37 protein-coding genes, 2 tRNA genes, 3 pseudogenes, 1 riboswitch and 1 other annotated feature (1 of these 44 running past the window's edge) are annotated in these 57,671 nt (G+C 34.1%); of the genes and pseudogenes, 36 read left to right on the plus strand and 6 right to left on the minus strand.

Annotated elements, in window-relative coordinates; all coding sequences use genetic code 11:
• Positions 1-533 precede the first annotated feature (533 nt).
• From dnaA to gyrA, 6 genes are all read left to right on the plus strand, one after another.
• Positions 534-1,901, plus strand: coding sequence for a chromosomal replication initiator protein DnaA (dnaA, locus tag M1D64_RS00005; RefSeq protein WP_069838054.1), 1,368 nt, complete (start codon positions 534-536; stop codon positions 1,899-1,901).
• A 247-nt stretch (positions 1,902-2,148) separates the two neighbouring features.
• Positions 2,149-3,279: a DNA polymerase III subunit beta gene (dnaN, locus tag M1D64_RS00010; RefSeq protein ID WP_041080283.1), complete on the plus strand. Its 1,131-nt coding sequence runs from the start codon at positions 2,149-2,151 to the stop codon at positions 3,277-3,279.
• 549 nt (positions 3,280-3,828) lie between these two features.
• Positions 3,829-4,062 carry a S4 domain-containing protein YaaA gene (yaaA, locus tag M1D64_RS00015; RefSeq protein WP_171914394.1) on the plus strand — a complete coding sequence of 78 codons (234 nt, stop codon included), beginning with the start codon at positions 3,829-3,831 and terminating at the stop codon, positions 4,060-4,062.
• Positions 4,059-5,174 (plus strand): DNA replication/repair protein RecF, encoded by a 1,116-nt coding sequence (gene recF / locus M1D64_RS00020; RefSeq protein WP_069838055.1) that lies wholly within the window; start codon positions 4,059-4,061, stop codon positions 5,172-5,174. The genes yaaA and recF overlap by 4 nt, the downstream gene beginning before the upstream one ends.
• 12 nt (positions 5,175-5,186) lie before the next feature.
• Entirely contained in the window at positions 5,187-7,121 is a 1,935-nt protein-coding gene (gene gyrB, locus M1D64_RS00025; protein ID WP_206260727.1) for a DNA topoisomerase (ATP-hydrolyzing) subunit B, read from the plus strand.
• Between the two features lie 35 nt (positions 7,122-7,156).
• Positions 7,157-9,850, plus strand: a complete 2,694-nt coding sequence (gene gyrA / locus M1D64_RS00030; RefSeq protein WP_480977520.1) for a DNA gyrase subunit A — start codon at positions 7,157-7,159, stop codon at positions 9,848-9,850.
• Between the two features lie 61 nt (positions 9,851-9,911).
• Here the strand turns inward: gyrA and M1D64_RS00035 are convergent, their stop codons facing one another.
• Entirely contained in the window at positions 9,912-10,724 is an 813-nt protein-coding gene (locus M1D64_RS00035) for an NAD(P)H-hydrate dehydratase (protein WP_326005958.1), read from the minus strand.
• Between the two features lie 396 nt (positions 10,725-11,120).
• On the opposite strand from M1D64_RS00035, the gene hutH reads away from it, so the two are divergent.
• From hutH to M1D64_RS00085, 10 genes are all read left to right on the plus strand, one after another.
• Positions 11,121-12,620, plus strand: a complete 1,500-nt coding sequence (hutH, locus tag M1D64_RS00040; RefSeq protein ID WP_041080281.1) for a histidine ammonia-lyase — start codon at positions 11,121-11,123, stop codon at positions 12,618-12,620.
• Between the two features lie 79 nt (positions 12,621-12,699).
• Positions 12,700-12,888, plus strand: a binding site (T-box leader).
• A 63-nt stretch (positions 12,889-12,951) separates the two neighbouring features.
• Positions 12,952-14,235: a serine--tRNA ligase gene (gene serS / locus M1D64_RS00045; RefSeq protein WP_480977521.1), complete on the plus strand. Its 1,284-nt coding sequence runs from the start codon at positions 12,952-12,954 to the stop codon at positions 14,233-14,235.
• A gap of 315 nt (positions 14,236-14,550) precedes the next feature.
• Complete coding sequence (locus tag M1D64_RS00050; protein ID WP_480977522.1) at positions 14,551-15,252, plus strand: AzlC family ABC transporter permease; 702 nt, start codon at positions 14,551-14,553, stop codon at positions 15,250-15,252.
• Positions 15,249-15,578 (plus strand): AzlD domain-containing protein, encoded by a 330-nt coding sequence (locus M1D64_RS00055; protein WP_115347121.1) that lies wholly within the window; start codon positions 15,249-15,251, stop codon positions 15,576-15,578. Before M1D64_RS00050 ends, M1D64_RS00055 begins: the two co-directional genes overlap by 4 nt.
• Before the next feature lie 111 nt (positions 15,579-15,689).
• A riboswitch (SAM riboswitch) is annotated at positions 15,690-15,788 on the plus strand.
• Between the two features lie 61 nt (positions 15,789-15,849).
• On the plus strand, positions 15,850-16,818 hold the full coding sequence (metX, locus tag M1D64_RS00060; RefSeq protein ID WP_002481973.1) for a homoserine O-acetyltransferase MetX: 969 nt from the start codon (positions 15,850-15,852) through the stop codon (positions 16,816-16,818).
• Between the two features lie 265 nt (positions 16,819-17,083).
• Positions 17,084-18,010 (plus strand): DUF2232 domain-containing protein, encoded by a 927-nt coding sequence (locus tag M1D64_RS00065; protein WP_172606392.1) that lies wholly within the window; start codon positions 17,084-17,086, stop codon positions 18,008-18,010.
• Between the two features lie 14 nt (positions 18,011-18,024).
• A complete protein-coding gene (locus tag M1D64_RS00070) occupies positions 18,025-19,992 on the plus strand; it encodes a DHH family phosphoesterase (RefSeq protein ID WP_002481976.1) in 1,968 nt (655 codons plus the stop codon).
• Complete coding sequence (rplI, locus tag M1D64_RS00075) at positions 19,989-20,435, plus strand: 50S ribosomal protein L9 (RefSeq protein WP_002481977.1); 447 nt, start codon at positions 19,989-19,991, stop codon at positions 20,433-20,435. The genes M1D64_RS00070 and rplI overlap by 4 nt, the downstream gene beginning before the upstream one ends.
• A gap of 39 nt (positions 20,436-20,474) precedes the next feature.
• Positions 20,475-21,875 carry a replicative DNA helicase gene (gene dnaB, locus M1D64_RS00080; RefSeq protein ID WP_037537355.1) on the plus strand — a complete coding sequence of 467 codons (1,401 nt, stop codon included), beginning with the start codon at positions 20,475-20,477 and terminating at the stop codon, positions 21,873-21,875.
• 295 nt (positions 21,876-22,170) lie between these two features.
• On the plus strand, positions 22,171-23,454 hold the full coding sequence (locus M1D64_RS00085) for an adenylosuccinate synthase (protein ID WP_002481979.1): 1,284 nt from the start codon (positions 22,171-22,173) through the stop codon (positions 23,452-23,454).
• Between the two features lie 88 nt (positions 23,455-23,542).
• Here the strand turns inward: M1D64_RS00085 and M1D64_RS00090 are convergent, their stop codons facing one another.
• Positions 23,543-24,754 (minus strand): macrolide family glycosyltransferase, encoded by a 1,212-nt coding sequence (locus M1D64_RS00090; protein WP_002481980.1) that lies wholly within the window; start codon positions 24,752-24,754, stop codon positions 23,543-23,545.
• A gap of 285 nt (positions 24,755-25,039) precedes the next feature.
• Here M1D64_RS00090 and M1D64_RS00095 point away from each other — a divergent pair.
• The 16 genes and pseudogenes from M1D64_RS00095 to M1D64_RS00170 all read left to right on the plus strand — a co-directional run bounded on the left by M1D64_RS00095 (position 25,040) and on the right by M1D64_RS00170 (position 46,468).
• Positions 25,040-25,114, plus strand: a tRNA-Glu gene (locus M1D64_RS00095).
• A gap of 6 nt (positions 25,115-25,120) precedes the next feature.
• Positions 25,121-25,193, plus strand: a tRNA-Asp gene (locus tag M1D64_RS00100).
• A 194-nt stretch (positions 25,194-25,387) separates the two neighbouring features.
• Entirely contained in the window at positions 25,388-25,846 is a 459-nt protein-coding gene (locus tag M1D64_RS00105; protein ID WP_002481981.1) for a MarR family winged helix-turn-helix transcriptional regulator, read from the plus strand.
• 454 nt (positions 25,847-26,300) lie between these two features.
• Positions 26,301-27,708, plus strand: a pseudogene (locus M1D64_RS00110) (DHA2 family efflux MFS transporter permease subunit).
• A gap of 416 nt (positions 27,709-28,124) precedes the next feature.
• Positions 28,125-28,826, plus strand: a complete 702-nt coding sequence (gene yycF, locus M1D64_RS00115; protein WP_002481985.1) for a response regulator YycF — start codon at positions 28,125-28,127, stop codon at positions 28,824-28,826.
• Between the two features lie 12 nt (positions 28,827-28,838).
• Positions 28,839-30,671: a cell wall metabolism sensor histidine kinase WalK gene (gene walK, locus M1D64_RS00120; RefSeq protein WP_480977523.1), complete on the plus strand. Its 1,833-nt coding sequence runs from the start codon at positions 28,839-28,841 to the stop codon at positions 30,669-30,671.
• Positions 30,661-32,001: a YycH family regulatory protein gene (locus M1D64_RS00125; protein WP_037537344.1), complete on the plus strand. Its 1,341-nt coding sequence runs from the start codon at positions 30,661-30,663 to the stop codon at positions 31,999-32,001. The genes walK and M1D64_RS00125 overlap by 11 nt, the downstream gene beginning before the upstream one ends.
• Positions 32,002-32,784 carry a two-component system regulatory protein YycI gene (locus M1D64_RS00130; protein ID WP_069822125.1) on the plus strand — a complete coding sequence of 261 codons (783 nt, stop codon included), beginning with the start codon at positions 32,002-32,004 and terminating at the stop codon, positions 32,782-32,784. It begins immediately after the preceding gene.
• Positions 32,785-33,207: 423 nt separating this feature from the next.
• A complete protein-coding gene (locus M1D64_RS00135) occupies positions 33,208-34,008 on the plus strand; it encodes an MBL fold metallo-hydrolase (RefSeq protein ID WP_002481989.1) in 801 nt (266 codons plus the stop codon).
• An 819-nt stretch (positions 34,009-34,827) separates the two neighbouring features.
• Positions 34,828-35,307, plus strand: coding sequence for a 23S rRNA (pseudouridine(1915)-N(3))-methyltransferase RlmH (gene rlmH, locus M1D64_RS00140; protein WP_069826013.1), 480 nt, complete (start codon positions 34,828-34,830; stop codon positions 35,305-35,307).
• A 73-nt stretch (positions 35,308-35,380) separates the two neighbouring features.
• On the plus strand, positions 35,381-35,815 hold the full coding sequence (locus M1D64_RS00145; protein ID WP_285239216.1) for a hypothetical protein: 435 nt from the start codon (positions 35,381-35,383) through the stop codon (positions 35,813-35,815).
• A gap of 29 nt (positions 35,816-35,844) precedes the next feature.
• Entirely contained in the window at positions 35,845-36,582 is a 738-nt protein-coding gene (locus M1D64_RS00150; RefSeq protein ID WP_107391432.1) for a Cthe_2314 family HEPN domain-containing protein, read from the plus strand.
• Between the two features lie 186 nt (positions 36,583-36,768).
• On the plus strand, positions 36,769-38,094 hold the full coding sequence (locus tag M1D64_RS00155; protein WP_480977524.1) for a DUF6038 family protein: 1,326 nt from the start codon (positions 36,769-36,771) through the stop codon (positions 38,092-38,094).
• A 210-nt stretch (positions 38,095-38,304) separates the two neighbouring features.
• Positions 38,305-39,283: pseudogene (locus M1D64_RS00160) on the plus strand (DNA polymerase); the annotation flags it as partial.
• A 6-nt stretch (positions 39,284-39,289) separates the two neighbouring features.
• A complete protein-coding gene (locus tag M1D64_RS00165; protein WP_225791764.1) occupies positions 39,290-39,841 on the plus strand; it encodes a hypothetical protein in 552 nt (183 codons plus the stop codon).
• 417 nt (positions 39,842-40,258) lie between these two features.
• On the plus strand, positions 40,259-46,468 hold the full coding sequence (locus M1D64_RS00170) for a putative Ig domain-containing protein (protein WP_480977525.1): 6,210 nt from the start codon (positions 40,259-40,261) through the stop codon (positions 46,466-46,468).
• 183 nt (positions 46,469-46,651) lie between these two features.
• Here M1D64_RS00170 and M1D64_RS00175 read toward each other — a convergent pair.
• The 3 genes and pseudogenes from M1D64_RS00175 to M1D64_RS00185 form a co-directional block, all read right to left on the minus strand.
• A pseudogene (locus tag M1D64_RS00175) lies at positions 46,652-47,921 on the minus strand (ISL3 family transposase).
• A 224-nt stretch (positions 47,922-48,145) separates the two neighbouring features.
• Positions 48,146-48,730 (minus strand): hypothetical protein, encoded by a 585-nt coding sequence (locus M1D64_RS00180; RefSeq protein ID WP_047504332.1) that lies wholly within the window; start codon positions 48,728-48,730, stop codon positions 48,146-48,148.
• Between the two features lie 75 nt (positions 48,731-48,805).
• Positions 48,806-49,201, minus strand: coding sequence for a DMT family transporter (locus tag M1D64_RS00185; RefSeq protein ID WP_480977526.1), 396 nt, complete (start codon positions 49,199-49,201; stop codon positions 48,806-48,808).
• Between the two features lie 645 nt (positions 49,202-49,846).
• On the opposite strand from M1D64_RS00185, the gene M1D64_RS00190 reads away from it, so the two are divergent.
• The 3 genes from M1D64_RS00190 (at position 49,847) to M1D64_RS00200 (ending at position 54,796) form a co-directional block, all read left to right on the plus strand.
• Complete coding sequence (locus M1D64_RS00190; protein WP_061050406.1) at positions 49,847-51,910, plus strand: heavy metal translocating P-type ATPase; 2,064 nt, start codon at positions 49,847-49,849, stop codon at positions 51,908-51,910.
• A gap of 17 nt (positions 51,911-51,927) precedes the next feature.
• Positions 51,928-52,473, plus strand: coding sequence for a YdhK family protein (locus M1D64_RS00195; RefSeq protein WP_000592150.1), 546 nt, complete (start codon positions 51,928-51,930; stop codon positions 52,471-52,473).
• 442 nt (positions 52,474-52,915) lie between these two features.
• Complete coding sequence (locus M1D64_RS00200; protein ID WP_480977527.1) at positions 52,916-54,796, plus strand: GA module-containing protein; 1,881 nt, start codon at positions 52,916-52,918, stop codon at positions 54,794-54,796.
• 183 nt (positions 54,797-54,979) lie between these two features.
• Here M1D64_RS00200 and M1D64_RS00205 read toward each other — a convergent pair whose 3' ends face one another.
• On the minus strand, positions 54,980-57,097 hold the full coding sequence (locus M1D64_RS00205; protein ID WP_480977528.1) for an amidase domain-containing protein: 2,118 nt from the start codon (positions 57,095-57,097) through the stop codon (positions 54,980-54,982).
• A gap of 218 nt (positions 57,098-57,315) precedes the next feature.
• On the opposite strand from M1D64_RS00205, the gene M1D64_RS00210 reads away from it, so the two are divergent.
• Positions 57,316-57,671: the beginning of a YhgE/Pip domain-containing protein gene (locus M1D64_RS00210; RefSeq protein ID WP_129531079.1), read on the plus strand. The gene runs 2,500 nt beyond the window's last position; the window shows 356 of its 2,856 coding nt (coding positions 1-356); the start codon lies at positions 57,316-57,318; its stop codon lies off the right edge, out of view.

A 57,671-nucleotide genomic window follows, 5' to 3' on the forward strand; every position in this document is an offset into this window, starting at 1 on the left:
CACTTCCTTTATTATATTACAATCAAGCATTTACTATGTTTCACTCCAAAAGTGCTTCTGTCTATGCAAATACTCCCCTTTTGCAGCACCCCTGCATTTATCCATTTTGTGTTATACATTTTTCATACAATCTTTATAAATTATTTCCCAAACCCACAAACACCTTAAAATTTGGTATACTGTCTATTGCTCAAAGTTATCCACTTATACACAACGCTATACCTCAAATTTGTGGATAAGTATAATGTTATTCACAGAGTCCTCAGCATTTAAGAACATATTCACACCCATTTGACAGAGGTTGTTGTTAAAAAGTATAATTATGTGGATAAGTTATGTAGATATTGATTGCTACAGAGTTTAAATTAATAAATTATACAACAAAAGCCTGTGTATAAATCACAGTTAGGTAATAGTTATCCACTGATTGTGCGTAACTTGTGGATAATTATCAACAGCCTGTGATTCTTTTTATTTGTACCTGTTGTTTTTGTGTATAACTTTAAAATTTACGAAAGTTGGAGTTTGTTATTATGTCAGAACAAGAAATATGGGAAAAAGTTCTAACCTTGGCTCAAGAAAAAGTAAGTAGTGCAAGCTACCAAACATTTCTTAAAGATACAAAATTGTTTAAACTGCAGAATGAGCAAGCGATTGTAGTTACTGATGACGATTTTGTTGCTAATTGGTTAAAGATGAATTACGCAGAAATTATTAAAGCTGCTTTATATGAAGCAATTGGTCATGAGATAGCACCAGTCTTTTATACTGAAGAAGAGCTAAAAAGCTTACATACAAGTGAGCAAAAAGAAGAAAATCAACCAGAACAACCAGCCAAAAAGTATACGCCAGGCGTTGATGAAGCTGTCATTGGCGGTGAACAGTTCAATACACATAATACGTTTGAAACATTTGTCATTGGACCAGGTAATAGATTCCCTCATGCTGCAAGTCTTGCAGTGGCAGAAGCACCAGCTAAAGCGTATAATCCATTATTTATTTATGGGGGTGTTGGTTTAGGTAAGACCCATCTAATGCATGCGATTGGTCATTATGTATTGGATAACAATCCAGACGCTAAAGTTATTTATACGTCTAGTGAAAAATTTACAAATGAATTTATTAAGTCTATTCGTGATAATAAAACTGAACGTTTTAGGGAAAAATACCGTAATATCGACGTTTTATTAATTGATGATATTCAATTTATTCAAAATAAAGAACAGACTCAAGAAGAATTTTTCCATACATTTAATGAATTACATCAAGCAAATAAGCAAATTGTAATTTCTAGTGATCGACCTCCAAAAGAAATTGCTAAACTAGAAGATCGTTTACGTTCACGTTTCGAATGGGGATTAATCGTAGATATTACGCCGCCTGATTATGAAACAAGAATGGCGATTTTACAGAAAAAAATTGGCGAAGAAAATCTTAACATTCCGACTGAGGCGCTTACTTACATCGCTAATCAAATTCAGTCTAATATTCGTGAACTTGAAGGTGCATTAACACGTGTCTTAGCATTTTCAAAATTACAGGGACAACCCATTACGACTGAGTTAACAGCTGAAGCACTTAAAGATATTATTCAAGCACCTAAATCTAAAAAAATCACGATACAAGATATTCAGAAAATTGTTGGTCAGTATTATAGTGTAAGAATTGAAGATTTTAGCGCTAAAAAACGAACAAAATCCATCGCTTATCCGCGTCAAATTGCAATGTACTTATCGCGTGAGTTAACCGATTTTTCATTACCAAAAATTGGTGAAGAGTTTGGCGGTCGTGATCATACAACGGTTATTCATGCACATGAAAAAATAGTTAAAGATATACAAAATGATCAAACTTTTAAACAAGAAGTTGAAAATTTAGAAAAAGAAATAAGAAACCAATAAAATAAACTGTACTATAACAGATTAAGCGTAGGTATTTTGAGGAATAGTTAATAGAGGGATTATAAACGTTATTGTGGATAATGTTAAAAAGTCATACACACAGTGCACAAGTTATCCACAGTCTTTAATCGACGTCACTGTTCACTAAAATTAACTTATCCCCTAATCCACAAGCCCTACTACTATTACTACTGTTTTAAAACCTATATAATTTAATATATAAACGACTGGAAGGAGTTTAATAAAGATGGAATTCACAATAAGAAGAGATTATTTTATTAATCAATTAAATGACACACTTAAGGCCATCTCACCAAGAACAACATTACCTATCTTAACTGGTATCAAAATTGAAGTTAAAAACAACGAAGTTATACTAACTGGTTCTGATTCAGAAATCTCAATCGAAATCACTATTCCTAAACAAGTCGATGGTGAAGATATTATTGATATTGCTGAAACCGGATCAGTCGTGCTTCCTGGTCGTTTCTTCGTAGACATTATAAAAAAATTACCAGGTAAAGAAGTTAAACTTTCTACAAATGAACAGTTCCAAACACTTATTACATCTGGACATTCTGAATTTAACTTAAGTGGTTTAGACCCAGATCAATACCCGTTATTGCCACAAGTTTCTCGTGATGATGCGATCCAATTATCTGTTAAAGTGCTTAAAAACGTTATCGCACAGACTAATTTCGCAGTGTCCACCTCAGAAACACGCCCAGTGCTTACTGGTGTCAACTGGCTTATACAAGAAAATGAATTAATATGCACAGCTACTGACTCACACCGCTTGGCTGTAAGAAAGGTAGCATTAGAAGATGACTCAGAAAATAAAAATGTCATCATTCCTGGTAAAGCATTGTCTGAGTTAAATAAGATTATGTCAGACAGTGAAGAAGACATCGATATTTTCTTTGCTTCAAATCAAGTGTTATTCAAAGTGGGTAACGTAAACTTTATTTCACGTTTATTAGAAGGTCATTATCCTGATACATCTCGTTTATTCCCAGAGAATTACGAAATTAAATTAGGAATTGATAATGGTGAATTCTATCATGCCATCGATCGTGCATCATTATTAGCACGTGAAGGCGGCAATAATGTCATTAAATTAAGTACAGGTAATGAACTTGTAGAATTATCTTCAACATCACCAGAAATTGGTACGGTAAAAGAAGATGTTAAAGCAAGTAATGTAGATGGTGGCAACTTAAAAATCTCATTCAACTCAAAATATATGATGGATGCTTTAAAAGCCATTGATAACGATGAAGTGGAAGTAGAATTTTTCGGTACAATGAAACCATTTATTTTAAAACCAAAAGACGATGATTCAGTTACACAACTCATCTTGCCGATTAGAACGTATTAATCGTATTGTTAAATAGATTAATGCAATTACTTTTCTCATAAAAGTGCAACTTAACAGGAACAAGCCTTTGAAATCTTAGTGAATTCTGGTTTGTCCCTGTTTTTATTTGAAAAAAAAAGTCCGATTTTAAAAGCAGATAGTAAGAGATAAATAGAAATTTGCTAATGTTATTACTTAATTTCATGATTAAAGACATTTAAAGGGCAAATATAAGCATTTTGAACATTTTCTTAGGGAAAAATACTTAAAAGTAATAAAAGTGTCTTAAAACAGCTCTAAATGCAAAATAAATATAGTCCGTTTATCATACATAAATTTTTAAGCAGATTAAGGTATTTAGTGAAAATTAATATTATTTGTAAAGAATGCCCATATAATGTATTTATTTTTGATATAATATGACATATGAAACAACGTTAAAAATAACTTTGAAACTAATTATCTAAAAATAGTTAAAATAAGTTAAAAGAAATCGCTTACTCACTGTATTTTGCATGAAATTTTCCGCAAAAAAAGGTATAATATATAAGTGAGCTTAAAAGAAATGGAGTGATTGATTTGGTTGAAGAGGTAATTGTTGATGGAGACATTACTTTAGGGCAATTTCTAAAGACAGAAGGTATTATCGAATCTGGCGGACAAGCAAAATGGTTCTTACAAGATTTTGATGTCATGATCAATGATGAGCGTGAAACGCGTCGCGGTAAGAAATTAAATCATCGAGATAGCATTGTCATACCAGAAGTCGGTTCATTTTTGATATTACATCAAGGTGAAGAATGAAATTAAAGACACTCCAGTTACAAAATTATCGTAATTATGACTCGATTTCCTTAAATTGTCATCCCGATGTCAATATATTGATTGGTGAAAATGCCCAAGGGAAGACTAATTTATTAGAATCTATTTATACATTAGCACTAGCTAAAAGTCACAGAACGTCTAATGACAAAGAACTCATACGTTTCGATAGCGACTATGCTAAAATAGAGGGTGATCTTAGTTATAGATATGGTGAGATGCCTTTAACGATGTACATCACTAAAAAAGGTAAGCAAGTCAAAATCAATCACTTAGAACAAAGTAGACTGACTCAGTATATTGGGCACTTGAACGTCGTTTTGTTTGCGCCTGAGGATTTAAATATTGTCAAAGGATCACCGCAGATTAGACGTAGATTTATAGATATGGAACTTGGACAAATCTCAGCAGTATATTTAAATGATTTGTCACAGTATCAACGTATTTTAAAACAAAAGAATAATTATTTGAAGCAACTGCAATATGGACAAAAGACAGACAGCACCATGCTTGAAGTCTTAAACCAACAATTTGCAGAATACGCACTCAAAATTACGCTAAGACGTGAACATTTTATTAATGAACTTGAATCACTAGCGAAACCTATCCATTCTGGGATTACAAATGAACGTGAAACATTGTCTTTAAGCTATTTACCTAGTATTAAACTAGAAAATAAAGATAAAAGTGAGACGGAACGCTTAGAGGAAGTCTTAACGATACTTAATGACAATATGGAACGAGAAAAAGACCGAGGTGTGTGTTTATACGGACCTCACAGAGATGATTTAGGTTTTAATGTGAATGGAATGGACGCTCAGACTTATGGCTCGCAAGGTCAACAAAGAACTACTGCATTATCAATCAAACTCGCTGAAATTGAGTTAATGAATATTGAAGTAGGTGAGTATCCAATTCTATTGCTAGATGATGTATTAAGTGAGTTAGATGATTCACGTCAATCTCATTTATTGAGCACTATTCAACATAAAGTGCAGACTTTTGTTACTACGACATCCGTAGACGGTATAGAACATGAAATTATGAAAAACGCTAAACTTTATCGCATTAATCAGGGCGAAATTATAAAGTAATGGAAAGTGAAGGTGGAAGCAGTGTCAGATGTGAACAACACGGAAGATTATGGTGCTGGACAGATTCAGGTATTGGAAGGTCTAGAAGCGGTACGTAAAAGACCAGGTATGTATATTGGTTCAACTTCAGAAAAAGGTTTACACCATCTTGTATGGGAAATTGTCGATAACAGTATCGATGAAGCACTTGCAGGTTATGCCGACACAATTGAAGTTGTGATCGAAAAAGATAATTGGATTAAGGTAACGGATAATGGCCGTGGTATACCTGTTGGCATTCAAGAAAAAATGGGACGTCCTGCAGTTGAGGTTATTCTAACTGTATTACATGCCGGTGGTAAATTCGGTGGCGGCGGTTATAAAGTTTCTGGTGGTTTACATGGTGTAGGTTCATCAGTAGTCAACGCGTTATCAGAAGATCTTGAAGTATACGTGTATAAAGACCGCAAAGTTTATCATCAAGGTTATAAAAAAGGTGTACCTCAATTTGACTTGAAAGTCATTGAAGAAACAGATGATGATAATACAGGTACAGTCATTCGTTTTAAAGCGGATCCTGAAATTTTCACAGAAACGACAACATATCATTATGAAACATTACAACAACGTACAAGAGAGCTTGCGTTCCTAAATAAAGGTATTTCAATTACTTTAAGAGATGAACGCGGTGAAGAAGTTCGTGAAGACACATATCACTATGAAGGTGGTATTAAATCTTATGTTGAAATGCTAAATGATAACAAAGAGCCTTTACATGAAGAACCTATTTACGTGCATCAAACGAAAGATGATATTGAAGTTGAAATTGCCTTACAATACAACAAAGGTTTTGCAACAAACCTGTTGACGTATGCGAATAATATTCACACATATGAAGGCGGTACACACGAGGAAGGTTTCAAACGTGCGCTATCTCGTGTACTTAATAGTTACGGATTAAGTAGTAAAATTATCAAAGAAGATAAAGAAAGACTTTCAGGTGAAGACACACGTGAAGGTTTGACAGCAATTGTTTCAATTAAGCACGGTGATCCACAATTTGAAGGACAAACAAAAACAAAATTAGGTAACTCTGAAGTACGTCAAATCGTTGATAAACTATTCTCCGAGTTATTTGAGCGCTTCTTATATGAACATCCTCAAGTAGGCCGTATTGTAGTTGAAAAAGGTATCATGGCTTCGCACGCACGTCTTGCTGCGAAAAAAGCACGTGAAGTCACACGCCGTAAATCAGCATTAGAAATATCAAGCTTACCTGGTAAATTGGCCGATTGCTCTAGTAAAGACCCATCACGTAGTGAAATCTTTATCGTCGAGGGTGACTCTGCCGGTGGGTCTACAAAATCCGGTCGTGATTCAGAAACACAAGCTATATTACCATTGCGTGGTAAAATCTTGAACGTTGAAAAAGCACGTTTAGATAGAATTTTAAATAATAACGAGATTCGTTCGATGATTACGGCATTTGGTACGGGTATTGGTGGCGAATTTGATTTAAGTAAAGCACGCTATCATAAGATTGTCCTTATGACAGATGCTGATGTCGATGGTGCACATATTAGAACATTGTTATTAACATTCTTCTATCGCTTTATGAGACCATTGTTAGAAGCAGGATATGTGTATATTGCACAACCACCTTTATTCAAACTGACACAAGGTAAACAAAAATACTATGTCTTTAATGAACGTGAATTAGAAAAACTTAAAGCTGAGTTAGAACCAACGCCAAAATGGTCGATTTCACGTTACAAAGGTCTTGGTGAAATGAATGCGGATCAATTATGGGAAACTACCATGAATCCAGAAAATAGAGCCATGTTACAAGTATCATTGGATGATGCGATTGAAGCGGACCAAGTCTTCGAAATGTTAATGGGCGACGTTGTAGAGAACCGTAGACAGTTTATTGAAGATAATGCAGTCTATGCCAACTTAGATTTCTAATACGATGAACTGAATTTTTGAAGGAGGATATCTTGATGGCTGAATTACCTGAATCAAGAATTAATGAACGAAATATAACGAGTGAGATGCGCGAGTCATTCTTAGACTATGCGATGAGTGTTATTGTCTCACGTGCTTTACCTGATGTTAGAGATGGTTTGAAACCAGTACATCGACGCATATTGTATGGATTACATGAACAAGGTATGACACCAGACAAGTCATACAAGAAATCTGCGCGTATTGTTGGGGACGTAATGGGTAAATATCACCCACATGGTGACTCATCAATTTATGAAGCAATGGTTAGAATGGCACAAGACTTCAGCTATCGATATCCTTTAGTTGATGGACAAGGTAACTTTGGTTCTATGGATGGCGATGGTGCGGCTGCGATGCGTTATACAGAAGCACGTATGTCTAAGATTACACTTGAATTACTTAGAGATTTAAATAAAGATACCATTGATTTTATCGATAACTATGATGGTAATGAAAGAGAGCCGTCAGTCTTACCTGCTAGATTCCCTAACTTATTAGTTAATGGTGCATCAGGTATCGCTGTTGGTATGGCTACAAATATTCCACCACATAATTTAACAGAGGTCATCAACGGTATTTTAAGTTTAAGTTATAATCCCGATATTACCATTGCTGAATTGATGGAAGATATACAAGGGCCAGACTTCCCGACTGCAGGTATTATCCTTGGAAAGAGTGGGATTCGTCGTGCATTTGAAACAGGTCGTGGATCAATACAATTGCGCTCTCGTGCAGAAATAGAAGAACGTGGTGGCGGCCGTCAACGTATTGTTGTTACAGAAGTACCGTACCAAGTTAACAAAGCACGTATGATAGAAAAGATTGCTGAATTAGCGCGTGATAAGAAAATAGACGGTATCACAGACTTACGAGATGAAACAAGTTTACGTACAGGTGTCCGTGTAGTAATCGATATCCGTAAAGATGCCAACGCGAGTGTTGTCTTAAATAACTTATACAAACAAACACCATTACAAACATCATTTGGTGTAAACATGATTGCCTTAGTTAATGGCAGACCAAAACTTATTTCACTTAAAGATGCCTTAGTTGAATACTTAGAACATCAAAAAGTCGTTGTAAGAAGACGTACCGAATATAATTTGAAAAAAGCTTTAGATCGTGCACATATCTTAGAAGGTTTGAGAATTGCGCTTGATCATATTGATGAAATTATCAGAGTTATTCGTGAATCAGATAACGATAAGATTGCCATGGCAAGTTTACAAGAACAATTTAAATTATCTGAACGTCAAGCACAAGCGATTTTAGATATGCGTTTAAGACGTTTAACTGGTTTAGAAAGAGATAAGATTGAAGCTGAATATAATGAACTAATTGCTTATATTGAAGAATTGAAATCTATCCTTGCAGACGAAGAAAAATTATTACAAATTGTTCGTGATGAATTGATTGATGTCCGTGAGCGTTATGGTGATGAACGTAAGACTGAAATCCAACTTGGTGGTTTAGATGACATTGAAGATGAAGATCTAATTCCAGAAGAACAAATTGTGATTACGTTAAGTCATAATAACTACATCAAACGATTACCAGTTTCAACTTATAGAGCACAACACCGTGGTGGTCGTGGTGTTCAAGGTATGAATACGCTAGAAGAAGACTTTGTAAGTCAACTTGTGACGTTAAGTACACATGACAACGTGCTATTCTTTACGAATAAAGGTCGTGTCTATAAACTTAAAGGCTACGAAGTGCCTGAGCTTTCTCGACAGTCTAAAGGTATCCCAGTAGTTAACGCAATTGAGTTAGATAATGACGAATCGATTAGTACGATGATTGCTGTTAAAGATTTAGAAAGTGAAGAAGATTATTTAGTCTTTGCTACTCAAAAAGGTAGAGTGAAACGTTCTGCCCTAAGTAACTTCTCACATATTAATAAAAACGGTAAAATTGCGATTAGTTTCAAACAGGATGACGAATTGATTGCAGTACGTCTAACTGATGGTGAAACTGATATTCTAATCGGTACATCGCACGCTTCATTAATTCGCTTCCCTGAAACTGCCTTACGTCCACTTGGCCGTACCGCAGCGGGTGTGAAAGGTATTACACTTAGAGAAGACGATAAAGTAGTCGGTTTAGATGTTACAAAAGTCGAAAGCGATGATGAAATACTCGTCGTGACTGAAAATGGTTACGGTAAACGTACACCAGTTGAAGATTACAGATTATCAAACCGTGGTGGTAAAGGTATTAAAACAGCGACTATCACAGAACGTAATGGTAATGTAGTTTGTATCACATCAGTGACTGGTGAAGAAGACTTGATGGTTGTTACAAACTCTGGCGTGATTATCCGTATTGATGTAGAGGATATTTCACAAAACGGTCGTGCAGCACAAGGTGTGAGATTGATTAAATTAGGTGAAAATCAATTCGTATCTACAGTAGCTAAAGTAAATGAGGAAGATGAAGCTGAAACAGAAACTGAAGCAATTGCCTCCGATTCAGAAATTACTGATGCAACTGAACAAATAGCACAAGATTCACAACAAGGTGAAGCTGTGATAGAGGACGATGCACCAGGCAACGCCATTCATACAGAAGTTGAAGATAGTGATGTATCAGATGATGATGATCGTCAAGAAGTACGACAAGACTTTATGGACCGTGTGAATGAAGATATTGATAATGCGGACAATGAAGATAACGAAGAAGAGTAATTTTATGCGATAATAGTCATTATAAAAAAGACCTACCTCAATGAGGTAGGTCTTTTTTGGCTTAATTTTCTAAAGCTTTCATAGCATGAGGTATTTCACTGATTAGTCTGGATGGTGGCACGACATACATTTTTTCTGCTAACTGTTCTCCAATATAACTATGCGTATACGTAGCACTTGTAACGGCTTCTTCTGTGTCGTTGAATTGGCCGACAAAGCTTGTAATCATACCAGATAAAGTATCACCCATACCACCTGTAGCCATTGCAGGTGTCCCTATTGGCAGTTTGTAGTCTTTACCTCTGAAATAGATTTCAGTTCCGTGCATTTTTAAAACAATGGTTGCACCAATGCGATCTGCGGCTTCACGATTACGTTCATACGTTTGTTCCTCTATAGGAATACCACTTAAACGTTCCCACTCTTTTTGGTGAGGCGTAAAGATAACCTTACACGTAGGAATGTCTGGTTTCAATTTACTAAAAATTGTTATAGCATCCCCATCTACAATTAATTTTTGATATGGTTGAATATTTTGTAATAGGAAAGTGATGGCATTATTGCCTTTAAAATCACAACCGAGTCCCGGTCCGATTAAGATACAATCCGTGTTCTCAATCATTTTTGTTAACATTTTAGTATCGTTAATATCAATCACCATGGCCTCTGGACAACGTGAATGTAAAGCGGCATGATTTGTTGGATGTGTAGCTACAGTGATTAATCCGCTACCACTATAAACACACGCTCGAGCTGCAAGCATGATTGCACCACCTAAGTTCGCATTACCCCCAATTAAAAGAATTCTCCCATAATCACCTTTATGTGTTTCATCTTTACGTTTTGGAATGCTTACTTGTGATAAAGTTTCCATTTTGAAACCTCCTTTTAAACATTTAGCGTTAATTTAATACGTTGACTTGAAAAAGATAAGCATCTGCTTAAAATGATAAATGTTAAAGTTGGCTATCTTATATTCTCTATATTATAGAATTTTAAAACCATTTTCTTTTAAGTTACTTATATCTTATTTTCATGTGCTCATTTATAAATACAATAAGAAATATTATACCTGGTTTCGAGATTAGTCAATAGGCAAAGTCGTAAAGAAAATATTAATTTTAGAAAACATAATTTTGATACGACTTTATCCCATTAAATCAGTAATTTAATACCATATTACGGATATGGTCAATCCTATTGTTCGTGTGAAAATGTAAGCGTATACTCGAATTAATTGAACAAAATAGATAAGCGAGGAGATGGGGAAATGACATTACAACTTAATGGTGAAATGTTGACAATCAATGATATTAAAATGTTCTTAAATAAGGAAGATACCGTTGAAGTAACACAAGAAGCACTGGAACGCGTAAAGAAAAGTAGACAAACGGTGGAACACATTATAGAAAACAAAGAAACAATCTATGGTATTACAACTGGATTTGGATTATTTAGTGATGTGCGAATTGATAAAGGTGAATACAATCAATTACAAGTAAATTTAATTCGATCACATGCTTGTGGTGTTGGGAAACCATTTTCAGAAGAAGTTGCTTTAGTAATGATGGTCTTACGATTAAATACTCTGTTGAAAGGTCATTCTGGTACGACAGTCGCGTTATTAGAGCAACTTGTTTATTATATCAATCACAGAATTGTACCAGTGATTCCACAGCAAGGCTCTTTAGGGGCATCAGGGGATTTAGCGCCATTATCTCATTTAGCATTAGCTTTAATTGGTGAAGGCAATGTATTTTTTAAAGGTGAAGAAGTTGACAGCCGGTATGTCTTAAATCAATTAAATCGTAACCCAATACAATTACAAGCTAAAGAAGGGCTTGCACTCATCAATGGCACGCAAGCGATGACTGCGCAAGGTGTGATTAATTATATTGAAGCGGAAGCCTTAGGTTACCAAGCAGAATGGATTGCAGCTCTAACACATCAAGCATTAAATGGCATTACAGATGCTTATAATGAAAAAGTGCATAAAGCACGTAATTTTCAAGAACAAATAGATGTTGCAGCTAGAATGTTAGATTGGTTAGATGGCTCAGAGTTAACCACTACACAAGGTGACATACGTGTACAAGATGCATACACATTACGCTGTATTCCACAAATACATGGCGCAAGTTTTCAAGTATTTAATTATGTGAAAGAAAAATTAGAATTTGAAATGAACGCTGCTAATGATAATCCATTAATATTTGATGAAGGCGATGAAACGCTTGTTATTTCTGGAGGTAATTTCCATGGGCAACCGATTGCCTTTGCATTAGATTTCTTAAAGTTAGGTGTAAGTGAATTGGCTAATGTCTCAGAGCGTCGTCTAGAACGACTCGTAAATCCTCAATTAAATAATGGATTGCCTGCCTTTTTAAGCCCACAACCAGGATTACAGAGTGGTGCGATGATTATGCAGTATGCTGCTGCGAGCCTAGTATCAGAAAATAAAACACTCGCACATCCAGCAAGTGTTGACTCAATACCATCGTCAGCTAATCAAGAGGATCACGTTTCGATGGGAACAATTGCCTCTCGTCATGGCTATCACATCATTGAAAATGCGAGACGTGTCTTAGCAATTGAAACGATTATTGCATTACAAGCCGTTGAATATAAAGATATTGATAAATTATCACCGAAAACATATGAAAAGTATCAAGAATTACGTCACATCGTACCATCAATTACAGAAGATAGACAGTTCCATAAAGATATTGAAGCGGTATCGCAATATTTACAAGATCTTGCTTATATGTAGGGACTTTAATTGACATAAACGTTGTCACCCTTGAAATAGCTGATGTTATTTGCTATATTTAAATTAACTTAATTATGCTATTGTTCGTAGGATAAGTAATATTGAATTTTGATTTCAGAGAGCTTGTGGTTAGTGTGAACAAGTAATCATATTTAATATGAATCTACCTACTATATGAGAACAATCGGTTATAGCCGTTATTTAGTGAGAGTGCAGTCTAATTTTGGACTGTTAAATAGGGTGGCAACGCGTAGACCACGTCCCTTGTACAGGGACGTGGTCTTTTTGTGTTATTATCCAATAAATTTTGAAATTTGAAAGGATGAGCAGCATGTTAGATATCAAATTATTCCGTAATGATCCAGAATTCCTTAAAGAAAAAGTTGCAAAACGTGGTATGGATTCAAAAGTAGTAGATGAAGTATTAGAACTAGATGAGCAACGTCGTCAACTTATCAGTCAAGCCGAAGAAATGAAGGCAGAGCGTAATAAAGTAAGTGGAGAAATTGCTCAGAAAAAACGTAATAAAGAAGATGCAGACTATGCAATCGCAGCTATGCGTAACCTAGGTGATGAAATTAAAGTACTAGATGATACTTTAAATCAAGTAGATGTTGACCTTAATGATAAATTGTCTCGTATTCCAAATATCATTCACGACGATGTACCAGAAGGTGCTACGGATGAAGATAATATAGAAGTTAAACGTTGGGGTACACCTAGAACTTTTGAATTTGAAGATAAAGCACACTGGGATTTAGTAGAAGAGTTAGAGATGGTTGATTTTGAAAGAGCAGCTAAAGTCTCTGGTGCGAGATTCGTATTCTTGACAGGTGACGGTGCACAATTAGAGAGAGCGTTAATGAACTACATGATTACGAAACATACGACACAACATGGCTATACGGAAATGATGGTACCACAATTAGTTAATGCCGATTCTATGTATGGTACAGGTCAACTTCCTAAATTTGAAGAAGACTTATTTAAAGTAGAAAAAGAAGGCCTTTATACCATTCCAACTGCAGAAGTGCCATTAACGAATTATTACCGCAATGAAATCATTGCACCTGACGTATTACCAGCTAAATTTACAGCTCAATCAGCTTGTTATCGTAGTGAGGCTGGATCTGCTGGTCGTGATACACGAGGACTTATTCGCTTACACCAATTTGATAAAGTTGAAATGGTACGTATTGAAAAACCTGAAGATTCTTGGCAAGCACTTGAAGACATGACTCATCATGCAGAAGCGATTTTAGAAGAACTTGGTTTACCATATCGCCGTGTTATCTTGTGTACAGGAGATATTGGTTTTGGTTCAAGTAAAACATATGATTTAGAAGTTTGGTTACCAAGCTATAATGATTATAAAGAAATCAGCTCTTGTTCAAATATTACAGATTTCCAAGCACGTCGTTCAAACATTCGCTTCAAACGCGATAAAAATGCGAAACCAGAATTAGCGCATACTTTAAATGGTAGCGGGTTAGCTGTAGGTCGTACCTTTGCAGCTATCGTTGAGAACTATCAAAATGAAGATGGCTCAGTTACAATTCCAGAAGTGTTAGTTCCATTTATGGGTGGTAAAACAGTCATCCGTCCGACTAAATAAAAAACTGAAAGTAATGCTAAAAACGCGTAGCGACAATAGGTCCTATGCGTTTTTTGTGCACTATCGAAAGGGTAGGGGAGGTGTAAAAAGTATAAAATAGCAAATATGATTAGGCGGAATTCAGCTATATTTTAGAGGTATGTCTTAATTATTTCTAAAAATTCAGAGAAATATAAACAACGTGTGTTTAAGCTTTTTAAGACAATCGTTAGTCTAACCTCACACAAACGGATGTCTAAAGATATTGCGCATTTAGAATGAGTTGTATTAGAATTGATATATTATTTTTGAAGTGCCATGAGAGGGTGGGTGTGTATGGAAAATGAAGCGCATGTAACATTTAAACAAGGTGTCAAAGCGTGTATTCCTACCTTGTTAGGATACGCAGGCGTGGGTTTATCTTTTGGAATTGTTGCAGTTGCTTCAGGATTTAGCTTGTTGGAAATTATTTTACTGTGTTTGCTTGTATACGCAGGCGCAGCACAATTTATAATTTGCGCGCTTGTTATTGCAGGTACACCTATATCCGCAATTGTATTAACTGCGTTCATCGTCAATTCTAGGATGTTCTTATTAAGTATGACACTCGCGCCAAGCTATAAGGATTATAGTTTACTAAATAGAATTGGGTTGGCAACACTGGTAACAGATGAAACATTTGGGGTTGCAGTGACACCACATCTAAAAGGCGAAAAAATTAATGATCGATGGCTACACGGTTTGAATATAACAGCTTATGTTTTTTGGACGATTGCATGTATTATTGGTGCTTTATTTGGTAAGTACATCCATGACCCAGACGCATTAGGCTTAGACTTTGCAATAACGGCTATGTTTATTTTTCTTGCCGTCTCCCAATTTGAATCAATCAGGCGCTCAAAAGTTAAGATTTACTTAGTTCTGATTATTTGTGTCATTGTGATGATGTTGGGATTAAGTTTATTTATGCCATTATATTTAGCAATTATTTTAGCTTCTACAATAACGGCAGCACTTGGGGTGGTGATGGAACGATGACGACAACGATACATATGTTAACGATTATTATTTTATGCGGAATTGTGACGTGGTTGACTCGAATTATACCGTTTGTGATGATTTCTAAAGTTCATTTATCTGAACGTGTAGTCAAATGGCTCTCCTTTATCCCAATTACATTGTTTACAGCGTTGATTATTGATGGTGTCTTGGTCCAACAAGATGGTGTAATTGGATACACAATCAATATGGCATTTTTGATAACGATGATACCTACGATTGTAATTGCCATCGTTTCAAGGAGTTTAACGATAACGATTCTAAGTGGGATTATTATTATGGCATTGTTGAGATGGTTTTTTTAAAGAATATCATTGATGAAACACAGGATATCCGTTAGAATTAGAATAATTAGAAAATTATGATATTTCCGATTTTTAGTCTGTCATACTTTCGTTTTATACAATTAAAATCAAATCTTATTTCGAGAAGCTGAGGGACTTGGCCTAGTGATGCTTCAGCAACCGGCTGTGTAGTACGGTGCTAAAACCAACGATACACTCGAATGATAAGTAATTATAACTTCTTACTTATTTTATATGAGTGAGAAGTTTTTTATTAAGTAGGAGGGAAATCATGACGAATTATACGGTAGATACTTTAGAATTAGGGCCTTTTACAACGGAATCTGGAGAACTCATATCTAATTTGAAACTACGCTATGAACATGTGGGGTTGAAAGGACAACCTTTAGTTGTTGTCTGTCACGCTTTGACAGGTAACCATTTAACATATGGGACAAATGATCAACCAGGATGGTGGAGAGGTATCATTGATGGGGGCTATATGCCTATCAATGATTATCAGTTTTTAACTTTTAATGTAATTGGTAGTCCGTATGGTTCAAGTTCGGCATTAACAGATGCTGATTTCCCTCAAACGCTCACGTTAAGAGACATTGTACGTGCAATTGAAATAGGCATAGAAACGTTAGGATTTGAACACATTAATATTCTCATTGGTGGTTCTTTAGGAGGCATGCAAGCGATTGAATTATTATATAATCGCAAATTTAATGTCGATAAAGCCGTTATACTTGCTGCAACGGATAAAACATCATCCTACAGTCGAGCGTTTAACGAGATAGCGAGGCAAGCCATTCATTTAGATCCTAAAAATGGTATGAGTATCGCTAGACAATTGGGTTTCTTAACTTATCGATCATCTAAAAGTTATGATAAACGCTTTTCACCAGATCAAGTTGTCGCCTATCAAAAACATCAAGGTGATAAGTTTATGAATCATTTTGATTATGCATGTTATTTAACACTGCTGGATGTCTTGGATAGTCATGATGTCGATAGAGGACGTGATGATGTGGATGAAGTATTCCGTAATTTAGATACGAAGGTTATGACAATGGGCTTTACCGATGACTTACTTTATCCTGATGACCTTGTTCGAGCAGTCGGCGAGCGCTTTAAATTTCATAAACACTTTTTCGTTCCTGACAATGTAGGACATGATGGATTTTTACTTAACTTCAATGATTGGGCGCCGAATCTATATCACTTTTTAAAAGTCTATAAAATCAAACGTAAATGAACTAACTAAATAGATTTAATTTTTGGGATGTGCCGGTTGTCTTCTTACTACTAAATAGAGGTGAGAAACAAGTTGGTTACATCCTATTTTTGTGTGAAATATAAATAAGTTGTTGTTAGTGAAGAAGCGATTGATATATAACAATGATTTCTAAGGATTATAGTGAAGGTGTATTTTCTGAATAGAACTTCTATATAAAATGGGTTGCCAATAATTGTATAAAAGTTTTAAAGAGGTTAAAATAAAGGGTATAGTCAAAAATAGTATGGGAGTGGCGAATTTGTTTTCTAAAATATATCCTAAAGCAACTGTGCTTAGTATTCTAACGCTAATCGTAGTCGCTTTGGCTTTGCATATATTACCACCGCTTGGTCTTGTATTGAGCGCGTTTGCGACAATTCCGGGCATTATCTTATGGCATAAATCAATTGAATCATTCGGATTGACAGCTGTCGTAACGGTTGTATTAACAACTTTACTGGGTAATATATTTGTATTAAGTATCATGGTCCTCGTGCTCATTACGAGTTTCGTTGTTGGCCAATTATTAAAAGAAAGAACATCTAAAGAACGTATACTATATATAACGACTACATATATTAGTATGATTTCATTAATTGCATTTATGGGACTGCAAACGTTTGATAAGATACCAAGCGCGACAGTTTTAATGAACCCAATAAAAGATCAAATGCATCAGGTTATTTCAGGTGCTTCAGTTGGTAACGAGTATAAACAAATGCTCGAAGAGGGATTCCGTCAATTGGCAGTTCAGTTACCAAGTATGGTAATCATTGCAGTTTTTCTACTTATTTTAATCAATTTAATTATTACTTTTCCAATTTTACGTAAATTCAAAATCGCTACACCAATATTTAAACCATTATATGCTTGGCAGATGAGCCGTTCATTATTATGGATATATATTATTGTCTTGATTTGTGTTATGTTTGCAAGCCAAGCTGGTACTTTCCAAAGTATCGTTTTAAACTTTGAAATTGTGTTATCATTATGTATGTATATTCAGGGGTTAAGTGTTATTCACTTTTTCGGCAAAGCAAAATCAATGCCACTCGTACTTACTGTGTTACTAATGGTTATAGGGACAATTTTAATGCCATTAACACATATTGTAAGTCTCCTGGGTGTAATCGATTTATGTTTTAACTTAAAAAGTATCATTAAAAAATGATTTGAGGTGGAAGAATGAACCGTCAATCCACTAAAAAAGCGTTGATTTTACCATTTGTAATTATGACGCTCACCGCAATTGCGCTGGTTGTAGTTTGGTTTGTTTTTAACCAACTCGTAGCAGGTATAGCGACGATTGTATTAGTGATTATTATTATAGGGACAGCATTTATGGTAAGACAAGCTTTACAAAAATTAGACAGCTATGTGGACAATTTAAGTGGTCATATCTCTGAAGGTAGTAATATCGCAATTAAAAATCTACCTATCGGAATGATTATCTTAGATGAAAATGAAAACATAGAGTGGATGAATAGATTTATGTCGGAACGTTTAAATCGTAATGTAATTTCCGACCCAGTCAACGAAGTATATCCTAATATCTTAAAACAATTAGAAAAAACACAAGAAATAGAAATTAATGAAAATGAATACCACTATCGTGTGCGTTATTCAGAAAAAGAACACGTGCTTTATTTCTTCGACATTACAAAAGAAGTCTATACAAATGAATTATATGAATCATCTAAACCAATTATAGCGACATTATTCTTGGATAATTATGATGAAATTACCCAAAATATGAATGATACGCAAAAATCAGAAATCAACTCAATGGTTACGCGCGTCATCAGTAGATGGGCAACAGAACATAATATTTACTTTAAACGCTATAGTTCGGATCAATTCGTGGCATATTTAAACCAAAATATTTTAAACGAAATTGAAGCAACTAACTTTAGTATTTTAAGCCAATTACGTGAAAAGAGCGTAGGTTATCGCGCGCAATTAACATTAAGTATTGGTGTGGGTGAAGGTTCTGAAAATCTAATTGATCTTGGAGAACTTTCTCAATCTGGCCTAGATTTAGCACTCGGTCGTGGTGGCGACCAAGTTGCAATTAAACACGTGAACGGTAATGTACGTTTCTATGGTGGTAAGACTGACCCAATGGAAAAACGTACACGTGTAAGAGCGCGTGTTATCTCACATGCACTTAAAGATATCTTAATGGAAGGCGACAAAGTGATTATCATGGGGCACAAGAGTCCTGATTTAGACGCAATTGGTGCAGCAATTGGTGTATCTCGTTTTGCGATGATGAATAATCTAGATGCCTATATTGTTTTAAATGAATCTGATATCGATCCGACGTTACGACGTGTTATGGATGCGGTAAATGAAAAACCAGAACTTAAAGATCGTTTCATCACTTCAGATGAAGCATGGGACATTATGACTTCCAAGACAACGCTTGTCGTTGTAGATACGCACAAACCAGAAATGGTCATCGATGAAAATATTTTGAATAAAGCCAATCGTAAAGTAGTCATTGACCATCATAGACGTGGTGAAAGTTTCATTTCGAGTCCATTACTTGTATATATGGAACCTTATGCAAGTTCAACAGCAGAACTCGTTACAGAATTACTCGAGTATCAACCAACAGAACAACGTCTGACACGTTTAGAATCAACGGTCATGTTTGCCGGCATCATTGTAGATACACGTAACTTCACATTGCGTACTGGCTCTAGAACATTTGATGCGGCAAGTTATTTACGTGCACATGGTGCCGATACAATCTTGACGCAGCATTTCTTAAAAGATGACCTTGATACGTATATTAATCGTACTGAATTGATCCAAACAGTGAAACTACAAGATAATGGTGTTGCCATTGCACATGGTTCAGATGAGAAAATCTACCATCCTGTTACAGTTGCACAAGCTGCCGATGAACTGTTAAGTTTAGATGGTGTAGAAGCTTCTTATGTAGTTGCAAGAAGAGAAGACAATGTCGTAGGTATGTCTGCGCGTTCACTTGGTGCAGTCAATGTTCAGTTAACAATGGAAGCACTTGGTGGTGGAGGTCATTTAACGAACGCAGCCACACAATTAAAAGATGTGACTGTTGATGAAGCAATTGAAAAATTACAACAAGCTATAACAGAACAAATGAGTAGGAGTGAAAATTCATGAAAGTAATATTCACACAAGATGTTAAAGGTAAAGGTAAAAAAGGCGAAGTTAAAGACGTACCAGTTGGTTACGCAAATAACTTCTTATTGAAGAAAAACATGGCAGTTGAAGCAACGCCAGGTAACTTAAAACAATTAGAACAAAAAAATAAAGCTGCTGAAGCAGAACGTCAACAAGAAATTGAAGATGCTAAAAAATTAAAAGAACAATTAAGTGAGATTGAAGTCGAAGTATCTGCTAAAACAGGTGAAGGCGGTAAATTATTTGGTTCAGTAAGTACCAAACAAATCACACAAGCATTACAACAACAACATGACATTAAGATTGATAAACGTAAAATGGACTTACCAAATGGTATCCATGCATTAGGTTACACTAACGTACCAGTTAAATTAGACAAAGAAGTTGAAGGTACAATTCGTGTACACACAGTTGAACAATAATAACGGATTGAGATATGAGGTGTAAGCGCAATGGATGGAATGGATGGAATGTACGAACAAAATCAAATGCCACACAGTAATGAGGCTGAACAGTCTGTCTTAGGTGCCATTATCATAGATCCAGAATTAATCAACACTACTCAGGAAGTATTACTTCCTGAGTCCTTTTATAGAGGGGCACACCAGCACATTTTCAGAGCAATGATGAACCTCAATGAAGATAATAAAGATATCGATGTCGTTACCATTATGGATCAGTTATCCCAAGAAGGACGATTGAATGAAGCGGGCGGTCCTCAATATCTTGCAGAATTATCAAGTAATGTGCCGACCACACGTAATATTCAATATTATACGGAAATTGTGTTTAAACACGCCACGAAGCGTAAATTAATTCAAACTGCGGATAGTATTGCGAACGATGGCTATAATGATGAACTGGAACTAGATACGATACTTAACGATGCTGAACGTCGTATATTAGAACTATCATCCACACGTGAAAGTGATGGATTTAAAGACATTCGAGATGTCTTAGGTGATGTTTATGAAAATGCAGAACTATTAGATCAGAACAGTGGTCAAACGCCAGGTATTCCAACAGGGTATCGCGATTTAGACCAAATGACAGCGGGTTTTAACCGTAACGATTTAATTATCTTAGCAGCACGTCCTTCGGTAGGTAAGACTGCCTTCGCACTTAATATTGCACAAAAAGTGGCAACACATGAAGATCATTTTTCTGTAGGGATCTTTTCTTTAGAGATGGGCGCAGATCAGTTAGCAACACGTATGATTTGTAGCTCGGGCAATGTGGATTCGAACCGCTTAAGAACAGGTATGATGACTGAGGAAGACTGGAATCGTTTCACAATTGCTGTAGGTAAATTATCACGTACAAAGATATTTATTGATGATACACCTGGGATTCGTATCACAGATATTCGTTCAAAGTGTCGTCGCTTGAAACAAGAACATGGCTTAGACATGATTGTTATTGACTACTTACAGTTAATTTCAGGTAGTGGTTCTCGTTTTTCTGACAATCGACAACAAGAAGTATCAGAAATATCACGTACTTTAAAGGCGATTGCCAGAGAATTAGAATGTCCTGTGATTGCATTGAGTCAGTTATCTCGTGGTGTAGAACAACGTCAGGATAAACGTCCGATGATGAGTGATATACGTGAGTCGGGTTCTATCGAGCAAGATGCCGATATCGTAGCCTTCTTATATCGTGATGATTATTACAATCGTGGCGAAGATGAAGACGACGATGATGATTCAAATTACGAACCACAAACGAATGACGATAATGGTGAAATTGAAATCATTATTGCGAAACAACGTAACGGCCCTACAGGCACCGTTAAGTTACACTTTATGAAACAATATAATAAATTTACAGATATAGATTATGCACATGCTGATTTTGGATAAGGTAAAAAAATAATTTTCTTGTTAATTTCCGTACAATAATACAAATATGTATTTCATTGTACGGTTTTTGTTTGTGTTTATTGCCGTGTATTCGCAGTAAGTATGTGTCCTTATAAATGTAAAAAATGGTCTTAATACTTGGTGTGACTGGATTTAAACTGTATCTCTTTCCACTTTGAACACCATCAAAATTTTCAAAATATAAATAAATTAATGTTCGATTTTTGGTTTGCAATATGGTTGGTGTATTGGTAAAATACGTAATGGTTAATCGAGAAAACTTGGAGGTGCTCATATGTCATCAATAGTAGTCGTTGGGACACAATGGGGAGACGAAGGTAAAGGTAAAATTACAGATTTCTTAGCAGAACAAGCAGATGTTATTGCACGTTTTTCAGGCGGTAACAATGCAGGCCACACAATTAAATTTGGTGGAGAAACATATAAATTACACTTAGTACCATCTGGTATTTTCTATAAAGAAAAATTAGCAGTTATTGGTAATGGTGTCGTTGTCGATCCAGTAGCACTATTAAAAGAATTAGACGCGCTAAACGAAAGAGGTATTTCAACGGATAATTTACGCATTTCAAACCGTGCGCAAGTTATTTTACCTTATCATATTAAACAAGATGAATATGAAGAAGAACGTCGCGGAGATAATAAAATCGGTACAACGAAAAAAGGTATCGGTCCAGCTTATGTAGATAAAGCACAACGTATTGGTATCCGTGTCGCAGATTTATTAGATAAAGAAACATTTGAAAAATTATTAAAAGATAATATAGAATACAAAGGTGCATACTTCGAAGGGATGTTTGGCAAAGCATGTCCAACATTTGAAGAAATCTTTGAAACATATTATGCAGCTGGTCAACGTTTAGCACCATTCGTGACAGATACTGCAAAAGTTTTAGATGATGCCTTTGTAGCTGACGAAAAAGTATTATTCGAAGGCGCACAAGGTGTGATGTTAGATATCGACCATGGTACATATCCATTCGTTACATCAAGTAACCCAGTTGCAGGTAATGTGACTGTCGGTGGCGGTGTAGGTCCAACATTCGTCTCTAAAGTTATCGGTGTGTGTAAAGCCTATACATCACGTGTCGGCGATGGTCCATTCCCAACAGAACTATTTGACGAAGATGGGCACCACATCCGTGAAGTAGGTCGTGAATACGGTACAACAACAGGACGTCCACGTCGTGTAGGTTGGTTCGACTCAGTTGTATTACGTCATTCTCGTCGTGCAAGTGGTATTACAGATTTATCTATTAACTCAATTGATGTATTAACAGGCCTTAAAGAAGTTAAAATCTGTACTGCTTATGAGTTAGACGGTAAAGAAATTACGGAATACCCAGCTAACTTGAAAGACTTACAACGTTGTAAGCCAATTTTTGAAACATTACCAGGTTGGACAGAAGATGTGACAGGTTGTCGTTCATTAGAAGAATTACCTAATAATGCGCGTAGATACTTAGAACGTATTTCTGAATTATGTGACGTGAAGATTTCAATCTTCTCAGTAGGTCCAGACCGTAATCAAACAAACCTATTAAAATCACTATGGTAAGATTGTAGATTAGATATTATAAAAACCTTGTAGATGTCATCACACAATGAGTGGATGGTACTTCTACAAGGTTTTTTGTTTATCTATATTAATGATTTATGTGATGATCGCGAAAAGTGAGGATTTGATCAACTGCCGTTACGTAACCAGGTTGATCCAAGGCTTGTGTTTGCTTGATTTTTTTAATCTGTGCTTGATAAGTTGCGCGATTCTGTAACATTTCCACAACTTTTGCTTTCAAATCTTCGGTTGTGACAGTTTCAGAATTCAGTTGTTGACCTACGTTGATATTTTCAATTTGTTGCGCAACGAGCGGTTGGTCCGCATTTTGTGGAAAAGCCAATAAAGGCACATCCATTAATAATGCTTCATTTGTACTATTCATTCCAGCATGTGTTAAGAAAAGTGCTGTATGCTGTAATAGTTCTGTCTGAGGTACATAGGATTTCAATAATACATTATCAGGGATTGTATCAAAGTCAGCCGCGTTATTTGCTTCACCAATCGATACGATGACAGATACATCAAGATCTTTTAACGCGGCAAAACATTGATTAAAGAAACCAATATTTTGATTAAATACCGTGCCAAGGGAAACGTAAACTATTGGTCGGCTTTGATCAACTTGACTCATAAAATCCGTTGACTGTGGTTGCATCACAGATGGTCCAACAAAACGATAATGTCCTGAATCAAATAATTCAGGATTTATTTGGAATTTTTCCAAGATATAAGCAATATTGAAATCGCCCGGATTATTCATTGTTTCATAACGTGAGTTAACCTCGACGCCATAGGTTGTTTGAATATGCTGTTGTAAATGATTAAAAGTGTCTTCTACGTCATTCATTTCTGTTTCTGATAACGCCTGTGCATTATAGTTGAGTGCCACTTCAAACGTTTCTGCAGTATGTGCAAAAGACGTAATCGACGAAATGGTAGGAATATGTAATTTTTGCGCAATTAAGTTACCAAAACTAAACATGGAGTCAGAAATTAAATAATCATAATGTTCATTTTTCGTATCTTCCAAAATCTTTGGAAGTATTACATCCGCAGTATTCAATAAGCCGTTGACGACGTGGAATAAATTGCCAGAGCCGTATGCTGTAAAGCGTTGTATAATCTCATCTGTTGGTAGTGTACGTATTTCCACACCCGTATCTTTTAGCTTATCTTGATATTGATCTCCAATGTAGTAAACCACCTCTTCACCACGCGCCACAAGTTCTTTACACACGGCAATCGTAGGATTAAGATGTCCAATGGATCCTGAATTAATAAATAATACCTTAGCCAATCATAAGCCCTCCTCATATTTTATTTAACTAGTTTATCAAAAAGTATTGAAAACAAAAAAGATTTAAATTTTAATAGTTTTTAAAAAATTATCAATTTCTCATATTTTAGTGACTGAAATGATAAAAATGAATGTGCTGCCATACCAATATGACAGACTTTTTAAGCGTTTTAGCACCGTATTTGAACTTTATACAATTAATATAGAAAATTATACTAATAAAATTAAAAAAATAGCTTGTCATCCGGTATAAGAGTTGATATAATTTATTTTGTGCTTAAGACAGGCTCCTTGGTCAAGCGGTTAAGACACCGCCCTTTCACGGCGGTAACACGGGTTCGAGTCCCGTAGGAGTCACCATTTTTAGGTCTCGTAGTGTAGCGGTTAACACGCCTGCCTGTCACGCAGGAGATCGCGGGTTCGATTCCCGTCGAGACCGTATAAACCCATCCAATAGGATGGGTTTTTTTATGCGTAAATATAGAAATGTATAAGTTTTGCTAGATAATTTTTTATATCATATTGTAATATGGTGGATGAGCAATACTTTATCGTATGTTTTGGTCGGAATCTATTTAATGAATGAATAAGCTTTTTTACAATGAAGTGAAATTTAAAATGAGGAGTAAATAAATGACAAATCATAAGCATATAGAAGAAACAGATTTGATTAACCTCATCAGTGATCGACACCATGACTTAAGACAAAAAGTAGAATATATGACGGCACAACAATTACCTCAGGTTCATTTAGGTAGTTCTGAATGGTATTTAATTATGATCATTAAATATGATCAGCCTACTTTTGCAGAACTCACGCATAAGATCAATTTAACGCGTCAGGCAATCCATAAAGCAGTGAAACAATTAGAACAGAAACAAGTTGTTCAAATTGAAAGTGTGCCCAATAATAAGAAAGAAAAACGTGTAACCTTAACGGAATTTGGTATCATGTGTTATGAGAAATATATTAAAAACAAACAACACATTATTGAACATATTGGTCAAGTGATCGGTGCGTCAGAAGTTGCACATTTAGAGCAATTGTTACAAGCAGACTGGCAATTAGAAAATGATAAGCCAGATGAATAATTAGAGTATATAAAACGATAAACACAACGTTACATACTCTAATTTTTTTTGCAATTCATTATTGTCAGCTAGGTTGACAATAATAGCGAAATTTTGCTAAAGTAAGTTGGTCAATCTTTTCGACTACATAAATAGCTAGAGCATTTATATAGAAGATTGTCGCATAATGATGAAACAATGTTACTTAAAGATGGCTTGAATTCAGGGGTATGTGGCATAAAGTTTCTTTACAAAGGGATCTTGAGTAACATCAAACATCTTCTATATAGCATGCATCATTCTTAGCATAATAAAAATTCAATGGAAATATAGGAATAAGTCATAACTTATGTAGATGAATTAAGTAGAAGAAAGCAATCGATGATTATGGAAACAGTAGTTGATTTGTCTCATCCATACTTAACACTCTCATTTATACTTATACTTCATTTACCATCAAAAAGGAGTATATCAAATGGCAACACAAGTAAACGTAAAAAGCCCGAAAATGTTTGCACTGGTCTTAATGATTGGTGGATTTATGGGACTGTTCAGTGAAACAGCACTCAATATGGCATTAACCGATATTATGGCTGACTTTAAAGTATCAGCGGCAACGGTGCAATGGTTAACGACAGGGTACTTACTCGTCATGGCTTGTTTAGTACCAGCGTCATCGTACCTTATTAAAGGGTTTAGCACAAAAACACTAATTGTTTCAGGTATTTTATTATCATTATTAGGCGTAGTTATTGGCGCGCTTGCACCTAACTTCGATTTACTATTATTGGGACGCTTGATTCAAGCGTTAGGGACAGGTATTTTATTACCTATTATGGTTACGGTTTTGATGCTTATCTTCCCAATTGAAAAACGTGGTGCGGTTATGGGCATCATGGGACTGGTTATTACAGCAGGACCAGCACTCGGCCCCACACTTTCAGGTGTCATTATTTCCGCATCTAGTTGGCACTACATCTTCTGGATCAGTGCAGTGTTATATTTAGTCGTCTTAGGTTTAGCTTTTACAAATACTGAGAATGTAGGAGAGATTTCGAAGCCTAAAATCGATATCCTATCCATTTGTTTATCAACGATTGGATTTGCTGGATTAATCTTCGCATTAAGTTCAATGGCAGAAGCGGCCTTCAAAAAATGTTATCGTTTGGCTACCATTAGTCATCGGTATCCTAGCCTTAATCATCTTTGTTGTACGTCAATTTAAAATTGACTCACCAATGCTTAACTTAAATGTCTTTAAATATCCTATGTTCGTCCTTAGGGCAGCTATGGTATTTATTACGATCTTATGTATTTTATCAACAGGCATCTTATTACCCTTATATTTAAAAGGCGCCTTACTATTTAGTTCAGTGATTGCTGGTTTAACGTTATTACCTGGTAACGCAGTCAATTTAGTATTGTCTCCGATCGTCGGTTCATTGTTTGACCGCTTTGGTGCGAGACACTTCGGCATCATCGGGTATTTATTAATGTTTATCGCTGCAATCACGTTTGCACTTATTATTTCTGCATCCACACCAGTTTGGGCCATTATTCTTACGTTTATGGTACTCTTCTTTGGTATCACAATGGTGATGATGCCAGCACAAACGAACGCTTTAAATCAACTACCACACGATTTATACGCAGATGGCTCAGCGACCATTACGACATTAATACAAGTCGGTGGTTCAGCTGGTACAGCTATCGCCATTACACTTTATACAACAGCAATGAAATCATTTGGCGCTGCTAATCCGAATGCAAGCCAAGAAATCATACTTTCTCATGGCGTACAGTTTACCTTTTTCTTTATCACTGCATTAACAGTGATTGGTTTTATACTTTCATTATTCGTTAAGAAACAGAAAAGTGTCTAAGCATCCGTTACAGTGATTAGTAAGCTATGACAATGAGGCTTTTCAACATTGAAACAAGCGTTGCGTCGACACGCACGTGATAAATAACGGAATGATACAGTTTTAGATAAATATAAAGCACCACAGAGGGAGGAGCATACGTCATCTAATGCATATTAGGTGACGCGTGCGCTCCCTTATTTGTGTTATAAGCAATAAATTCGAATGATACAGGATGATTGTTTAAACTAGGAATACCTATGATGACCCGATGAATACCCATTTAATCGGGATAATGTTATAATTTTACAATATACAATTTTAAATTTTTATTTGGAAAAATAGAATTAGCGCGCCATAAATGGTAAATTGTATTATAGGGAAATGCGTAGAATTTAATGTAAATGTACTACAATATAGAAATGAGGTTTATAAATATGGCTAGAAAAGTTGTTGTAGTCGATGATGAAAAACCAATTGCTGATATTTTAGAATTTAATTTGAAAAAAGAAGGCTACGAAGTATTTTGTGCCTATGATGGTAACGATGCAGTCGATTTAATCTATGATGAAGAACCAGACATCGTGTTATTAGACATTATGTTACCTGGTCGCGACGGCATGGAAGTTTGTCGTGAAGTACGTAAAAAATACGAAATGCCAATTATCATGTTAACAGCGAAAGACTCAGAAATTGATAAAGTATTAGGTCTTGAGCTAGGTGCAGATGACTATGTGACGAAACCATTTAGCACACGTGAATTAATCGCGCGTGTTAAAGCCAACTTACGTCGTCATTATTCACAACCTGCACAAGAAGTTAATGATGCGTCCAATGAAATTACAATTAAAGATATCGTCATCTATCCAGATGCATACTCTATTAAAAAACGTGGCGATGATATCGAATTAACACACCGTGAATTTGAATTATTCCATTACTTATCTAAACATATGGGACAAGTAATGACACGTGAACATTTATTACAAACTGTTTGGGGTTATGACTATTTTGGTGATGTACGTACAGTAGACGTAACAATTCGTCGTTTACGTGAAAAAATCGAGGATGATCCATCTCATCCAGAATATATTGTGACACGTCGTGGTGTTGGATATTTCCTCCAACAACATGAATAGAGGCACATATTAATGAAATGGCTTAAACATTTTCAGTCCTTACACACGAAATTGGTTATTGTCTATGTATTACTCATTATAATCGGTATGCAAATTATCGGTTTATATTTTACGAATAGTCTAGAAAAAGAATTAACACAAACATTTAAAAATAATATTTCGCAATACGCGAAACAAATTGAAATTAATATAGAAAAAGTCTATGACGAAGATAATGCAATTAATGCTCAAAAAGAAGTTCAGAACTTACTTAATGAGTATGCGAATAGACAAGAAATAGAAGAAATCCGCTTTATAGATAAAGATCAGATTATCATGGCTACTTCGAAGCAGTCTACGCGTAGTCTAATTAATCAAAAAGCGAATGACAATTCCATTCAAAAGGCGCTGTCACTCGGTGAAATCAATAGCCATACCGTATTAAAAGACTACGGTAATGGTAAACAACGTGTGTGGGTATACAACCTGCCTGTGAAAACATCAAACGATGGCACAATTGGTGATGTCTATATTGAAGCGGACATCAATGATGTGTATAACCAATTGAGCAATATCAATCAAATCTTTATCGTTGGTACAGGGATATCACTATTGATTACCGTGATACTTGGTTTCTTTATTGCGCGTACCATTACAAAGCCGATTACAGACATGCGGAACCAAACCGTTGAAATGTCTAAAGGTAACTATACACAACGTGTGAAAATCTATGGTAACGATGAAATCGGTGAGCTCGCACTCGCCTTTAACAATCTGTACAAACGTGTTCAAGAAGCACAAGCGAATACCGAAAGTGAGAAACGCCGTCTCGATTCCGTTATCACACATATGAGTGACGGTATCATTGCAACCGACCGTCGTGGCCGTGTGCGCATTGTCAATGACATGGCACTCACTATGATGGGCACAATGAAAGAAGACATTATCGGTGACCACATGCTTAAAGTGCTTAAACTCGAAGAAGATTTCTCATTAGATGAAATTCAAGAAAATAATGATAGCTTCTTATTAGATATTAATGAAAATGAAGGTATTATTGCCCGGGTTAACTTTAGTACGATTGTACAAGAAACTGGTTTTGTGACAGGTTATATTGCCGTGCTACATGATGTAACAGAACAACAACAAGTAGAACGCGAACGCCGTGAATTCGTTGCGAACGTGTCACATGAATTACGTACGCCACTGACTTCCATGAACAGTTATATCGAGGCACTCGAAAGTGGTGCTTGGAAAGATGGCGAATTAGCACCACAATTCCTATCCGTTACACGTGAAGAAACAGAACGTATGATTCGTCTTGTTAATGACCTATTACAATTATCTAAAATGGACAATGAATCAGAGCAAATTACCAAAGAAATTGTCGACTTTAATATGTTTATTAATAAAATCATTAACCGCCATGAAATGTCAGCAAAAGATACGACATTTGTGCGTGAAGTACCAACCGAAACCATCTTTACGGAAATCGATCCAGATAAGATGACCCAAGTGTTTGACAACGTCATAACGAACGCGATGAAATACTCTCGTGGCGATAAACGTGTCGAGTTTCACGTGAAACAGAATACGTTATATAATCGTATGACCATTCGTGTGAAAGATAATGGGATTGGTATTCCAATTAATAAAGTAGATAAAATATTTGACCGCTTCTATCGTGTAGATAAAGCACGTACACGTAAAATGGGTGGTACAGGTTTAGGCTTAGCCATTTCTAAAGAAATCGTTGAAGCACACAACGGTCGTATATGGGCAAACAGCGTAGAAGGACAAGGCACGTCAATCTTTATTACACTTCCTTGTGAAGTTCTAGAAGATGGTGATTGGGATGCGGAGTAAAGAATTAATTAAATCGATTATCCTCATCCTTCTTGTCTTAATGAGCGTCGTGTTAACCTATATGACTTGGAATTTCTCACCTGATTTAGCCAATGTAGATAACCAAGGTAGCAACAGCAAAGATTATGAGCCCAATTCAATTGGCAAACCGTTGAATCAAGGTATGGATCAAATCATTACACCCTATCAAGTGGTTCACTCTAAAGGTGACCAGACTGAAGGCATGGAAGCGACAAAGCAAAATATCGAAACCATATTAAAGCCATTAAAGAACCATCGCGTATTGCATGCTGAACAAATGCACAGCAACCACAACTTAATCATTCCAGATTTAACGGATGAGTTTCTCGTACTTGATTTCAGCTATGACATGCCATTAGCAACCTACTTAGGACAAGCGCTGAATATCGATGCCAAAGTTCCGAATAATTTTAAATTCGATCGACTTATCATCGACAATAACAAAGATGGCAATGTGAAACTTTATGCGATTAGTAGCGATAGACATAACGTTGTGCGTATGACCACTTCCGCAAAATTAAATAACTTAAAAAAAGTGATGCAATCACAACATAAAAAAATGCAGCCATACTCAGAAATCATAACGAATAAAGATACGATTGATAGAGCGACACATATCTTTGCACCAAAAGCACCAGAAGCGATGAAATCATATCATACGATTTACAACCGCATCAGTGTTGATACGATGAACTCTATATTATTCAATGATTCTGTCGTTGTACGTAGTACGAAGAGCAGTACTGCAACCTATAACAATAATACAGGTGTGGCGAATTATAATGATGAAACTGAAAAGTATCGTTATACTAACCTCTCAGAAGATGAAAACCGTTCAACTAACATGCAAGATAGTATACCAAGTACCTATGACTATATTAATAACCACGGTGGTTTTACTGATGATTATCGTTTATTCAATATAGATAATAAAAATGGGGAACTTACCTATCAAATGTTCTTAAACGGTCGTCCAACATTTAACGATGAAAATTTAAACAATATCAAAGTATCTTGGGGAGATAAAGGCGTCTTCAGCTATGCACGTGCATTGCTTAAAGCCAATGTCACAATTGACAGTGGCGGAGACGAAACGAAATTGCCTGGTGCTGAAACGGTACGTTCAGAGTTGGCCAACAACCCAGAAATTAACTTTGAAGATGTGACGAACATGACGATTGGTTACAGAATGGAAGAAAAACCAGATAAAAGTGATATTGAAATTCAACGCAATAGCGAATTTAAACCACAATGGTATGTACAATATAACGGTGAATGGCGTGCATACGAAGATGGGAGGCTAGAATAAATGAACTGGAAACGAGCCAAAACCTTATTTATTTTCGTGTTTATTCTAGTCAATATTAGCTTAGTGATTATTTATATTGATAAGGTGAATAAATCGCATATCAATGATAGCGAAGAAGAAAATGCTGTGAATTTTAAACAAGAAGAAATTACAATTCCTGATAACCTTCCAAGTGTTAAAGGTTTGAAAATGCAATTACTGACTGCACGGTCATTTGATTTTTCATCTTATGCAAAATCACGCTCTGAGATCTCAAGTGAAGATTCCGGTGCCAGAGCAAAAGGCGATATCAATAATGCGGTCGATGTCGGAAATGATCAATATACCGCATTAAAATCCTACGTCAAAGACAATGTCTATAAAGGTAAGAATTACGAAATGAGTAATATTGATAACGACAAAGTGACCTTTGAACAAACGTATCATGACTATCCAATTATGAACAATAATAAAGCGAGACTTGAATTTAACGTCAATAATGAAGGTAAAGCAACGAGCTATAAGCAAACCGCAATGAAATCGATTGCGCCATCAGAAGGTGCGAATAACGATAAGAAACAAGTGAACTCAGCTAAGAGCGCCATAGAAGCACTGTATTATAATCGTTACTTGAAGCGGAATGATGAAGTAACCAATGCACGACTTGGCTACTATACCGTTGTTAAAGAGCCGAACGTACAAGTACTCGAAGCCAATTGGGAAATTAAAGTCAAACACGGCGATAAGATTAAGACCTACTATGTCGAAGCCGTATCAGACAGTCCAAAAATTATTGAAGAATAATGTGGATTACTTAAGCACACCTTTTGAAGGTGTGCTTTTTTGGATTGTTTGAGTTTTATTTAAGAATTTTTGAAAAAGATGCTTGTTAAAATAAACAATATACACAGAAGTGAAGTCAAAAGTATGTTAAAATTAAATACTGTTAATAACGTATTATGGAAAAGTTAAATAACGCGAAAAGATATTATAAAAAAAGTCGAAATCATGTTGATTTATCATTGAGAAGATAATCATAAGATGGTTAATATTTTAGAAAAGTGCAGTATGCTTGTAACTTTTATAACGATATAAGGAAAAGTTATGATAGCGTTGCTGATTGCACTTTACAAATAGCATTAATTAGACAGAGGGCAAGTTGACGGCACATAAACCGTAGTCTGCCCAGCAATAATAACGTTAAACAATGTTTATAGATTAGAAAGGGTGAATCGCTTGATACGTATGAGTGTATTAGCGAGTGGTAGTACAGGAAACGCCACTTATGTGGAAAGTGATAAAGGCAGTATCCTTGTCGACGCAGGTTTGACAGGAAAGAAAATGGAAGAACTATTTGGACAAATAGACAAACAGATACAAAATTTGAATGGTATCTTGGTGACGCACGAGCATTCGGATCATATTAAAGGACTCGGGGTGTTAGCACGTAAATATAAGTTGCCAATTTACGCCAATGAAAAAACATGGACAGCCATCGAAAAGAAAGACAGCAAAATTCCAATGGACCAAAAATTTATCTTCAATCCATACGAAACAAAATCATTAGCCGGATTCGATATCGAATCGTTTAACGTGTCACACGATGCCATTGATCCACAATTCTATATCTTCCATAATAACTATAAGAAATTTACGATTTTAACAGACACAGGTTACGTCTCAGATCGCATGAAAGGCATGATTCAAGGCAGCGATGCATTCGTCTTTGAAAGCAATCACGATGTGGATATGCTACGCATGTGCGGTTACCCTTGGAAGACCAAGCAACGTATCCTCAGCGATATGGGCCATGTTTCCAACGAAGACGCAGGTCGTGCCATGACAGACGTCATCACGGGTAGTACCAAACGCATTTACCTGTCCCATTTATCACAAGACAATAATATGAAAGATCTCGCACGCATGAGCGTCGGTCAATTACTTAACGAAAATGATATCGACACAGAAAAAGAAGTACTTCTGTGCGATACCGACAAAGCCAACGCCACACCAATATATACGTTATAAGGTATAGAGTCCCTAACATCTATGATGTTTAGGGACTCTTAATGCATTAGTATAAGCTAATGTAATCCAATATTTTCGTAGTCCCACCCTCGCAAGGATGAGTTTTTTAAAAGAATGCAATTGCTCTAGCATTTGCATAAGCACTACTAATCTTTATAAATAAAGAAGTAATGCTTTAAAAGCTTTATATAAGCGTATTTAGAAACCAGTCATCTATGCGCATCAATAGACATGTTGAATAGCGTATAAAGAGGGACTATTAATGCATAAGCTAATGTACTGGTTGGTATATGAACAGACTTAACTGGAAAAGTTTAGCGACTACTTAAGGAACTCACATAATAGACATCATTTAAGATTCATATTTAGCCTATATCTCATAAGGAGATATAGGTTTTTTTGTTAGCCGTCATCATAAATCGTACATGGTTATACAACCCTATGTCTTAACACAGATTAAATATACAGTAATCGAATAAATATAACCAGGGGATAACTTAGCATTTTGTAAGGATTAGACAAGAGTTTTATGAAGAAAAGGTTAAGTTTGTGAATAAGTATGTAAGACAACCGTCAACTTATCCACTGTTTTGTCCAAAGTTATCCAGAGATGTGCACAATTCACATAGAAATACCCACATTATACACAGGGTTATCCACAAATACACAGGTTATTCTTTCTTTTTTGTTGATAAAACGTAAAAATTATTAAAAAGCAGTATACATTACTGTTATAATAAGAGGGGATAGTGTGAATAAGTGTATAACTTGTGGATAAGTCTAATAACTTATACTTTTTACTAAACTCGGAGGATAAAAATGAAGATAACAATACTCACAGTAGGTAAATTAAAAGAGAAATACTGGAAACAAGCCATTGCAGAATATGAAAAACGTTTAGGTGCCTATTCGAAAGTAGAAATCATCGAAGTTCCCGATGAAAAAGCACCAGAAAACATGAGCGATAAAGAAGTAGAACAAGTTAAGGAAAAAGAAGGCCAGCGTTTATTAGCAAAAGTAAAACAGCAGTCCACAGTCATCACATTAGAAATCAAAGGCAATATGTTGACGTCTGAAGATCTGGCAAAAGAAATAGAAAGTCGTATGACACGTGGCCAAAGCGACTTTACATTCATTATTGGCGGATCCAACGGTCTGCATAAAGGCGTACTAGACCGCAGCGACTACGCACTATCATTCAGCAAAATGACCTTCCCACACCAAATGATGCGCGTGATATTGATAGAACAAGTTTATCGTGCGTTTAAGATTATGCGCGGCGAAGCGTATCACAAATAAAACTAAAAAAACGATGTTGAACAATAATATTCATTATGAATTTTTTGAGTAAATCTTAGGAGGAGAAATTAAATTGATTAAACCTAAAGATATAGTTCAATTTTTAAAGCCATGGTTTTTGGCTCTTATATTTGTTGTTTTTATACTTATTCAAGTAGCAGGTTTCACTGGTTATAGTGAAGATTTTTTCGGGCTATTTCATATTGGAATTGGACAATTAGGTTTACTTTTACGCTACAGCTTGGCATTTTTATTGTCTGGTCTTGTTACCTTTATTTACTTGTACTATTATAAAAAATTCATAGGAAAAAATAAGAATGATTATATAAAGAAAGTGAAGTCTGTTGTTGTTTTTGTGACATTTTTTATAGGTGGATTTATTATATATAAAGATATATACCTATCAGACATATTGCAAAACACTTTATTATGGCAAAAGTTTGAATATATGAGTTTATTAGGTTCTACATTTTTAATATTTTGGTGTGAAAAATTAGCTGATAAATAATAGTATTATACAAAAGGAGTTTTGCTATAATGACAATAATAATCCACCCGCTGCAACATATTGAATCTGCAAACATGAATGATTTGCATGATCAGATTCCGTTTAATTACTCTATATTAGAAAACTTATACTTTGATTTTGAGAAAACTGACTCATTTTTTGATTTAACAAAAAGTTACGAAATCGATTATTGGAAAAACATGCTATTTAATCGCATGAATCTACTAATTCGAAATTATACATACACGATGTTCTATTATAATCAGGGTATACCTGATGAAGTTTGGTATAAGTCACCTGGTTCAAAAGGACAATCAGTTGAGCTTTTTCCTGATTTTAAAGAAGAAGACTATACTAAACAATTTAATTTTAATTACTTTTCTGAATATTTCTTCTTACAGGGTTTTAGCATATTTGAGTTGTTAGGACATATTATAGTAAATATTTACGACATACAATTAAAAAAGAATGAAATAAGTTTTCATAAAGCAATAAACAAACTTAAAGAAAAAGATTTAGTGAAATTTTATGCACTTGATAAAATTCGTAATTCCAATGAATTTGATGATGCAGCTAAACACAGACACAACATTACACATAATCAGCATCCACAATTTATATCTTCAGGAATAACTAAATGTGAAAATGGGATAGTTACAGCTGGTGTTGGAAATTACACTACATCTCAAAAAGTTAAAGAAATAATGGATGGGATGTTAATGTGTTTAGAAAAGACAATAGAAATTATAAATAAAAATAAAGATTAAATTATCTTTTAAAGATATAATTTAAATGGTATTGAATAGAATTAGTAGTATTGTATATAAATATAGCATCAGGGAGTAAACAAGAAGCAAAAATAAGATATGAAACCCTCAATATTGCAGATTTGGAAATATTTAATACTCACCCGATTTTTAATTTATATAAAAAATTAATGGAAAGTTGATATTATGACGAAAAATACTTTTAAAGAAAGAATTCAAAAAACATATACAAAAAAAGATCTTGAGAAAGCTTTAGGTCTTAAAAACAAAGCTCAATTGCAGAAACGAATTGATAAATTAGTTGATATTTATAAGGTTGATATGAAGAAATTTCAAAAAAACTCTGGTGAAAGTGAAAGAGCTGCTTATAGTTTCAATGGTATTGCTTTTGATATATTATGTGTCTTATTAAATAATATGACAGATGATAACATACCAAAAGCAATTACGGATGAAGACGTAAGGCTGAGAAAAGATGCGATAGAAAATATTGATATTACCCAATATGCGAATTTTATTAAAAATGTTAAGAATGACATAGATAAAATTGAATTTAAACCATTAAAGTTACATATACATGCACAAAAAGCATACCAAGATGTAAAAAAGGTGTTTGATTCAGGCAGTAAAATAAACGATAAGTTACAATTAGCTTCTGAAGTAATGAGTCAATTACCTATAGATAAACAAGTGGAATTAAGTGACAAAATTGCACTTGCTATACATGAAGTTGTTTACTCAACATTTTCAGAAAGTAAATATAATGAACGAATTGATGAACATAATCAAACGAGTGAAAAGTCAAGTCAGCATGATTTTCGAAATAATTATTTTGTAAATCAGTTAACAGATAATGTAATAACAGAAGATATAGATGAAGAGAAAGCATTCATATATGATAGAGATGAACAATTAGATTGGTTATTAGTTAACATACTAAATAAAGTTCAACGAGCTGCGGATGGATGGGGAATGAGAAATGCTAAACCGCATCATAGAACAAAAACATTTAGAGATATGGAGCATTATTTCCTTAGAGATGTATCGAAAATGATAGATAAAGAGCTTAACAAAAAGGAAAACTTAAATAAGCAATCTAAAAAATATGACTTCGATAATAAGATAAAGGTCATTAATGACAATATTGAGCTTTTTAATGAAGATGAACAAATTAGAAAGCATTTACTAGAGTTACGTAAACGATTAGACTTTCGTTCTGCAGCAGTATTAAATCAGAAAAATCATTCACACATAGGCAATGAAATGTTCCAATATTTTATGGATGATATGCAACAAGTTGTAACATTGATAGACCGATACATTAATAAGGATGAACATTATAATGATATGAAAAATGGCTATATTAATGAATATAAATCATTTTACAATGCATATAATAATGAAATTGAAGTGATTAAGACGCACGAAAATAACATCCCAATGGCAATGTTAATGAAACAATTTAAGAATCAACTGTTAAAAAGAAGGAATAACCGGAAAAGCTCTAATTGAAGTTAAGTAGAAAATTAATAAATAATTGGTAAGCTCAATCCCTCATATAAAGGGATTGAGCTTATTTATTTGGTGGGAATTTTTTTGAAATTTTTTGCCACTTCATCAATGACCTCTATTTAGTATTAAGATTGTCTTGTCAAAACGTTTTGAACAAATTTTAAGTTGAAAGTGAGCGCGCCACTTTCAACCATAAAGGAGAAGATTTACATGGAGACAAGAGACAAACTGATGTCGTTGACTCAGAGTAACAAAATACAGCAATGGTTAATGGACAAATCATCTAACCAAGATGACGTTCAACTATTACAACAACAATTCAGCCAGCAGTTAGATCAAAAATATAATGCACTTTTAGCTGATGAACAAGCTAAGTTAGACCAATATGTGGAAGTACATCAAGGATTGGAAGCATTAAAGAAAGAGATTGAATCGGAACCCATTATGCTTAATATCGATAAATTACCCGATGTAAAATCAACAATGCTTGAAAAGGCTAAGAACGATGAACATTCTGATAAAATCGAACAGTTATTTGATAGATTAGATCATTCATTAAATGGAACGTATCGATTATATACACAATTATCGTTGATAGGTACACGAACACATCGAATCACAACTAAAAATTTTAATCTTCAGGGCTTACCTAAAGCAGTCCAACGCACAATTTTACCTTCAAAATATAAGAAGGTGTATACAGTTGACTTTAAATCATTTGAGCCATCAGTTGTAGCATACATGACCCAAGATTCAAAACTGATTGACTTTTTGAATCAAAAAGACGGACTGTATGACGCATTACTAAGTGAATTAGAATTACAAGATGAGCAACGAGTACTTGTTAAACGTGCATTTATTGGTTCGTTTCTATTTGGCGGCAACTTCGATAGCCCTAAATTCAAGTTGAAACAATATGTAAGTGAAGTGCAATGGTTGGATGTAGTCAGCCAGTTTACAAAAGTCATTGAACTAAAAAAACACGTCGATGAGAATAAATCGATGCCTATGCCTTATGGTATTGAACATGATATGAGCGCATTTCAAGGTAGTAGTATCATGGCATTCTATGTACAAACTGTAGCGAGTTATATTTTTAAACACATTCTATTGGAAGTGTACAGAGCACAATGCGAACAAAAAAACGTTTAAAATTATTGTACCCATACACGATGCGATTATGGATGAATAAATCATGAAAAAATTATTAAGTATAATAACAATAATTGCTATTGTTGGCATATTAGCAGCTGTTGGATTTTTTGGATACAACGAGTATCAAGAAGTAGAGTTAGAGAAAAATAAATTACAAGCTCAGCAAAAAGAGAATGACGATAATAATTCTCAAAATGTTAGTGAAATATCTAATAATGAGAATCAATCGAATGAAAGTCAAAATAATAGTCAAGCGCAAGAGAATGATGTTAGTCAAACAGTAAAAGTTCACGAAGGAAGTAGTGAAAGAACTGCGGATAAAGATGAATTTTCTGATTTGAAAGTGAATAGAGATAATGTGTTTGATTACGTCATAGCAGCTGTTAATCAAACTGATGGTGGAGATGCTTCTGTTATAAAATTTCAACAACCAGAATTTTCAGCACAAGATGATGGCTTATGGAGAATAGCAGCAAATAATAAGAGTGGTCACGGTTCATATACCTTTATTGTAGATCAAGATGGAACTGTTCAAATTTGGGATGGCTTGATGAATGAAAAAATTGAAGAACAAAAAGTTACATTAAACTAAAGGTAATGGAAATGTTATAGCACATCGTCAAAAACTTTAAAGCAAATAGGGAAAGTTGCATTAGCTTTCCCATTGGCAGCCTCAGGAATATTCGGTACAACAATAGCTCTAGGGTTAAGTTTGTCTGGAATAAAAAGGACTTTCTCATTTAAAGGAAAATTAATGAAAAGTATTACTGGTATTATAAATGATGTATTAGGTGACCCAATGAATTAAAATAATTTTAGGTAAATAACATGAAGATAGCCAAATTAATAATCCTAAGTAATACTCTAAATTTTTAAAATGTTTTTATTCTAAATTCATTAAAAAATGTTGTATCTTTTTACTTAAAGTGTATAATTGGATGTACCATTTAAAGATAAATTTTTTTAATTGATGGTAATATACATAAATATTTAGAAAAAGGTGATGTTTATGGGAAAACATACTGGAAAACAAAGATTTTCAATTAGAAAATATACATTTGGTGCAGGTTCAGTTTTAATTGGATTGAGCTTATCTTTTACCATTCATTCTACTAAAGTAGAGGCAGCTGAAACGGTATCTGATGTTCAATCAAATATTGGACATGTGACAGATAGCGGAAAAAATGATGATAAACAAGGGATAGATGAAACAAAAGAAAATAGTCAATTAAATACGCAAGAAACTGCCAATGAACATTCTCAACATGTAGATGGACTTATAGATGAAAAGCAAGAAGGATTACATGAAACGACAAATGAAAAAGCAACATTTAAAGAACAAGAAAATTCTCCAGAAAAAACAAATTCAGAGCAAGATGTTGAAAGCACAGGAAATGGAAGAGATGAAAAACAGAATATTAACACAAACGAGAATTATCAAGAAGTTTCAGCGAAACAAGAAGAAACTAATTCTTCAGATAGGAAAATAAATAAAAATAATAATGAAGAGATAGAAGAAAACGCGAAATCTGAAGTCCAGAATGAAGATGATGTAAACGAAAACACGAAGTCTGAGGAACAGGACGAAGATGATGTAAACGAAAACACAAAGTCTGAGGAACAGGACAAAGATGAAGTAAACGAAAACACGAAGTCTGAGGAACAGGACAAAGATGATGTAAACGAAAACACGAAGTCTGAGGAACAGAATGAAGATGATGTAAACGAAAACACGAAGTCTGAGAAACAGGACAAAGATGAAGTAAAAGAAAACGCGAAGTCTGAGAAACAGAATGAAGACGAAGTGCAAAAAATTGCGAAGTTTGACGAACAAGATGAACTAAAAGAAAAAACTGGAACAAATTCAGAAAAAAATACTGCTGAAAATAATGAACAATCTGAAGAATCTAATGTAATAAATAATAAAATTACTGCTGATAGAACAACTGAAAAAGTAACTACTGCAAATAATTCGGCACCTGAAAATAATACTCAAATAACTACTGTGAAGAATGCAGTTGGATATACAACTGTTATTGGAGGTAAAGATGTAAATGATTTAATAAAGGTATCTAATGTTAAATACGCAGATGGTACTTGGACAAAAGGTAAGGCATATCCAATCAGTTTTGATTTAGATATTCCAAATGAAGTGAAGCGAAACGATTATTTTGAAGTGAAAATGCCTAAAGAACTTAAACCAACATCAGCTGACAGGGACAATGGTATCCTTTTAGGTGAAAATGAAAATAATATTTATGCAAAAGGTACATATAATGCAGAGGCAAATTCTTTTATATTTAAATTTACTGATAACGTAGAAAAGTATAAAGATAGAAAAGTAAATGTCTCACTTATGCAAATTATTAATTTTAAAACTACGCTTAAGTCTGGAAATTATAATCTCGAACTTAAAGTTGGGAATCAAATATTTGAAAATACTAAAACTATTGCTTTTAGTAGTGATGCTTCAACGTCAACTGTATTTCAAGAAACTGAAGTAGAAGGAAAAAAAGAAGGTTATCATCCATATAATACAACATATACGATAAACGCTAAAAACTACTCTATAAATAATGCTAATATTAAATTGACGCCGTATGTAGATAATAGTAAATCTCCAAACACTATAAGTCAGTTTAATAAGAACGATACTAATATTACTATTTATAAAGTAAATGATGCTACAACTTTAAATGAGAGTGGTAGTGCTGAATACGTTGATAAAACAGATGTAACTTCACAATATAAACCAGTGTTTAATACTGATGGAACAATATCGATTGGGCTTAAGAATATAAGTTCGCCATACATTATTGTTGTTGATAGCAAAACTTCTAAACCATTTGTTGCAGGAACATTTATAGAAAGTAAAGTTAATTTGTCTGGATCTAATATTAGTAGTATGTCTAATACTAATAAAGTAGGTAAAGCTGCACCTTCTACGAGTAACTCTTCAGGTGTTATTGTATCTGATACGACACCACCAACGGTGGAAGCAATTCCAGACCAAGAAAAAGAAGTAAATACACCAATTGATACAATAACAATCAAAGGTGAAGATAATAGTGGAAAACCGGTGAGAAATGATGTATATGGATTACCAGATGGCGTAACATATGATCCTTCGACGAATACCATTAGTGGTAGTCCAAAAGAAGTTGGAGACTATAAAGTCACGATTATTACTTCAGACAGCACTTATAATGAAACAATTACGGAGTTTACGATTACGGTGACAGATACAACAGCACCAACGGTGGAAGCAATTCCAGACCAAGAAAAAGAAGTAAATACACCAATTGATACAATAACAATCAAAGGTGAAGATAATAGTGGAAAACCAGTTACAAACGAAGTAAGTGGCTTACCAGAAGGTGTAACGTATGATCCAGAAACAAGCACAATTAGTGGAAGTCCAACAGAAGTAGGAGAATATCCAGTAACAGTTGTGACAACAGATGCGAATGGTAATAAGACAGAAACAACATTCACGATTACAGTAACGGATAAAACAGCACCAACGGTGGAAGCAATTCCAGACCAAGAAAAAGAAGTAAATACACCAATTGATACAATAACAATCAAAGGTGAAGATAATAGTGGAAAACCAGTTACAAACGAAGTAAGTGGCTTACCAGAAGGTGTAACGTATGATCCAGAAACAAGCACAATTAGTGGAAGTCCAACAGAAGTAGGAGAATATCCAGTAACAGTTGTGACAACAGATGCGAATGGTAATAAGACAGAAACAACATTCACGATTACAGTAACGGATAAAACAGCACCAACGGTGGAAGCAATTCCAGACCAAGAAAAAGAAGTAAATACACCAATTGATACAATAACAATCAAAGGTGAAGATAATAGTGGAAAACCAGTTACAAACGAAGTAAGTGGCTTACCAGAAGGTGTAACGTATGATCCAGAAACAAGCACAATTAGTGGAAGTCCAACAGAAGTAGGAGAATATCCAGTAACAGTTGTGACAACAGATGCGAATGGTAATAAGACAGAAACAACATTCACGATTACAGTAACGGATAAAACAGCACCAACGGTGGAAGCAATTCCAGACCAAGAAAAAGAAGTAAATACACCAATTGATACAATAACAATCAAAGGTGAAGATAATAGTGGAAAACCAGTTACAAACGAAGTAAGTGGCTTACCAGAAGGTGTAACGTATGATCCAGAAACAAGCACAATTAGTGGAAGTCCAACAGAAGTAGGAGAATATCCAGTAACAGTTGTGACAACAGATGCGAATGGTAATAAGACAGAAACAACATTCACGATTACAGTAACGGATAAAACAGCACCAACGGTGGAAGCAATTCCAGACCAAGAAAAAGAAGTAAATACACCAATTGATACAATAACAATCAAAGGTGAAGATAATAGTGGAAAACCAGTTACAAACGAAGTAAGTGGCTTACCAGAAGGTGTAACGTATGATCCAGAAACAAGCACAATTAGTGGAAGTCCAACAGAAGTAGGAGAATATCCAGTAACAGTTGTGACAACAGATGCGAATGGTAATAAGACAGAAACAACATTCACGATTACAGTAACGGATAAAACAGCACCAACGGTGGAAGCAATTCCAGACCAAGAAAAAGAAGTAAATACACCAATTGATACAATAACAATCAAAGGTGAAGATAATAGTGGAAAACCAGTTACAAACGAAGTAAGTGGCTTACCAGAAGGTGTAACGTATGATCCAGAAACAAGCACAATTAGTGGAAGTCCAACAGAAGTAGGAGAATATCCAGTAACAGTTGTGACAACAGATGCGAATGGTAATAAGACAGAAACAACATTCACGATTACAGTAACGGATAAAACAGCACCAACGGTGGAAGCAATTCCAGACCAAGAAAAAGAAGTAAATACACCAATTGATACAATAACAATCAAAGGTGAAGATAATAGTGGAAAACCAGTTACAAACGAAGTAAGTGGCTTACCAGAAGGTGTAACGTATGATCCAGAAACAAGCACAATTAGTGGAAGTCCAACAGAAGTAGGAGAATATCCAGTAACAGTTGTGACAACAGATGCGAATGGTAATAAGACAGAAACAACATTCACGATTACAGTAACGGATAAAACAGCACCAACGGTGGAAGCAATTCCAGACCAAGAAAAAGAAGTAAATACACCAATTGATACAATAACAATCAAAGGTGAAGATAATAGTGGAAAACCAGTTACAAACGAAGTAAGTGGCTTACCAGAAGGTGTAACGTATGATCCAGAAACAAGCACAATTAGTGGAAGTCCAACAGAAGTAGGAGAATATCCAGTAACAGTTGTGACAACAGATGCGAATGGTAATAAGACAGAAACAACATTCACGATTACAGTAACGGATAAAACAGCACCAACGGTGGAAGCAATTCCAGACCAAGAAAAAGAAGTAAATACACCAATTGATACAATAACAATCAAAGGTGAAGATAATAGTGGAAAACCAGTTACAAACGAAGTAAGTGGCTTACCAGAAGGTGTAACGTATGATCCAGAAACAAGCACAATTAGTGGAAGTCCAACAGAAGTAGGAGAATATCCAGTAACAGTTGTGACAACAGATGCGAATGGTAATAAGACAGAAACAACATTCACGATTACAGTAACGGATAAAACAGCACCAACGGTGGAAGCAATTCCAGACCAAGAAAAAGAAGTAAATACACCAATTGATACAATAACAATCAAAGGTGAAGATAATAGTGGAAAACCAGTTACAAACGAAGTAAGTGGCTTACCAGAAGGTGTAACGTATGATCCAGAAACAAGCACAATTAGTGGAAGTCCAACAGAAGTAGGAGAATATCCAGTAACAGTTGTGACAACAGATGCGAATGGTAATAAGACAGAAACAACATTCACGATTACAGTAACGGATAAAACAGCACCAACGGTGGAAGCAATTCCAGACCAAGAAAAAGAAGTAAATACACCAATTGATACAATAACAATCAAAGGTGAAGATAATAGTGGAAAACCAGTTACAAACGAAGTAAGTGGCTTACCAGAAGGTGTAACGTATGATCCAGAAACAAGCACAATTAGTGGAAGTCCAACAGAAGTAGGAGAATATCCAGTAACAGTTGTGACAACAGATGCGAATGGTAATAAGACAGAAACAACATTCACGATTACAGTAACGGATAAAACAGCACCAACGGTGGAAGCAATTCCAGACCAAGAAAAAGAAGTAAATACACCAATTGATACAATAACAATCAAAGGTGAAGATAATAGTGGAAAACCAGTTACAAACGAAGTAAGTGGCTTACCAGAAGGTGTAACGTATGATCCAGAAACAAGCACAATTAGTGGAAGTCCAACAGAAGTAGGAGAATATCCAGTAACAGTTGTGACAACAGATGCGAATGGTAATAAGACAGAAACAACATTCACGATTACAGTAACGGATAAAACAGCACCAACGGTGGAAGCAATTCCAGACCAAGAAAAAGAAGTAAATACACCAATTGATACAATAACAATCAAAGGTGAAGATAATAGTGGAAAACCAGTTACAAACGAAGTAAGTGGCTTACCAGAAGGTGTAACGTATGATCCAGAAACAAGCACAATTAGTGGAAGTCCAACAGAAGTAGGAGAATATCCAGTAACAGTTGTGACAACAGATGCGAATGGTAATAAGACAGAAACAACATTCACGATTACAGTAACGGATAAAACAGCACCAACGGTGGAAGCAATTCCAGACCAAGAAAAAGAAGTAAATACACCAATTGATACAATAACAATCAAAGGTGAAGATAATAGTGGAAAACCAGTTACAAACGAAGTAAGTGGCTTACCAGAAGGTGTAACGTATGATCCAGAAACAAGCACAATTAGTGGAAGTCCAACAGAAGTAGGAGAATATCCAGTAACAGTTGTGACAACAGATGCGAATGGTAATAAGACAGAAACAACATTCACGATTACAGTAACACCGAACGAATCGAATAATCCATCGAGTACATCAGATACACCAAGTGAACATGAAGACCATTACAATCATAATGTTCAGGAAAATGTTTCCAAGGAAGATAAACAAGAAAATAATAATAAAAAACAAGAGTTACCAGAAACAGGTGAAACTGAAAGTAAAAATATTACATTGCTAGGAGGTATTTTAGCAGCTATTTCAGGTATATTCTTATTAGGAAGAGGAAGAAGGAAAAAACAATAGAGTTTCTTAAATCTTAATATTAGGATGATTATTTAAAATGAGAAAAAGTTACATGATATCAACATAGATATTATGTAGCTTTTTCTCATTATTTTTTATAATTCACTAATATGAAAAATATTAATTAGCTTTTAGTGATATATTCTGGCTCTTTGTCAAAGAGGACTGATACCATTTTTGAGATTAGGCAACCTTAGGTTGCTTAATCTCTTTTTTGATTGGAGAAGCATAAAGTCGTGAAGTTAGTAAGGTACGATTACGCAAATTATCATAATTTCTATATCCAAATGATATTCTTTTAATAAGTTTAATTTTATTATTGATGCCTTCTATTGGGCCGTTGGTTATATTAGGGTACTTCAAGGTATTATCAATATATAGTTGGTATTTTTTTAAAGTTTTTAGGACTATTTTTAATTTAAAACATACTTCGTTTAACTCTACTTCATTGAGCGTAGTTATAAAATCTTTTGAATTATTGTGTTTTAAACCATATCTTAATTCATTAACTACTTCATAGCTATATTGGAAATTTGTATCAAAACTCAGTAAATACTCAACAACACCTTTAGGTGTTTGCCAAGACTTAAATAACTTAAGTTTGCGATAAGAAAAGGCGTTAAGATCTTCAAACGGAGTTAGAAGTAATTTCCAATAACGTTTGTATTTATTATATAAAGGTCTATTACTCCTTCTAAACGTATTCATCAGATTAACCCTAGACATATTAAGCGCACGATTCAGCGCTTGAACAATATGAAACCTATCAATAATAATTTGAGCATTAGGAAATACTTCTTTAATCAAGGACATATATGGTTCATACATATCAATTGTAATGGTTAACACTTTGTTTCTCTCTTCGAGAGGAAAACGAGAAAAATAAATTTTTAGAGAATATAGTTTTCTATTTCTTACACTATCTATAATTTTATGCGAAGTCGCATCACAAAAAATAAAACTCATAGCGCTGTCTACTTGTTTAACACTTTTAAATTCATCCATTAGTATATGTTTCGGTAATGTGCTGAATGGCAAATGTTTGATATCTTGTGCAGCATGATTAATCACATGTGAAACGGTTGAATTAGATACACCACAAGACTTCGCTATGAATTTCTGAGAACGTATAGTGGTTGCCTTATCTAAAATTGTTAAACGTGTATTATTAGAAATGTGGCGATCAACATCAACGATGTTAGTTTGAGCTGTAAAGTAAGAACAACAATGCTTACAATAGAATCTTTGTTTTTTTAAGGATTAAAAATGCATTCATTTCAGATACTTTTGGAATTGTTATTCTAGAACTTTTAAAACCATTTTTTACAATACTATAGTTTGTGTTACATACACCACAACTTTCACAATAATCAGGAATATATGTAACTTTCGCATAATAGCACTTAAATCTTTCTCCTTTGTATTCAATTTCTTCTAGTTTATTGTCGAAAATAACATTAGGTCTTCAATTCCAAGTGTTTTTGATATAAATAATTCATAGGCGCATAATCTCTCCTTAGTTTATTTGGTAGGACATTTAAATTATAGAGATTTTTGCGCTTTTTTGTATCAAAAAACAGGACTGATTTTTATATCAGTCCTGTTTAGTATAGAACCTATATTCTGAGTAATAATCAAAAGGCATTAGTTCAATATAATTCTGGTTTTCAAAAGTCTCTATTTTAAAAATACACCTAGAATGGTAATAACATCTGCAGCAAAACTTGCGATATTGGATGATGATTTAGCGAATTGTTTAACTACAGACATATCATTGTAATTAGGTGTCTCATAATTGTTAAGCGAGTTTTCTATATTATTAATAGCGACTAATAAATCAGTATTACTTGTATCTGTCAATTCTTCATTATATATAAATTTCTTTGCATTTATTGAGTTTATACTATCAGTAAATACGTTAACTTGGTTGGCTTTTTTTATATCAACAGAATTAGTTTTTATATCAACGTTTGTTTTTGATAATGGTACAGCATACAATTCTATTTCGTTATCAAGGTACTTATTGAGATATTTTTCTATAATATTTTCCCCTTTGTAATATGCTTGCCATTTGTAGCACTCATATTCATTGCTTCCAAAAGTTAAAATATAATTTTCTTGTATTACATAATTTAAAATCTTAAATAACTCTTTACCTTTTTTATTGATTGGAGTACATTTTAATTTGATAGTTAACTGATTGTTATCAAGTTGTATATCTTTTCTGTGTCTTTCAATTATATTGATTATATCTTTTTCCATATGTACAATTTCCTTAATTATTATAGGTAAAAATGGTATGTAGAAAGTTAATTTTATATTAATATAATTTTATTACTATTTCAAATCTACGCTTTCTTCAGCGTTTGCTGATGTAATAGTTACTCCAATTAATGTAATAATACCACCAAAAATAGCATATAAAGTAGGTATTTTACCTAACATAAAATAAGCTATTATTAAAGAAACAACAGGTGTTAAATATAATGAAATCGTCGCATCTGACACACCGATTTTTTGTATCGTATAGGCTAAGGCAATGTAAGGTATAACAGTTGGAAATGCTCCTAAATAAATGACAGATAGTATCGATGTCATATTTGCCGTCTGTAATTCACTAAAACTTCCTGGTAAAAATATAACCATAAATAATGCGCCTGCAATAATTGTATAAATCGTTAACTGAAAAAATGGAATGAACTCATTATTAGGGTTCATTCTATTTTTTAGCAAAATCAGTAATAGGGGGAAGCGTATCATAAATGACGCGGTTTTTTCAGCCGCTCCATAAAGGTATTTTGAACGTATCGGAACGTATGAGGTTTATGAGAATTGCAGTTATGTTTTTGTGAAGCGTATCATAAATAAAACTAAAAAATAGGTTGTATGTAACTCACTTTGAAATTGATTGAATATATAGTAACTTTAATAGAATGCAGCTATTGTGGCGTAGAATATTAGAATCAAAAAATGATTAATATAGTTTGAAGAGAGTGAGCATAAATACTAGAAAAATGGCCAGTAAATGAGTTTACTATAAACTCATTTACTGGCTTCTCTAATAATTATCAAGACAATTTGCGTTTCTAGGCATACTTTGAAATGCGCTATTTTCTTTAAGAATATTAATATATGACTTGTGTTGGTAATGATAACCTTGGTTAGAGTGTATTGTCATGTGATAGTTAAGATTAGATCTTTTAATTAAAACATTGTTTTAAATATCGATGACAAGGTCTAATGTAGGACGTGTAGATATAATGTTCGGAATTATATAAATCCATAAAAGGAGATAAATCGAAAACCTTTATACCCTGGGTGGGTATATGTTATAGTATAAGTAGCTTTACTATAACATTTTCATTAGGAGGGGTTAATTTGAATAATAATGGTGAAGAGCATAATCATCAAAATCACATGAATCATTCCAATCAAATGCATCATGATAACCATGCCTCACATGATCATCATAGTGGCCATGCACATCATCATGGAAATTTTAAAGTTAAGTTTTTTGTTTCATTAATTTTTGCAATACCTATCATTCTTTTATCGCCACTGATGGGTGTTAACTTACCTTTTCAATTCACATTTCCAGGTTCTGAATGGGTAGTGTTAATATTAAGTACAATCTTATTCTTTTATGGTGGTAAACCGTTCTTGTCTGGTGGTAAAGATGAAATTGCTACAAAAAAACCAGGCATGATGACCTTAGTTACCCTAGGTATCTCAGTAGCTTATATTTATAGCTTGTATGCTTTTTATATGAATAACTTTAGTAGTGCAACTGGTCATACAATGGACTTTTTTTGGGAATTAGCAACCTTAATTTTAATTATGCTATTAGGACATTGGATAGAAATGAATGCTGTCGGAAATGCTGGAGATGCTTTAAAGAAAATGGCAGAACTGTTACCTAATAGTGCTATTAAAGTTATGGATAATGGCCAACGCGAAGAAGTTAAAATATCAGACATCATGACTGATGATATCGTCGAAGTAAAAGCCGGAGAAAGCATTCCAACAGATGGTATTATCGTTCAAGGACAAACATCTATAGATGAATCCCTAGTCACTGGAGAATCTAAAAAAGTACAAAAAAATCAAAATGACAACGTCATCGGGGGTTCTATTAATGGGTCTGGAACAATACAAGTCAAGGTTACAGCTGTGGGAGAAGATGGATATCTTTCTCAAGTTATGGGACTTGTTAATCAAGCACAAAGTGATAAATCTAGTGCTGAATTGTTATCTGATAAAGTAGCGGGTTATTTATTCTACTTTGCTGTAAGTGTTGGCGTGATTTCTTTTATTGTCTGGATGCTCATTCAAAATGATGTTGATTTTGCATTAGAACGTCTTGTAACTGTGTTAGTCATTGCTTGTCCACATGCTTTAGGCTTGGCAATACCTTTAGTCACTGCACGTTCTACTTCAATTGGTGCACATAATGGTTTAATTATTAAAAATAGAGAGTCTGTAGAAATAGCTCAACATATCGATTATGTAATGATGGATAAAACTGGTACTTTAACTGAGGGTAACTTTTCTGTGAATCATTATGAGAGCTTTAAAAATGATTTGAGTAATGATACAATATTAAGCCTTTTCGCCTCATTAGAAAGTCAATCTAATCACCCATTAGCTATAAGTATTGTTGATTTTGCGAAAAGTAAAAATGTTTCATTTACTAATCCACAAGACGTTAATAATATTCCAGGTGTCGGATTAGAAGGTCTAATTGATAATAAAACATATAAAATAACAAATGTCTCTTATCTTGATAAACATAAACTTAATTATGACGATGACTTGTTTACTAAATTAGCTCAACAAGGTAATTCAATCAGCTATTTAATTGAGGATCAACAAGTCATTGGCATGATTGCTCAAGGAGATCAAATTAAAGAAAGCTCAAAACAAATGGTAGCTGATTTACTATCAAGAAATATTACACCAGTCATGCTTACAGGTGACAATAATGAAGTGGCACACGCTGTCGCAAAAGAATTAGGTATTAGTGATGTCCACGCACAACTCATGCCAGAAGATAAGGAAAGCATTATAAAAGATTATCAAAGTGACGGTAATAAAGTCATGATGGTCGGAGACGGTATCAACGATGCGCCGAGTCTTATAAGAGCCGATATTGGTATAGCAATTGGTGCAGGCACAGATGTTGCAGTGGATTCAGGTGATATCATACTTGTTAAAAGTAATCCATCAGATATTATTCATTTCTTGACCCTTTCAAATAATACTATGAGAAAAATGGTGCAAAACTTATGGTGGGGTGCAGGTTATAATATTGTTGCTGTACCTTTAGCAGCTGGTATTTTAGCATTTATCGGCTTGATTTTATCACCTGCAATAGGTGCTATTTTAATGTCACTAAGTACGGTTATTGTTGCAATTAATGCCTTTACATTAAAATTAAAATAAAAGATAGGAGTTTTATTATGATTAAAAAATTATTTTTTATGATATTAGGATCATTACTAATATTATCAGCTTGCTCCAATAATGATGAAAAAGATAAAGACACTAATGACCAAAAAAGTGAGAGCCATATGAAGCATAATGATGAAAGTAAAGTTCCAGAAGATATGAAATCGACTAATGAGGGTGAATTTAAAGTGGGAGATAAAGTAACGATTACAGCAGGGCATATGCCAGGTATGAAAGGTGCAGAAGCTACTGTAAAAGGTGCGTATAAAACATATGCCTATGTTGTAAGTTATAAACCCACAAATGGAAATGAAAAAGTAAACAATCATAAATGGGTCGTAAACGAAGAGATTAAAGATGCACCTAAAGATGGATTTAGTAAGGGCGATACTGTTAAATTAGAAGCAAGTCATATGTCTGGTATGAAAGGTGCTACAGCCAATATAGATAACGTGAAAAAGACTACTGTTTACGTAGTTGATTACAAATCCAAAGATAATGGTAAAATCATTAAAAATCATAAATGGATGACAGGAAATGAGCTGAAAGCACGATAAAAATCTAGTTCTAAATTGAGAAATAAATAGATATAAAAATATCCTCCTTAATCAATAATTTAAATAACTTATTATTGTTAAGGAGGATATTTTTTAGTGTGTAAATTAAAAAGAATTTTAGAAGAATAACATTTATCAAAAAACTGTTCATTACCTTATTAATTGAAATTATATAATTAAAAACCGCATCACTACCTGATAAGCAGAACCCTATAATAAATAAAGCTAAAAGTTGAGTTGTACAATATTTATTACTTTAAATGAGATAGTATTTCAATATTGCTATTTGAATAAATTTATATAACCTATATAATGAAGATGAATAATTAGAAGAAAGGTGAATTTAATGAAAAAGTTAAGGTATAATAATTTAAATAATAAAACCAGATTAAATCATCAATTTAAATTTTCTAGTGTGGCCCTCATTATTAGCACTTCTTTAATGGGATATAGTGTGACTTCAACACCATCAGTAGAAGCAAAAGATAAGGCTGATTTAAATATTGAGACACATTCTAATAGTGAAAATACGCTAGAAAAACGCATTCAAGAAGGTAAAGAGAAAATTGATAAACTAAAAAACATTAAAGATAGTCAGAAAGATGCTTCTATTAATGAAATTATAAAAGCTAAAAGTACAGAAGAAGTTGAAGCAATATTGAAGAAAGCAAAAAAGGTTGATAATAAAATCATTGAACAGAATAAAGTGCAGAGTCATTTAATTGAAAATGACAAAAAGGAAGTATCTGAAGATAAGGAAAGTGTAAAAAGTGAGTTAGATGGTCAAAAAAATATAGCCTCTTCTGTCAAAGAAAAGTCTAACCATATTGAAGAACAAGATAGTAATGAATTGTTCGATCAAGAAGGTCTGCAAGATAATACGTTTGATGCTAATTTAAATCAAAGAGATACAAAGCAAAATACAGCTCATTTGTTTGATGATAGTGTTAATTTTTCCAATTTAGTTGATATGGGTAAACTAAATGAAGAAAGTAAAGATATAGCAGATATGAATGATAGTGAAGAAAATAAAAATACGGCTTCAGAAAAAGACGAAGGCGCTGTTAAAGAAAACAACCAAGACGGTTTAGCATTTAAAGATACATCTAATACTAAGAGTAATCAAATGCAACAATCAGACGAAATTAAAAAAGACATCGATAAAGTTACGACAAACCATTCAAAAGTAAAAGATAATTTAGATTATTATGTCGAAAATAAAGAAAATAATTTAAAGATATTGGATTCAAAGCTTTCTGAACGAGACTCAATATCTGCTAAAAACAAAGAAAAATTGAAAAAGGAAATAGAAAAAACGCAACAAAGTCTAAAAAAACAAAATGACGTTGTATTAAATCATTTACAATCTGTAAATAATAAAGAACAAGCTGTAAAAGATATTGTTAGTGGTACTTTTGATGAAAAGAGTGCACAATCTATTTTAGAACGTATAGATACAAAAGGTAAAACAGATCAACAAATCGCGAGTCAAGTTGTTAGTGAGTTAGATAACTTATCTACTACTACGAGTGATGATATTTTAAAATCTATGTTTGATAAAACATCTGATAAGCAAGAACTTATTAAAACAATTCTATTAACTAAATTTGATCATATAGATACATCAAAAATCGTTGATGAAATAATGCATAAAAATCCTAGTAACGAACAAATTGTAGCTTTAATCAAACATCATTTTGGGGACAATGTTACAAGTGATGATATTTTAGAAAATATATTGGACCAATCTCATGATAAACGTAAAGCTTTAGAAACAATGCTAGCTACGAAATTAAATGATGCTAAAGCTAAAGCGCTTGCTGACGTTATTGCCAAAAAAGAAGATTCTAAGCATAACTTATTAAATCTAATGAAATCGGGAATTAATAATGAGTTGAATGATCTATTAAAGGCTGATAAAGACATAAGTAAATTTAAAGATGATATGCATGGTTTGTTTGAACCATTAAAATATACGCCAAGTTTATCTAATAAATTTGATGGGAGTTTGTTAGACAGAGCTGAACAGATGCGAAAATTAAGTGGAAATTCAAAATTACTTGGTACACCAAGTCTATTTGACGATTTATTTAATAGAAACAGTATATTAGATGGAATTAAGGATATATCTAATCCTTCGCCTGGTCGTGCTTTATCTCTAGGTGATTCCTCGGGTAGCTTTTTAAGTGGTTTATTTGACAATAATGGTGATTTTTCTTTACCTGATACAGGAACAGTAGTAAAAAAATCAACGATTCCATTAGGGATTCTACTTTTCATTATAGGTGGTGGATTAATATGGTTCACCAAACGAAATAAATAGAAAAATTGTAAATATTAACTCATACTGTATTTTAGTATGAGTTAATTCATATAGTATATTTAAAATGCTCCATTCAAAGTGAACACTAGTAAGTGGGACTTTGAATGGAGCATTTGTATTTTAAATGAATAAAAGCTAAATTAAACACTTTAATAAATAAAATAAAGGGAATATTTAAACATACTAGTTATTACCTGTAATGTAACTCAATTCAGTTGCAGCATCTGCATCAATTGTTCTATAAGAAACGATACCAAGTCCTTTAATGTTTGATTCTGATATAACGATAGAACCATCATCGTTAACTTTTTCTACAAAAGCTACATGACCGTAGATCTGGTCTGCTCCTTGTTGACCTGCCTCAAATACAACGGCAGTGTGAGCTTTTGGTGTTGAAGAAACAGCATAATCTTTTCTTTCTGCTCGATTATTCCAGTTTCGTGCGTCGCCTAAATCACCACTCACATATTTGTCGAACTGTGCCATGCGATTATAAACATACCATGTACATTGCCCATGAGGATAAGGAGAGTCATTTGTTGTTTCTGAAAATGGTTTGAAAGCTGAATCATAATCATCGTTGTTCGCTTTGTAGTTATCTAAATCAGGCATTTTTTTATTATCAAACTGTGTTAAGTCATAGTGGTTGATAATACTATTTAATTTGTCCGCGTATTGTGAATCAGTCGCGTATGTGGTAGCCAAATGCATTGTTGCTGAACGGTAACTATTAGCTTCACTTTTCCATGTTGGTTTATAAATGTCCTTTTTACCATCGATGCCGTGTTTGATTAAATTGGCATAATCTTCCAATGATTCTTTTTTGCTTGGATAGCTACGGAAGTTTGCTGAAATTTGAAACGTATGGCTGCCATTATCTTCGAGTGTATTAAATGTAGCCGACTGACCTTCATAAGCTCCTTTTATTCCAAATAAATTGAAATGTGGTGAACTAGCAAGATCGCTAGTGCCTGAGTCAGATTCTAATATGGCTTGGGCAATCATAACAGATGCATAAATATCTTCATCTTGACCTATGTCGTGAGCGTCTTGTGCAATTGATTTAATAAAACCTCGTGTGTTTTTATTTTCAGTAATTGTTATATCGTTAGAATTTTTACTATCATCCGATAAATTTGGCAATTGTTGGAAAGTTGCAGTAGATCTGATGTTTGATTGTTTTATGTCGTTTTCAAATGATTGAGCTGGCTTTTCTTTTTTAGCTAATTGTGATTCAGAAGGTAATTGAGGGTTAGCATTTGTATTAGATGCCTGTTTCTCAGAATTATTTTCCTTACTTTTACTATTTCCATTTGATAAATCATCTTTTTTAGCATCATATTGTTTTTTATTATTTTTAGCATTTTCACTATACTCGTCTAAAATTGCATCTAATACTTTATCGTCAGATTTTGTATCTGATTTATCAGCATTTTCGTTATCACTGTTGGCATTATCGTTTTCAGTAGCAGGTGTGTCATTATCTTTGTTGTCTAGATCATCAGCATCATTATTTGCTTCTTCATAAGATCGATCTTGTTGGGAAAATCGTTTTGACTCACCATCATCTTTTTTTTGATTTTTATCAATTGGAAGTTTGTTTGATTCAGACTTATTATCTATATCATCATTCTTTGACTTCTCAGATGACTGTACATCATCAATGTCATCTTGTAGTGAACCCTTATCACTATTTTTTTCTAAATTGTTAGTATTTGATTCGTCACTATCATCCGAATATGTCGTATTTGGATTTATTTGATCTATAGATGTATTATCATTGTGACTGTCATTCTTCTCGTTTTGTACATCGTTATTCTCTATAGTAGAAGTTTGTTTCATTTTATTATTAGAGAACAGTTGATTTAATAATTCAGATAGCCCATCCTTGTCACTCCTAAAAGGTTCTGGCTTGAAAACATTCAAACTATCATAAGACGATGAATCATTAAATGAATTTTCAAATGAACTTGGTATTTTTTCGTTGGATGATTCATTATCAGAAGTTTTATGTCTTTTATTATTAATATCTTCTGTAGTCCTTTCATCTTTTGTACTATTTAACTTACTCTTGCGTTCACTATTTTCCTTTTCATCACTAGCTTTATTCTTTTCATCATTTCCATTTTTTGATGAATGTGATTGCTTAGCTTGCTCCTCATCTTTTTCCTTATACACGTCATTTGATTCAGAAGTTGTGGCACTTTTTTCTAAAGATTCGGCACTAACATCGTTGATAGAAAATGATGGAATAAGTAAAGAAGTTGAAAGCAAACAGACTAATAATTTTTGTTGCTTCATGAAAATACCTCTTTTCTAAAATATATTATTTTGCTATGTACAAACTATGGTTTGTCTTGGTACACTGTAAACAGACTTAGATTTAGTTGATTCGTATCAACTATAAAATGGATAGACTTTGTTAATGCATTCAGTATATCAACTTATATGAAATTAACAAATAGTAATTTTAAATTTATGTAAGAAAAATCAATAGATACAGTTTTAGAGGTGTATAAATGAAGAACGCAATAAAATTATTTGTAATGGATTTGAAAAAGATTGCTAAGACGCCTGCTGTTTTAGTGATTTTAGGAGGTTTAGCACTTCTTCCTTCTTTTTATGCTTGGTTTAACTTAGAAGCGACATGGGATCCATACGGTAATACTAAAAATATTAAAGTGGCTGTTGTAAATGAGGATAAGGGAGATACAGTTAAAGATAAAAATGTGAACGTGGGCAATAAAATTACCAATAAACTAAAGAAAGATGATAACTTTGATTGGCAATTTGTAAGTCGAAAAAAAGCCGATCATGATTTGAAGATGGGCGATTATTACGCGGCCATTTACATACCAGAGAAGTTTACACACCA

The organism is Staphylococcus sp. Z5-21 (assembly GCF_056529615.1).

Coding starts and splice junctions, on each gene's coding strand:
- dnaA (WP_069838054.1), top strand. CDS start 534: ATGTCAGAACAAGAAATATGGGAAAAAGTTCTAACCTTGGCTCAAGAA.
- dnaN (WP_041080283.1), top strand. CDS start 2,149: ATGGAATTCACAATAAGAAGAGATTATTTTATTAATCAATTAAATGAC.
- recF (WP_069838055.1), top strand. CDS start 4,059: ATGAAATTAAAGACACTCCAGTTACAAAATTATCGTAATTATGACTCG.
- gyrA (WP_480977520.1), top strand. CDS start 7,157: ATGGCTGAATTACCTGAATCAAGAATTAATGAACGAAATATAACGAGT.
- M1D64_RS00035 (WP_326005958.1), bottom strand. CDS start 10,724: ATGGAAACTTTATCACAAGTAAGCATTCCAAAACGTAAAGATGAAACA.
- hutH (WP_041080281.1), top strand. CDS start 11,121: ATGACATTACAACTTAATGGTGAAATGTTGACAATCAATGATATTAAA.
- serS (WP_480977521.1), top strand. CDS start 12,952: ATGTTAGATATCAAATTATTCCGTAATGATCCAGAATTCCTTAAAGAA.
- M1D64_RS00050 (WP_480977522.1), top strand. CDS start 14,551: ATGGAAAATGAAGCGCATGTAACATTTAAACAAGGTGTCAAAGCGTGT.
- M1D64_RS00055 (WP_115347121.1), top strand. CDS start 15,249: ATGACGACAACGATACATATGTTAACGATTATTATTTTATGCGGAATT.
- metX (WP_002481973.1), top strand. CDS start 15,850: ATGACGAATTATACGGTAGATACTTTAGAATTAGGGCCTTTTACAACG.
- M1D64_RS00065 (WP_172606392.1), top strand. CDS start 17,084: ATGGGAGTGGCGAATTTGTTTTCTAAAATATATCCTAAAGCAACTGTG.
- M1D64_RS00070 (WP_002481976.1), top strand. CDS start 18,025: ATGAACCGTCAATCCACTAAAAAAGCGTTGATTTTACCATTTGTAATT.
- rplI (WP_002481977.1), top strand. CDS start 19,989: ATGAAAGTAATATTCACACAAGATGTTAAAGGTAAAGGTAAAAAAGGC.
- dnaB (WP_037537355.1), top strand. CDS start 20,475: ATGGATGGAATGTACGAACAAAATCAAATGCCACACAGTAATGAGGCT.
- M1D64_RS00085 (WP_002481979.1), top strand. CDS start 22,171: ATGTCATCAATAGTAGTCGTTGGGACACAATGGGGAGACGAAGGTAAA.
- M1D64_RS00105 (WP_002481981.1), top strand. CDS start 25,388: ATGACAAATCATAAGCATATAGAAGAAACAGATTTGATTAACCTCATC.
- yycF (WP_002481985.1), top strand. CDS start 28,125: ATGGCTAGAAAAGTTGTTGTAGTCGATGATGAAAAACCAATTGCTGAT.
- walK (WP_480977523.1), top strand. CDS start 28,839: ATGAAATGGCTTAAACATTTTCAGTCCTTACACACGAAATTGGTTATT.
- M1D64_RS00125 (WP_037537344.1), top strand. CDS start 30,661: ATGCGGAGTAAAGAATTAATTAAATCGATTATCCTCATCCTTCTTGTC.
- M1D64_RS00130 (WP_069822125.1), top strand. CDS start 32,002: ATGAACTGGAAACGAGCCAAAACCTTATTTATTTTCGTGTTTATTCTA.
- rlmH (WP_069826013.1), top strand. CDS start 34,828: ATGAAGATAACAATACTCACAGTAGGTAAATTAAAAGAGAAATACTGG.
- M1D64_RS00150 (WP_107391432.1), top strand. CDS start 35,845: ATGACAATAATAATCCACCCGCTGCAACATATTGAATCTGCAAACATG.
- M1D64_RS00155 (WP_480977524.1), top strand. CDS start 36,769: ATGACGAAAAATACTTTTAAAGAAAGAATTCAAAAAACATATACAAAA.
- M1D64_RS00165 (WP_225791764.1), top strand. CDS start 39,290: ATGAAAAAATTATTAAGTATAATAACAATAATTGCTATTGTTGGCATA.
- M1D64_RS00170 (WP_480977525.1), top strand. CDS start 40,259: ATGGGAAAACATACTGGAAAACAAAGATTTTCAATTAGAAAATATACA.
- M1D64_RS00180 (WP_047504332.1), bottom strand. CDS start 48,730: ATGGAAAAAGATATAATCAATATAATTGAAAGACACAGAAAAGATATA.
- M1D64_RS00195 (WP_000592150.1), top strand. CDS start 51,928: ATGATTAAAAAATTATTTTTTATGATATTAGGATCATTACTAATATTA.
- M1D64_RS00200 (WP_480977527.1), top strand. CDS start 52,916: ATGGGATATAGTGTGACTTCAACACCATCAGTAGAAGCAAAAGATAAG.
- M1D64_RS00205 (WP_480977528.1), bottom strand. CDS start 57,097: ATGAAGCAACAAAAATTATTAGTCTGTTTGCTTTCAACTTCTTTACTT.